The organism is uncultured Salinicola sp., assembly GCF_937921195.1.
Taxonomy (GTDB): domain Bacteria; phylum Pseudomonadota; class Gammaproteobacteria; order Pseudomonadales; family Halomonadaceae; genus Salinicola.
The window spans coordinates 1-43,323 of record NZ_CALFQK010000150.1; the positions used below are offsets into that span (position 1 = coordinate 1).

At 62.2% G+C, this 43,323-nt stretch carries 44 protein-coding genes and 1 tRNA gene; 14 read left to right on the forward strand and 31 right to left on the reverse strand.

What is annotated here, in order from left to right; translation table 11 throughout:
• The first annotated feature begins 144 nt into the window (after positions 1-144).
• A complete protein-coding gene (locus Q0602_RS16775; RefSeq protein ID WP_298845708.1) occupies positions 145-783 on the forward strand; it encodes a hypothetical protein in 639 nt (212 codons plus the stop codon).
• A gap of 516 nt (positions 784-1,299) precedes the next feature.
• Here the strand turns inward: Q0602_RS16775 and Q0602_RS16780 are convergent.
• The gene (locus Q0602_RS16780; protein ID WP_298845710.1) at positions 1,300-2,403 is read right to left on the reverse strand and encodes a nitronate monooxygenase family protein; all 1,104 of its coding nucleotides are present in this window, start codon (positions 2,401-2,403) and stop codon (positions 1,300-1,302) included.
• A gap of 88 nt (positions 2,404-2,491) precedes the next feature.
• The gene (gene hmpA / locus Q0602_RS16785) at positions 2,492-3,712 is read right to left on the reverse strand and encodes an NO-inducible flavohemoprotein (RefSeq protein WP_298845712.1); all 1,221 of its coding nucleotides are present in this window, start codon (positions 3,710-3,712) and stop codon (positions 2,492-2,494) included.
• A gap of 89 nt (positions 3,713-3,801) precedes the next feature.
• Between hmpA and Q0602_RS16790 the strand changes: the two genes are divergently transcribed.
• Positions 3,802-4,236 (forward strand): Rrf2 family transcriptional regulator, encoded by a 435-nt coding sequence (locus Q0602_RS16790; RefSeq protein ID WP_295039719.1) that lies wholly within the window; start codon positions 3,802-3,804, stop codon positions 4,234-4,236.
• A 34-nt stretch (positions 4,237-4,270) separates the two neighbouring features.
• Here the strand turns inward: Q0602_RS16790 and Q0602_RS16795 are convergent, their stop codons facing one another.
• From Q0602_RS16795 to Q0602_RS16805, 3 genes are read right to left on the reverse strand one after another with little or no spacing between them, the layout of a single operon-like run.
• Positions 4,271-5,257, reverse strand: a complete 987-nt coding sequence (locus Q0602_RS16795; RefSeq protein ID WP_298845715.1) for an MDR family oxidoreductase — start codon at positions 5,255-5,257, stop codon at positions 4,271-4,273.
• Between the two features lie 57 nt (positions 5,258-5,314).
• Positions 5,315-6,451, reverse strand: coding sequence for an MFS transporter (locus Q0602_RS16800; protein WP_298845717.1), 1,137 nt, complete (start codon positions 6,449-6,451; stop codon positions 5,315-5,317).
• A complete protein-coding gene (locus Q0602_RS16805; RefSeq protein ID WP_295036713.1) occupies positions 6,444-7,196 on the reverse strand; it encodes a DeoR/GlpR family DNA-binding transcription regulator in 753 nt (250 codons plus the stop codon). Before Q0602_RS16805 ends, Q0602_RS16800 begins: the two co-directional genes overlap by 8 nt.
• A 181-nt stretch (positions 7,197-7,377) precedes the next feature.
• On the opposite strand from Q0602_RS16805, the gene Q0602_RS16810 reads away from it, so the two are divergent.
• The 3 genes from Q0602_RS16810 to Q0602_RS16820 all read left to right on the forward strand — a co-directional run bounded on the left by Q0602_RS16810 (position 7,378) and on the right by Q0602_RS16820 (position 9,195).
• A complete protein-coding gene (locus Q0602_RS16810) occupies positions 7,378-7,530 on the forward strand; it encodes a metallothionein (RefSeq protein ID WP_149437705.1) in 153 nt (50 codons plus the stop codon).
• Positions 7,531-7,928: 398 nt separating this feature from the next.
• Positions 7,929-8,669, forward strand: a complete 741-nt coding sequence (locus Q0602_RS16815; protein WP_298845720.1) for a Crp/Fnr family transcriptional regulator — start codon at positions 7,929-7,931, stop codon at positions 8,667-8,669.
• Between the two features lie 124 nt (positions 8,670-8,793).
• Positions 8,794-9,195, forward strand: a complete 402-nt coding sequence (locus tag Q0602_RS16820) for a lysozyme inhibitor LprI family protein (protein WP_298845722.1) — start codon at positions 8,794-8,796, stop codon at positions 9,193-9,195.
• Positions 9,196-9,341: 146 nt separating this feature from the next.
• On the opposite strand, the gene Q0602_RS16825 is transcribed toward Q0602_RS16820, so the two are convergent.
• Entirely contained in the window at positions 9,342-9,767 is a 426-nt protein-coding gene (locus tag Q0602_RS16825; protein WP_298845724.1) for a hypothetical protein, read from the reverse strand.
• Positions 9,768-9,861: 94 nt separating this feature from the next.
• Here Q0602_RS16825 and Q0602_RS16830 point away from each other — a divergent pair, with 94 nt between their 5' ends.
• The 3 genes from Q0602_RS16830 to Q0602_RS25375 all read left to right on the forward strand — a co-directional run bounded on the left by Q0602_RS16830 (position 9,862) and on the right by Q0602_RS25375 (position 12,631).
• Positions 9,862-10,830: a LysR family transcriptional regulator gene (locus Q0602_RS16830; protein ID WP_298845726.1), complete on the forward strand. Its 969-nt coding sequence runs from the start codon at positions 9,862-9,864 to the stop codon at positions 10,828-10,830.
• A 158-nt stretch (positions 10,831-10,988) separates the two neighbouring features.
• Positions 10,989-11,879 carry a class A beta-lactamase gene (gene bla / locus Q0602_RS16835; RefSeq protein ID WP_298845728.1) on the forward strand — a complete coding sequence of 297 codons (891 nt, stop codon included), beginning with the start codon at positions 10,989-10,991 and terminating at the stop codon, positions 11,877-11,879.
• A 494-nt stretch (positions 11,880-12,373) separates the two neighbouring features.
• Positions 12,374-12,631 (forward strand): GNAT family N-acetyltransferase, encoded by a 258-nt coding sequence (locus Q0602_RS25375; RefSeq protein ID WP_367276985.1) that lies wholly within the window; start codon positions 12,374-12,376, stop codon positions 12,629-12,631.
• Between the two features lie 124 nt (positions 12,632-12,755).
• On the opposite strand, the gene Q0602_RS16840 is transcribed toward Q0602_RS25375, so the two are convergent.
• From Q0602_RS16840 to Q0602_RS16885, 10 genes are all read right to left on the reverse strand, one after another.
• On the reverse strand, positions 12,756-13,247 hold the full coding sequence (locus tag Q0602_RS16840) for a hypothetical protein (protein ID WP_298845731.1): 492 nt from the start codon (positions 13,245-13,247) through the stop codon (positions 12,756-12,758).
• 184 nt (positions 13,248-13,431) lie between these two features.
• Positions 13,432-14,169 (reverse strand): hypothetical protein, encoded by a 738-nt coding sequence (locus Q0602_RS16845; protein ID WP_298845733.1) that lies wholly within the window; start codon positions 14,167-14,169, stop codon positions 13,432-13,434.
• Positions 14,170-16,347: 2,178 nt separating this feature from the next.
• A complete protein-coding gene (locus Q0602_RS16850) occupies positions 16,348-17,259 on the reverse strand; it encodes a hypothetical protein (protein ID WP_298845735.1) in 912 nt (303 codons plus the stop codon).
• A 58-nt stretch (positions 17,260-17,317) separates the two neighbouring features.
• The gene (locus tag Q0602_RS16855; RefSeq protein WP_298845737.1) at positions 17,318-19,096 is read right to left on the reverse strand and encodes a DUF927 domain-containing protein; all 1,779 of its coding nucleotides are present in this window, start codon (positions 19,094-19,096) and stop codon (positions 17,318-17,320) included.
• Positions 19,089-20,141 (reverse strand): toprim domain-containing protein, encoded by a 1,053-nt coding sequence (locus tag Q0602_RS16860; RefSeq protein ID WP_298845739.1) that lies wholly within the window; start codon positions 20,139-20,141, stop codon positions 19,089-19,091. The genes Q0602_RS16855 and Q0602_RS16860 overlap by 8 nt, the downstream gene beginning before the upstream one ends.
• Positions 20,134-20,460: a hypothetical protein gene (locus tag Q0602_RS16865; RefSeq protein WP_298845741.1), complete on the reverse strand. Its 327-nt coding sequence runs from the start codon at positions 20,458-20,460 to the stop codon at positions 20,134-20,136. The genes Q0602_RS16860 and Q0602_RS16865 overlap by 8 nt, the downstream gene beginning before the upstream one ends.
• A complete protein-coding gene (locus Q0602_RS16870; RefSeq protein ID WP_298845744.1) occupies positions 20,453-20,692 on the reverse strand; it encodes a hypothetical protein in 240 nt (79 codons plus the stop codon). The genes Q0602_RS16865 and Q0602_RS16870 overlap by 8 nt, the downstream gene beginning before the upstream one ends.
• Before the next feature lie 523 nt (positions 20,693-21,215).
• Positions 21,216-21,479, reverse strand: coding sequence for a hypothetical protein (locus tag Q0602_RS16875; protein ID WP_298845746.1), 264 nt, complete (start codon positions 21,477-21,479; stop codon positions 21,216-21,218).
• Positions 21,476-21,775: an AlpA family transcriptional regulator gene (locus Q0602_RS16880; RefSeq protein WP_298845748.1), complete on the reverse strand. Its 300-nt coding sequence runs from the start codon at positions 21,773-21,775 to the stop codon at positions 21,476-21,478. The genes Q0602_RS16875 and Q0602_RS16880 overlap by 4 nt, the downstream gene beginning before the upstream one ends.
• A gap of 434 nt (positions 21,776-22,209) precedes the next feature.
• Positions 22,210-22,476 carry a hypothetical protein gene (locus Q0602_RS16885; protein WP_298845750.1) on the reverse strand — a complete coding sequence of 89 codons (267 nt, stop codon included), beginning with the start codon at positions 22,474-22,476 and terminating at the stop codon, positions 22,210-22,212.
• Between Q0602_RS16885 and Q0602_RS16890 the strand changes: the two genes are divergently transcribed.
• Both Q0602_RS16890 and Q0602_RS16895 read left to right on the forward strand, forming a co-directional pair.
• On the forward strand, positions 22,475-23,383 hold the full coding sequence (locus tag Q0602_RS16890; RefSeq protein WP_298845752.1) for a LysR family transcriptional regulator: 909 nt from the start codon (positions 22,475-22,477) through the stop codon (positions 23,381-23,383). The genes Q0602_RS16885 and Q0602_RS16890 overlap by 2 nt on opposite strands.
• 115 nt (positions 23,384-23,498) lie before the next feature.
• Positions 23,499-24,251: an SDR family NAD(P)-dependent oxidoreductase gene (locus Q0602_RS16895; RefSeq protein ID WP_298845754.1), complete on the forward strand. Its 753-nt coding sequence runs from the start codon at positions 23,499-23,501 to the stop codon at positions 24,249-24,251.
• Positions 24,252-24,370: 119 nt separating this feature from the next.
• Here Q0602_RS16895 and Q0602_RS16900 read toward each other — a convergent pair whose 3' ends face one another.
• Positions 24,371-25,564 carry an integrase arm-type DNA-binding domain-containing protein gene (locus Q0602_RS16900; protein ID WP_298845756.1) on the reverse strand — a complete coding sequence of 398 codons (1,194 nt, stop codon included), beginning with the start codon at positions 25,562-25,564 and terminating at the stop codon, positions 24,371-24,373.
• A gap of 165 nt (positions 25,565-25,729) precedes the next feature.
• Positions 25,730-25,806 (reverse strand) — tRNA-Arg (locus Q0602_RS16905).
• 170 nt (positions 25,807-25,976) lie between these two features.
• On the opposite strand from Q0602_RS16905, the gene Q0602_RS16910 reads away from it, so the two are divergent.
• Together Q0602_RS16910 and Q0602_RS16915 are read left to right on the forward strand one after the other, a co-directional pair.
• Complete coding sequence (locus Q0602_RS16910) at positions 25,977-26,807, forward strand: methyltransferase domain-containing protein (RefSeq protein WP_298845758.1); 831 nt, start codon at positions 25,977-25,979, stop codon at positions 26,805-26,807.
• A complete protein-coding gene (locus tag Q0602_RS16915; protein WP_298845759.1) occupies positions 26,807-27,811 on the forward strand; it encodes a methyltransferase in 1,005 nt (334 codons plus the stop codon). Before Q0602_RS16910 ends, Q0602_RS16915 begins: the two co-directional genes overlap by 1 nt.
• On the opposite strand, the gene Q0602_RS16920 is transcribed toward Q0602_RS16915, so the two are convergent.
• The 5 genes from Q0602_RS16920 to Q0602_RS16940 form a co-directional block, all read right to left on the reverse strand.
• The gene (locus Q0602_RS16920; RefSeq protein WP_298845761.1) at positions 27,795-29,066 is read right to left on the reverse strand and encodes an EAL and HDOD domain-containing protein; all 1,272 of its coding nucleotides are present in this window, start codon (positions 29,064-29,066) and stop codon (positions 27,795-27,797) included. The two genes, Q0602_RS16915 and Q0602_RS16920, sit on opposite strands and share 17 nt — an antisense overlap.
• Before the next feature lie 95 nt (positions 29,067-29,161).
• Positions 29,162-29,704, reverse strand: coding sequence for a transcription elongation factor GreB (gene greB / locus Q0602_RS16925; RefSeq protein WP_295036735.1), 543 nt, complete (start codon positions 29,702-29,704; stop codon positions 29,162-29,164).
• Positions 29,705-29,858: 154 nt separating this feature from the next.
• The gene (locus Q0602_RS16930) at positions 29,859-30,278 is read right to left on the reverse strand and encodes a hypothetical protein (RefSeq protein WP_298845764.1); all 420 of its coding nucleotides are present in this window, start codon (positions 30,276-30,278) and stop codon (positions 29,859-29,861) included.
• A gap of 395 nt (positions 30,279-30,673) precedes the next feature.
• Positions 30,674-31,534: a Crp/Fnr family transcriptional regulator gene (locus tag Q0602_RS16935; protein ID WP_298845766.1), complete on the reverse strand. Its 861-nt coding sequence runs from the start codon at positions 31,532-31,534 to the stop codon at positions 30,674-30,676.
• Positions 31,535-31,697: 163 nt separating this feature from the next.
• A complete protein-coding gene (locus tag Q0602_RS16940; protein WP_298845768.1) occupies positions 31,698-31,853 on the reverse strand; it encodes a KGG domain-containing protein in 156 nt (51 codons plus the stop codon).
• 726 nt (positions 31,854-32,579) lie between these two features.
• Here Q0602_RS16940 and Q0602_RS16945 point away from each other — a divergent pair.
• Positions 32,580-33,302, forward strand: coding sequence for a Crp/Fnr family transcriptional regulator (locus tag Q0602_RS16945; RefSeq protein ID WP_298845770.1), 723 nt, complete (start codon positions 32,580-32,582; stop codon positions 33,300-33,302).
• A 103-nt stretch (positions 33,303-33,405) separates the two neighbouring features.
• Here the strand turns inward: Q0602_RS16945 and Q0602_RS16950 are convergent, their stop codons facing one another.
• The 5 genes from Q0602_RS16950 to Q0602_RS16970 form a co-directional block, all read right to left on the reverse strand.
• The gene (locus Q0602_RS16950) at positions 33,406-34,065 is read right to left on the reverse strand and encodes a glycosyltransferase (RefSeq protein WP_298845772.1); all 660 of its coding nucleotides are present in this window, start codon (positions 34,063-34,065) and stop codon (positions 33,406-33,408) included.
• A 46-nt stretch (positions 34,066-34,111) separates the two neighbouring features.
• Entirely contained in the window at positions 34,112-34,717 is a 606-nt protein-coding gene (locus Q0602_RS16955) for an SAM-dependent methyltransferase (RefSeq protein ID WP_298845774.1), read from the reverse strand.
• Positions 34,714-35,505, reverse strand: a complete 792-nt coding sequence (locus Q0602_RS16960; protein WP_298845776.1) for a PIG-L deacetylase family protein — start codon at positions 35,503-35,505, stop codon at positions 34,714-34,716. Before Q0602_RS16960 ends, Q0602_RS16955 begins: the two co-directional genes overlap by 4 nt.
• On the reverse strand, positions 35,502-36,626 hold the full coding sequence (locus Q0602_RS16965) for an acyl-CoA dehydrogenase family protein (protein WP_298845778.1): 1,125 nt from the start codon (positions 36,624-36,626) through the stop codon (positions 35,502-35,504). The genes Q0602_RS16960 and Q0602_RS16965 overlap by 4 nt, the downstream gene beginning before the upstream one ends.
• A 157-nt stretch (positions 36,627-36,783) precedes the next feature.
• Positions 36,784-37,608 carry a manganese catalase family protein gene (locus Q0602_RS16970; protein WP_298845780.1) on the reverse strand — a complete coding sequence of 275 codons (825 nt, stop codon included), beginning with the start codon at positions 37,606-37,608 and terminating at the stop codon, positions 36,784-36,786.
• A gap of 292 nt (positions 37,609-37,900) precedes the next feature.
• Between Q0602_RS16970 and Q0602_RS16975 the strand changes: the two genes are divergently transcribed.
• Complete coding sequence (locus Q0602_RS16975) at positions 37,901-38,602, forward strand: hypothetical protein (RefSeq protein WP_298845782.1); 702 nt, start codon at positions 37,901-37,903, stop codon at positions 38,600-38,602.
• Positions 38,603-38,716: 114 nt separating this feature from the next.
• Here Q0602_RS16975 and Q0602_RS16980 read toward each other — a convergent pair whose 3' ends face one another.
• The 3 genes from Q0602_RS16980 to Q0602_RS16990 form a co-directional block, all read right to left on the reverse strand.
• Entirely contained in the window at positions 38,717-39,904 is a 1,188-nt protein-coding gene (locus Q0602_RS16980) for an HlyD family type I secretion periplasmic adaptor subunit (protein WP_298845784.1), read from the reverse strand.
• Entirely contained in the window at positions 39,905-42,064 is a 2,160-nt protein-coding gene (locus Q0602_RS16985; protein ID WP_298845786.1) for a type I secretion system permease/ATPase, read from the reverse strand. It abuts the gene before it with no gap.
• On the reverse strand, positions 42,061-43,323 hold a 1,263-nt coding region (locus tag Q0602_RS16990), incomplete at its 5' end, for a TolC family protein (RefSeq protein WP_298845788.1). The genes Q0602_RS16990 and Q0602_RS16985, both read right to left, overlap by 4 nt.

A 43,323-nucleotide genomic window follows, 5' to 3' on the forward strand; every position in this document is an offset into this window, starting at 1 on the left:
GCGTTGCCGGGATCATTGCGAACGTCGGTGCCATGGTCCAACGTGATAGCTGCGGGTTGCTCCCTGACGGCAATTCGTTGATACCTGGCCGTGTCACGCGTGGCGAACGGCGATGCCTTGGGGGAAGAGGTTGCGAGCACCGATATGATGGATTGGATTTCCCAGAACAGCCCGGCCATCACGGCCTTGACCAGCGTGTGTACGCTCTTCGTCTGGCTGTTCTACGCGCAACTGCTTTACCTGAATTTCAGACGCCAACGTCAACCCAAGATCATCATCAATCGTGGCTTCGGCCGCACGCTGCAGGCCCGCTGCGTCATCAGCAACATGAGCCCCGAGCCGATCTTCATCGAACACATCGTCGCGATACTCCACACCGACCAGGGGACGCTCTCCAAGGATATGATCGACTTCGAGGCGTCGCCGGACGAGCGAGACGAGGCCAGTCGCTTGATCGAGACCACTCGGCAGGGGCCGATGCTCTCCGGCAGCTACAATCATATCGGCACTTTCCAAGACATCATCGGCCGTATTCTTCGTTTTCACGGACTCCCCTCCGACGACTTTCAGTCGGTCGATGGGCGCACGCTCCAGTCGATAGAGCTGCGGGTCATCGCCGTCTACGGCAGTGAGGACTCGCCCGTGGGGGCCGCCAGAACCTTCGAGCTGACCATGGGTGAATCGGGCGAGGCGCTCGTGCCGACGCGTCTCGTGACTCGCCGATACGCTTCGCGTCCGAGGCGTCATCGGGTGCGTCAATGGATCCGCGACCTGGACGAATAGCGCTCTCTCGCCTCGAGACGCCTGCGTTCTTTTCCCGCGGGCTGGGGCAGGCGATCCCTGTCGAGCGCATGATTACCGGGCCAGGTGTCGGGGGCGGTCAGCGCCGAGCGCGCTGGCCGGTGGAGATTCACGTTGGCGTAATCGGGCTTTCTGCACCACATTGAGCATTGCATCAGGGATGGTGCGGGGTCCACATACCCAAACATGCCGCCAGGGACGCTAGGCAAGGAAGCCTCGGGAGGCTTGGTGTGGATGCGGCCGGCTGGCGACAGCCGGATCCCCGTGCATCGAATTTATTTTGCGTTAGATGATCTGTATCAACTTATTTCGCGAATAACGGGTCTACCGTGGGGCGGTACCAGGGAGGTACCGAATCAACGGAAGGAAGCCGCAGGAAGCGGTTCTCACAGGGACGCACGGCAGGATGCCGTGGAGCTGATTGGCAAGGAACAGCAGCGTATCTGAGGCCTGTCACGACAGGGTCTCTTATCCGCTGTGCTGATTGCCTGAACTGGATTACCCACCGGTCTTGCCTGCCTTCCCCCCGAACCGATGACCGCCGGCCGAAGCCGCCGCTCGTCGCTCTTCTTCCTGCTTTAGAATCAGTTCTCCCGCCGGGAGGCTGTCGCCCCGCGCTTTGCCGATACCGGCCCATTGCGCCCCGAAGCCCGTTTCGCCCCTTTCCTTGGCCGCGGCATTCAGTGCCTTGCCGAGATCGTAGGTATTTGGATAGGCCGGGATCTCATCGCGGTCGGCATCTTCGGCCCAAGCGGTAAACCGATTGACCAGGCAGCGCGCAGGTCGACCGGAAACCGCACGCGTCATCACGGTGCCCTCGCCGGACACCAGGCGAGCCCGATAGGCTTCGTCGGCCGCGCTCTCCGGGCAACGGATGAAAGCCGTTCCCAATTGCGCGGCTGCCGCCCCCCAGTCCAGGGCGTGCTGGATATCGGCACCATCCATCAGGCCGCCCGCCGCGATGATCGGCAGAGATATCTCCTGGACGAGCTGGCGGGTCAGTGCTTGTGTCGATTGTCCTTCGTCAGTGGCATCGGGGTCGAACACGCCGCGATGGCCTCCCGCGCCCCACCCCTGGGCGACGATCGCATCGAGCCCGCACTCCGCGATCTGCCGGGCCTCGGCAAGGCAGGTTGCGGTCGCCATCAACCGGCATCCCGCCTGGCGCAGCGCCTCGATCTGCTCGGGCCGGGGAAGGCCGAAATGGAAGCTGACGACGGCAGGGCGGGTCTCGAGCAGGACTTCGAGCATGGCGTCGCTGGCCGGGAAGGACGAATAGATCTCCCTCAACTGCGCCGGTGGGGTCGCGCCGAACGACTCGAACAGCGGGCGGGCGCGCTCGATCCAGCGGCGTTCGCGGTCGTTGTCACGCAGCGCCGGCGCGTGACAGAAGACGTTGACGTTGAACGGCCGAGTCGTCAGGGCGCGGGTTTCCCGAATGGCCTTGCCTGCGCCCTCCGGCGTCGACGCGCCAACCCCCAGGGCGCCAAGCCCGCCGGCGTTGGAGACCGCGGCCGCCATGGCCGGTGTCGCGACGCCCGCCATGGGCGCCTGGAAGATCGGCGCTTTCAACCCAAGGTCGTTGATGAATTCGCAAGTCATGTCGCTATCTCCCCAGTCATGGCGTTGTTTCCCCGGTCATGGCGCTATTCAAGTGGTGTTGCGGCCCGGGCGTTCCATCGTCATCCGGTTAGGCCGCCAGCGGCTGTGCTGGGCCGAAACATTCGTAGCGGCGATCGCCGGCCGCCACGCCACGGGTTTCCAGCATCCGATCGACCCGGCTCATCATCGGTAGCGGCCCGCAGAAATAGTAGGTCGCTCCCCACCCGCCAATCCAGCGTTCGAGGTCTGCCGGTTCCAGCTCGCCGCGCTTGATCCCGGAGTCGCCGGCGCCGTCCGCTTCGCCTGGCTCGCTCAAGCACACGTGCAGGCTGAAGTTCGGATGACGGCTGGCCAGCGTCTCCAGTTCGCGGGTGAACGGTCGCAGCCCGCCGTGGCGTACGGCCTGGATGAAGATAACCGGCTGCGACGGGGAGGCGTGCAGTGCCGCGTGGGCCATGGAGACCAGCGGTGTGGCACCGATGCCGCCGGCGATGAAGACCAGCGGCTTGTCCGCCGATTCCGGCAGCTCGAGCGTGAACGCACCGCACGGCGGTGAGAGCTCGATCCGGTCGCCCTGGGCCAGGTCGTCGTGAATGCGGTTCGAGACATCGCCCCCGGGAGCCTCGCCATCCCCGACCTCACGTTTGACGCTGATTCGATAAGCCGCGGCGCCCGGCGCGTTGGAGAGACTGTAGTTGCGCATGGCGGTGTGGCCATCGGCATCCTGCACGCGAATCGAGACATACTGCCCTGGCAGGTGCGCGGGCGGCTCGCTGCCGTCCGCCGGCACCAAATAGAGGGAGACGATGTTGTCGCTCTCGCGCTCGCGCCGCACGATCGTGAACGGCTTGAATCCCGCCCAACCCTGATGTTCGCGCTGTTCGGCGTAGATCGTCCGTTCGCGCTCGATGAACACCCTGGCCAGTTCGCCGTAGGCCGCAGCCCAGGCATCGAGCACCTCGTCGGTGGCGGCGTCGCCCAGCACTTCCCGGATCGACGCCAGCAAGTGCTCGCCGACGATCGGATAGTGTTCCGGCTGGATCGTCAACGAGGCGTGCTTCTGGGCGATCACCTCGATGGCATCGGCGAGCGCCGCCGGATCGTCGATATGCTGGGCGTAGGCGAGAATGGCGCCGGCCAGGGCCCGCTGTTGACCGCCAGAGCGCTGATGCGCGGGATTGAAGTAGTGCCGGACCTCGGGGTGGTGCTCGAACAGGCGGGCGTAGAAGTGGCGGGTCAGTGTCTCGCCATGCTGTCTCAGCACCGGGATGGTGCTCTTGACGATATCGATCTGGGCGGTGGTTGGCATCTCGACTCCTCTGGCAGGATTTTAATCGGTATTTTAAATGCCTATTTAAATGGGAGTATCATTTACCAAATTATGGCTGTCAAGCGCTGATGAAACTGACGACGCACACCGATTACGCCCTGAGACTGCTGATCTACCTGGCGGTGAGGGACGACCAGATGCCGGCCACGGTACAGGCCGCTGCGACACACTACGGCATCTCCACGCATCATCTGGCCAAGGTCGCCCAGACACTGGTGCAACTGGGGTACGTGGCCAGCCTGCGCGGGCGGGGCGGCGGCCTGCGGCTTCAGCGGCCGGCCGAGGAGATCGGCATCGGCGCGCTGGTGAGGCAAACCGAAAACCTGGAGCTGCTGGAGTGTTTCGGGCCGGAATCGACCTGTCCGATCGAACCGGGCTGCCGCCTGAAGGGCGTGCTAGCCAAGGCCCAGCAGGCCTTTCTCGCCGTGCTCGACGGCTATGTGCTGGCCGACCTGGTCGAGAATCGCCAGGCGCTGCGCGTGCTGCTGGGCCATCCGGCCTGAATGGCTCGCCCCCGGGCAGGGCGAGCCGGATCGTTCATCGATTGACATCCACGACGAGGCGACCGCGGACGCTGCCGGCCAGGAGCCCGCTCGCCGCATCGATGGCCTGCGACAGGCCGATATCGGTCGTCGTCCGCTCCAGCCTCTCGAGGTCGAGTTCCGCGGCCAGGCGGGACCAGGCCTCCGTCCTTTCCGCATGGGGCCTGAACACGCTGTTGATGCCGAGCAGCGACACGCCTCTCAGGATGAACGGCGCGACGGTGGCCGGGAAATCCATCCCCTGGGCCAGCCCGCAGGCCGCCACCAGCCCATCGGACTGGGTCTGCGCGCAGGCGTTGGCGAGGGTGTGGCTGCCGACCGAGTCGATGACCGCCGCCCAGCGCGTCTCGTCCAACGGGCGCCCCGGTTTCGACAGCGGCTCCCGTGGCAGGATCTCCGAGGCGCCGAGAGACTCCAGGTGTTGCCGTTCTTCCGGGCGCCCGGTCGAGGCGACGACACGATAGCCCCGGCTTGCCAGCAGCATGATGGCGACACTGCCGACGCCGCCGTTGGCACCGGTGACGAGAACGTCGCCGCGGCCCGGCTCGAGCCCGTGTCGCTCCAGCGCCATCAGGCTCAGCATCGCCGTGTAGCCCGCCGTGCCGATCGCCATGGTTTGCCGTAGGTCGAGGCCGCGGGGAAGGGCGGTCAACCATTCCGAGCGCACCCGGGCCATCTGCGCCAGCCCGCCCCAGTGCGATTCGCCGATTCCCCAGCCGTTGATCAGCACCCGGTCGCCCGGTTGCCAGGCCGGGTCATCGCTCTGCTCCACCGTGCCGGCCAGGTCGATGCCGGGCACCATCGGGAACCGGCGGATCACCGGCCCCTTGCCGGTGATCGCCAGGGCGTCCTTGTAGTTGAGCGTGCTCCACGCCACGCGGACGACAACGTCACCCGGCGGAAGGGCATCGGGCGCCAGCCGAGACAGCGTCGCCTCGGATGACCGGTCTTCGTGCTGGCTGACCACAATGGCATTGAACATGGCTGTCTCCTCGGCCGGGAACGGGTGTCGTGGAATCGCGAGCGGCGAGCGGCCGGATCACCGCCGCTCTAGCGCTGGCGCGCAGATGACGATGAAGCACGCCAGGATGCCCAACAGGCAGAAAGCATAGTGCAGGGTGATGAAGTGGGCGGTAAAGCCGATCGCCGGTGGGCCCACCAGCATCGCGCCGTAGCCCAGTGTCGAGACGCTGGCGATCGCCACGCCTGGCGACGTCTCCGGATCGTTGGCGGCGCGAGTGATCGCCAGCGGCATGATCAGGGCGTAGCCCACGCCGAGCAGCACGAAGCCCGCCAGGGCGGTGTAGAGATTGGCAAACAGCACCGCCAGCAGCACGCCGGCCAATGCCGAGGATCCGGCAAAGCGCGCTGCTTTCCTCGGGCCGAAGGCCGATATCAGGCGATCCCCCATGAGCCGCATGATCACCATGGCCACCGAGAACACGGTGTAGCCGAGCGCCGCCTGCGCTTCGCTGGCCGACGTCACCGCCACCAGGAAGAGCGCGCTCCAGTCCGCCATGGCGCCTTCGCCGATCGAGGCGCACATGGCAATGATGCCCACCCATAGCAGGCCGCCCCTGGGCAGCGGGAACAGGCTGCCGCCGGAGGCGCGGGGGCGGGTTTCGGACTGCCAGCGAATGTGGGCAACCCAGCTCGTGATGGCGTAGAGCGACAAGGCGAAGACGGTGAAGTGCACCGCCAGCCCCAGTTCCAGCTTGACCGCCAGGTAGCCGGCGGCGGCACCGAGGCCGGCACCCAGGCTCCACATCGCATGCAGCGACGACATCACTCGCCTGCCGATGTATCGCTCCGCCTCGCCGGCCCAACTGTTCATGGCCACGTCCATGGCGCCGTGGGCGCCGCCGAACAGGAACAGCGCGGGCGCCAGCAGCCACAGTCCGGGGGCCAGCGCGATCAGGATCAGCGCCAGGGTGTAGAAGATCGCGATGGCGAGCGTCGTGCGTGCCGCGCCGAAGGCGTCCGAAGCGCGGCCGGCGAGCGGAAAGGAGACGATGGCGCCCAGCGCGAGCAGCAGTAGCAGCAGCCCCAACTGGCCGCCGTCGATCCCGTTTTGCTGAACGACGGTGGGGATTCGCGACGCCCAGGCGCCGAACAGCCCGCCATTGAGGATGAAAGCGGCGGCAACGGCGAGCCAGATCCGGCGTGCACTAGGCATGAATGATCTCCATCCCATCCTGATTGAAATCCGCGACGGCGGTGGTGTCGGCGTCGGTGATGAGGCAGTCCAGGTGCTCCGGTGCAACGGCGCGGTAGCGCGCGCGGCGACCGATTTTCTCGCGCGAGGCCAGGGCGATCGTTCTGGCCGCCACCCGTGTCATCGCAAGCTTGAGCTGCGACTCGTGCAGGTCATCGGCACTGAGGCCGAATGCCGGGTCGATCCCGCAGACGCCGAGCACGGCGATGTCGACATGGATATCCGTCGTGGCCAGCAGCGCGGCATCGCCGACATTGATGCCGCCGCTGGGGCTCAATTTCCCGCCCAGCATGAACACCTCGACGCCGTTCTTCTGGCAGGCCACGGCAATCCATGGCGAGGGGGTCATGACCAGCAGGCCGGGCTGCGGCTGCAGCCGCTCGGCCATCGCCAGCAGGGTGGTGCCGCCATCCAGCAGCAGCGTCGACGCGCCCTCGATTTCGCGTAGCGCGCGGGAGACGATTGCGGCCACCGCAGGGTTCTGGCTCGAGGTTCGATACTGCATCGGCGGTGACGGAGGCGCAGCGGAGACCGCGCCGCCGCGCACCCGTTGCACCTCGCCCCGTTGCTCCAGGGCGATGATGTCGCGGCGGATCGTATCCAGCGACACCTCGAACTCCACGGCAAGCTCCTGCGCGATCAGTTCATCGCCGTTCGCGAGCCGTGCCAGGAGTTTCTGCTGCCGGGTCTGGGGTACATTGAGCATATCGCCTTTCCTGCAAGATTTTGCGACAATGTGCATGAAGCTGCATTTTTGTGCAATCATGCGTGGCCGCCGACGTCGAACGGTCACTATGGACTCAGTGGGTGTAAGGCTTGCCGGTTGTGATGACATAACAGTGGCAGTGGGGACTAGATTTAGACGTGATCAACAGAGGAGATCACTGATGTCCCAACAGACCTGTGCATGCCCGAAGTGCGATTGCAAAGTCACCGACCGGTCGGTCGAGGCAGACGGCAAGTTGTATTGCTGCGAGGCCTGCGCCAATGGCCACGCCGATGGAAGCAAGGACTGCGGCCACGACTGCCAGTGCGGCTGACCCCTAGGCCCCGGCGGCATGGTGCCGCCGAGGCCGTCTTCATCGGCTGAAGCGCGGTAAGCCTGCTGACCTGTTTCTGCATCTGCCCATCGATGGCATCCCCTCCCAACCCCTCCAACTCATCGAGTCTCCGCTTCCACGCCGCGAGCCATCTTCGCGGATCTGAGGGACGATGATCCGTGCCGGTCGCGTGCCTGGTAATCCGCTGGCGGGCGAGCGAATCCGTGACGCGGCCATGGTGCGCCGTAGCGGCGTGATTCGGCACTGTCGGAGTGATTCGGTGCTATCGAAGTGATTCAGTACCATCGAAGTGATTCAGTACCAACGACGGCGGAATGGGTCAGGATCGACTAGGCTCGAGTTGATTATCTTGACCCAGTCAAACCGGTGGCTTGCTTATGACCCGCTCAATTTCGCCGAACGATTTGATGATCCGAAGGCTGCAAAGTATTCATCCATTGTCGAACGAAGAGGTTCGAGCGCTTGGAGAGTTACCCCTGGAGGTAGCGTCGCTGGAATCGGGTCACGATATCGTGCGCATGGGGGACCGGCCCAAGCAGTGCTGCGTGGTGATCGAGGGCTTTACCTGCATCTACAAACTGACGTCCGAAGGCGGGCGTCAGATCATGGCCATCCATGTCCCGGGGGACATCCCTGACATCCAGAGCCTGCACCTGGGATTGATGGATTTTGGCCTCGCAGCGATCAGTGCCTGCACCGTGGGCTATATCCCCCACGAGAAGATACAGCAGATGTGCGAAGCCCATCCCCGGCTGGGGGTGGCCCTGTGGCGCGAGACCCTGATAGACGCGGCGATATATAGAGACTGGATGCTCAATATTGGCCAGCGTGAAGCTTTTGGAAGGGTGGCGCATCTGGTCTGTGAGCTGATGGTGCGCCTCAAGGCGGTGGGCCTCACTGAGGGGGATTCCTTCAAGTTCCCCGTTACTCAAGCCAATCTGGCCGATGCCTTCGGTATCAGCTCGGTTCATATGAGCCGTGTCTACGGGGCTCTCGCCGCGAGCGGACTCCTCAAGGTCACCCGGACTCGGATCCAGGTGCTCGACTGGGACGAGCTGCTGGAGGCCGGGGACTTCGACCCGACTTATCTCCATCTCGAAAAGAGCACTCCAGCCTAGAGGATGACGTTTTGGGGTCGGCAGCGGAGCGCTGCTGGCCCTTCTCTTTCTGAGCCGATTTTTAACGCCGTATTGCCGAGTGCAGGCAGTTTTCGTACAGAACCTGGAAGCGAGGTGACAGAGGATGCGTGGTTTTCTACTGATTTCAGGCTTGTTCCTGGCTGGCCTGAGCGGACTGGTACAGGCTGACGACGCCTGCGACGACGCCACCACCCAGCAGGAGATGAACGCGTGTGCAGGCGAGGGCTATCAAGCCGCGGACAAGGCGCTGAATACCACCTATGACGAGATCATGGGCCGGCTCGATGGTGATTCCAGGGAGCGCCTGAAGACAGCCCAGAGGGCCTGGATCGAGTTTCGCGACGCCGAATGTGATTTCGTGAGTGGGCCCACTTCGGGCGGTAGCGCCAACTCGATGGTGAAGGCCGGCTGCCTGGAAGACCTGACACGGCAGCGCACCGAAACGTTGAAGCGCTACTCGCAGTGCGAGGAGGGCGATATGAGCTGCCCGGTTCCCCGGCAATGAGGGCTCACGCTGCGCCGTGACGGTGGTTGCGGAGGTCGGGTGTCGTCCAGGCGAAGCCCGATTTATCCAAGGTGGATAGCGTATCGTTGGGCTGCCGGATGAGAAGCCCTAACCACGCATTGCGGTGGCCTGCCGAGGCCGGAAGTTTACGGTTTTCCAGAAGCCATCAGCGGTCTGAAACGGTCACGCTGGGCCCAGAGGGTCATCCCGCCGGTTGCCACCAAGATGGCAGCGAGTGGCAGTCCGTCCGGGTTCAACACCACATGGAACGCCACGATCACCGCCATGACAGGCGCAAGCAATGCCAAGCCGAGTGCAGGCGCCCGATTGCTCAGCAGTAACGAAGCGCCGATCAGTTCGATGATTTTCATCAAGGGCCAGATAAACCCGGCCTCCTTGAGAGCGGTTTCAAAAGCCAAGCCCGCTACAGACGTTGGCGGATGGATAAGGTGCGATCCGGTGAATAGATACCAGAAGCCATCCATCGCGCCGATCAGGAAGATGCTTCCAAGCACCAGTCTCGGGCCGGTATCGACCAATAAAACCTTTGCCTGCGGTAGCGAGAGCTCCATCTGAATCCCTTTCAGCTATAAGTTGAATGTTGACCGATGGAAGATCATTATGCGGTGAATTTCAGCGCAGAGAAGCGAATAGTCTTCATTTGGCATGAATGAAATTCAGATCAGAAATCTGGACCTGAACCTGCTCCTGGTTTTCCGTGTGTTGATGGACGAGGGCAGTGTCAATCGGGCCGCAGAACAGCTCGGCCGTACCCCTTCGGCGGTCAGCCATGCCTTGGGTCGGCTGCGCGACCAGCTTGGTGATCCGCTTCTGGTCCGTGCGGGGGGAACCATGCAGCCCAGTCCACGGGCTCTCGCCCTCTATCAGGAGATACAGCCGATCCTCGCCCGGATCGAACGCGCCGTACAGCCGCCCGCGGCATTCAATCCCGCGACAAGCACACGAACTTTCAAGATATCCGGCCCCGGCCTGGACATCGTGGCCACGGAAATCGTCAGAAGGATGCACGGAGACGCGCCAGAGTCCGGCCTTGCGTGGCAGCCCCTGTCGAAGGAGACCATGGGGCAGATCGTGAGTGGCGAAATAGACATTGCATTCGGGAACGCCAACTTCCCTCTGCCGGTAGGATTGAAGGCCAAGGCTCTCCCCCCATTGAAACGCTATGTCTTCGCTCGTCGTGGACACCCAGCTACAAAACGCTGGACGACGGAGAGTTGGATGCGTTGGCCCCATGTCGTTGTGCGCGCGCCAGGTGCCACCCATGGCACCGTCGAAGAGCGGTTCGAAAGCTTGGGCCTGAAACGCCGGGTTGGGTTGCACGCTGCCAGTTGGTCAGGCATTGGTGCGGTCCTGAACAATACCGACATGCTGGGTAACTTTGTCGCGCTGTGTCTATTGGGAGGAGCGCAGGATGAAGACATCCAGGTATTTGAGCCTCCTGAACCCCTGCCCGACGTCTCTTTTCGGGTGATGTGGAAATCAGAACTCGACGGCGATCCCGCCACCCGGTGGCTACGCAATATTGTTCTGGCGACGTTCGATTCGCTTATCGATGAGGCTGACCGACGCCTCGCCGCATCCGACATCATCAAGCCGTGCCAAAGCGGCTGTTAGGGTTCTGTCTCGTTTCTCTTCGCTATCCCATGTCCCCCTGCCTTTTGTCGGTGAGGCCGCAAAAGGCAGTCGATGGCGCTCGCCCCGCGCCGCTTTGCATGTTGGCGTCATCTGAGGCTAAGTTGCTCGTCCCACCATCTGGAGACGGGGATATTCATATGCCATTGATCGATCGACGGAAGCTGCTTACCGCGACGGCGCTGCTGCCGCTGGCACTCACTTCGCTACCAACGCTGGGGAAAACGGCGAGCGCCTCGAACGGCGACGTCCAGCGCAAGCTGGAAGCGCTGGAGCAGCGTCACGGTGGCCGTTTGGGCGTGGCGCTCATGAACGTCGCCACCGGTGCGGTGGCCAGCCATCGAGGCGACGAGCGCTTTCTGTTCAACAGCACGGGCAAGGGCTTCATTGCCGCTGCGGTACTGGCACGCGTGGAGCGTGGCGAGGAATCAATGGACCGTCGTATCGAGGTAAGCCAGGCCGATCTGGGCGGCTGGACACCCATCACGGAAAAGCGAATCGGCAGCCCGGGGATGACGATTGCCGAACTCGGTCAGGCGGCCGTGGCCTGGAGCGACAATGCGGCGGCAAATCTGCTGATCGAGAGCGTGGGCGGTCCCGAGAGCGTTACCGCCTTCTTGCGCGGCATCGGTGACGACACGACGCGCCTGGATCGCATGGAGCCGGCGCTCAACGAGCATGACCACGAAGGTGACGAGCGCGATACCACGACGCCCCTGGCAATGATGCAGACGCTGCGTACGCTGCTGTTGGGAGAGGCGCTGTCTCCCTCGATGCGCCACCAGCTTGCGTCATGGATGATCGAAGGCAAGACCGGCGACGCCCGCCTGCGAGCGGGGATGCCGGCAGGATGGCTGATCGGCGAGAAGACCGGCACCAACTCCGTCGGCAACGCCAACGATATCGGCATTGCCTGGCCAGCGGACAGAGGCGCAGTGATCGCCGTGGCCTATACCTGGATGCCGGAAGCGAGCAAGGCCCAGCGAGATCAAGTCATCGCCGAGATCGGACGTCTGGCCGCGTCTGTCTGAGCGCCACTGCCATGGCTCGCATCCCGTGAAGTCCAAACCCGGTCGCTCGCCAAGGGGGAAGTGGTCGATCACAGGAGCAGGCAAGTGCATCGATTTTTGGCGCCCATCAGGATTCTATAATGAAAGTTAACTATCTGTTTTATAAAAACATTCCCTAGGTTCGATAATTTGGATATACCATACGATATGCCTCCCAGCTTCAAAAGCTAGCCGTATGGTTGCGCATCGCAAGAGCAAGTAGCTACGGCTCCACGCCGCCAAGCAAGCTCGCCTGAGGTCACTGTGTGCCCCAAAATGCTCGCACATAGGCTGTTCAATCAGTGCCAAGGGTATCGATCCATGTCAATTCAAGTGAGAGAAGCGAGAGAGACAGACATCGGGGAGATCTTTGCCATCCGCACCAGCGTGGCAGAGAACCATCTCCGCTCGAGCAGCTCGCCGAGATGGGCTTCACACCGAAGGCCATTGCCGCCATGCTCGACTAGGGCCCTTGTCTGTGGGTTGCGGAGATTGATGGCGTCCCCGTGGGTTTTTCAATGGTTCGCAATGAGACCGGGTGCGTATTTGGACTGTTCGTTCGCAACGACCATGAAGGGCGAGGTGTGGGCCGCCTACTCCTCGAAAGAGCCGAGCGCCATCTATTCGCCAAATTCGATGGGATTTGGCTGGAAACTGAGATCGGCAGTCGAGTCTATACATTCTACGAGCGTGCCGGCTGGTTTCCCGTTGAGAAACGGGACTGCGGCTTTTAATGAAGTTCGTCAACGCCCGAGCCGTGGCGAGTAACCTTTGAGTAGCAGCATTCGGCCAGGAGCTGACATTCAGCGAAATTTGATATAATACTGCAATCACACGCATGTCGCTTGAATTGCTTGGTTATGCACTCATCTCTTCGAATACTTCGTCCTGAATCCTTCTGAGGTCAGCCGCTTTTGAGAATAGGAAGTCGTCGTATTTGTCTCCGGTGATGGCGCCAAGCCCGCCCAGGATATAATCAACAACACGGGGGATACTATCCCCTTGGCCGTCCGCTGAAATCCGCCATTCTTCTACCTTCGCTCCTATACCGGGGTTCAGTGATTTTATAACCGTCTCGGTATAGCGAAGACTTTCTGAGAGCGTGCGAATCTTTTGTGTTCTCTCTTTCGACCAGTCTTGTTTTGCCGTCGCATGGATATCCGCAAAATTGGCAATCAATGACTGGATGTTTTTTAGCAAATTCTCTCCCTTAAAAAATTGCTGCCTGCTTTCAGCCAGAGCTCGCTGCAATCTATATGCGAGAATGGCGGTAAAGGCAGCCGCAATTGTGGCCATTCCAGCAAATACTGTAGCCGTTGCTGAAACCCAGTCTGGATGAACCTCTGGCATCATCTACTCCGAATATCTACATTAGCACATTAAAAATATAAATATGCCTGCTACCTTTTACGGCATATCGGCTTTGGTGTGAACAACCGAACGCAGTTTATCAGCATGGACTAACATTCCATATTCGGCCAGAAGGGGACGATCAGCCAGAAAAAAACATAACGCCTCAAGCACCGGCACGGTTTTACTGCGTCCGAGTGCCTTGACTGGTTATGTGCATTTTCAGCAATCCGTCGTATACAAATGAAAGACTATCAATTAGTTCTTCTACTAGACCATCCATAATCGGAATCACAGCATCGAACTGATCAACAGATTCCTCAATGACCACATCTTTAATTTTCTCGTAAGACATTATCTCTGTGATCTGTCTTACCGATATAGAATCCGACTCTGAATTTTCTATCGTCTGTAATACGCTTAAATTCTTACTCGAGAAACCGGCTTGATGCGCAACCTTATTTCGCGGGGTTCGCAAGTGATCTATTGCGCCCTCCATCCTTTTTAGAATTTCAACTGAGCATGGAGAAAAACTCTGCAGCTCTTTATTGACAGTGCGCTTCCCTCCTAATTTTTCGATCTTACTATTCTCCATCAACATCGTTGATCCAGCTAGTAAATATGATCGATCTACCACGCCAGTTAACCTAAGTAGAAAGTTCTCTATATGAAAGGCGTGGTGCTCAGAGAAGCTGTAGCCTGAGCCAGGATGATCTGTTTTCTTTAAATACTCGATAGCAATCGACATATTTTTGAAGGCATTATCAATCTCAGAAACCCTAGAAAAAACTTCTTGTGCATACACTTCAATAGCAGGCGATTCATAGCTATAGTCTTCATTTGACAATGCTGTCAATCCTTTGGCCAGGGATTCAGTGACCAACGGAAAGAACTGCCTTATTTTCGGATGCTCTGAGTGCACTGCGCTACTCCATTTGCACATAACGCTCTGGCTTTGCGGCGCACCGGAGCGCCAGCGTAGGTGCGTCCGACAACAGCCATTTGTTAAACGTGGTTCGATTCCCGTACTAGGTGGCGAACTTGGATTGGTGCATTTTCTTCCATCGGAGCGATCACGTGAATGAGCTCTCGTGATTCAGCAAGCTCCACCAAATGCTCTGAAAGTAAGGTCTCAATTCTGTCCAAGTATTCGGGCACTTTCTTATGGAATGCCAATGAACTCTTCCCTTTAGAGAACGGATTCTGCGAGTGAAGCATAGCTCCGCATTTATCGTATAGCCGTTCAAACTGTTTTCTCGTCAGGTACCCACCTTGAACTCTATGCCAGTCTTTCCTATCGAAGCCGTCTATCGGGACTGGATAGAACTCAGGGTTGATGCTCTCGATCTTGCGCAAGATCCTAGCGGCATGCCAATCCTTCGCAATATCGTTTCTCACAGAACGGTAAGCCTCTTGGTATGACACCAGCGAGGAGAACGCAATTAACTCAAGCAATTTCCGCAACTGAAGGGCTTCCGCCTCGATCGTAGTCTGGAGATAAGTGCAGTGAGTTTTCCCGGATGTGAAATCTCGCAGTGTTTCTACCCGATAGCGACACTCCCACATCATCGAAGCGTATTTTCTGCGAGTTCTGCTTTCCATGCTTTACCTTTTAACAGGTATTAGATAGCGCGATCGTTTTATTTACCTGAACGCGCACGCACGTTCAACAATGTTATCTAGCACACCATTCGCACCCCAACCTATTGAAACTCCTAAGCATTAAATATAATTCGGCAACATAACACCAATAACCGTGCCTACTGCATAACACCCCTGAACGTACATGCGGGCTTTCTCGGATCATCCGCTTTGGGTCGGGACCTGTCAGCCGTCTCAAGCCATGTTAGGATTACCTTTGGTATCAATCTGCCACATTCCGCTTCACTTCTCTATCCAGCGCTCCCCGCCTTTCGTCGAGTGCGCAGTAAAATGCATCATTTCGCATCGTTTTTCAGGTCTCGAAATTGCCCCACCCCCCAGTGCTGGCGCGGCTTTGCGTCCTTTGCAACGCTGCATCAAAACCGAACCATTTAGCGCGCAGGCGGGGCGGGGAGTCGACAGCGTGCCGGCGGTGCCGACGCAAATCCCAGCGATCCGAGTCCCGCAAACGCTGCGGCCACTCCATAATTACCATTTAGTAACACATTGGCTTACTCTGGCTCTCTCAGGAATGCGCCTTTTGTCTATCGGATGTTGCATGGACGGACTTGAGTGTTTTCCACTCCCTCCTAACCGCTCGCAGTGGGTAAAACTGCATAAATCCGCATAATTTTCCCGCGCCCTCTCCCCCTCATCCGCGCCAGCAGTGGCGCGGCTCGAGGCCGTTTCGGCAGGTGCCCAAATTCCGACCCATTTAGCGCGCGGGCGGGGCGGGGTGCTGATCGCGCGGCGCGGGGGCGCACTGCCGAGGCGGGGTCATAGCGCCGCTGTAGGCAACGCACCGGGCAATCTTGGTCCACTACGTCGGGTCGATGCACCACGACGCTCTCGCAGTCTCTGGTGCCCCCTTGAGCGGTATCTCTTGTCCTGGATCGGGTGACAGACCCAATCCCATCGCTCGCCAGGGGGTGAAGGGGTCAGTGCGTCGCCGTGGGTGTCGTGTGTCTCAGATCCCCCAATATTCCCCTGACTGTTTTCAAAAATCGTGGCAACGCGGCAACAGTGGTAACAGCCTTTATTTTCAATGAGTTATAAGCGGCAACGCGTTGCCACCACTTTTCAAAATGGCAACAGGGTCAGACGGGGTCTACTGATACAAGGAGATGTGTTGCCATTGTTGCCATTCCCTTATTCCTATAGGCAACGCTACAGCCCCCGTCATTGCTGGGCGTTGCCTTGTTGCCACTGTTGCCACAAAAACTAGGTTCCTGTGAAAAACTCCTTTCTCGGTGGCCGGGCCGGTCGCCATGGTGTCGACGGGCCGCCGTCCAGTTGCAGTGACTCCCTCTCTGGCGAGCGATGGGGTTGAGTGGGTTACGGTCTCGGCTGACCGACGGTCGTGTCGCTCTCGGCGCGGGCCGCCAAACACGCACAAAAAAGGCCTCCGCATGGGAGGCCTTCCAGATGTCGCCGCTGGCTCGGCGGCAGGGTCAGCGTATCAGCGTTGAACTCGGCCAGTGCGCTGTTCTTCCAATATGCGACGACGACGCCTCATTTCGAGTTGCAGCGCATTAGTCGGACCTTTGTACTCCCGTTCGCAGTCGAGCTGGGGAATCGTCTTCAAGGTTTCGAGGGGATCGTCTTCGGCCACTACTGGGCGCATCGCTTCATCTTGACCTTTTCGTAGACGCGAGGACAGCAACACAGGCAGGCGGTTCTTGGCTTCGGCCTGGATCGCGGCATGGTAGGAGTCGCTGACGACACCGGCTTGGTACAGCCCCTGGTAGCTGTCACGGGTATCCCGCTCGAGCATCTCCTGCATGGGGTGCATGACATCGATCAGTGCCTGTCCTTCCGGTGTCGCGATAACCGCCGCCAGGGCGTTGTCGAATTTCTTACGCAGTTCGATCCGTTTGGCCTTGTATGCGGCCGAACCGTAGGCGGTGCGCGCCTCGATCACATCGATGTTGCGGGTTTCGTACTCCTTCTCGAGCTCGGCCGCCATTGCCTCCAATTCCTCGGCGGTCTCCCGGTTATCGGTGACGGCGCGCTTGAGCTGCCTCACTTCGCGGGTCACCTCCCCGTCGTTCTCGCGCAGCAGCTCGCGCCAGCGGGTATCGCTGGTCTCCGCCTCTTCGCGGGCCGCTGCCGCGCCCTTTTGATTGCGGCGCAGTCGGTCGACGTAAGTCTGTAGATCCTTGCGCTTCGCGAGGTAGACATCGCGCAGCTGGGCTTGGGTGGCCATGTGCTCGGGGACTGTGTCGGATTCCTGGGCGTTGCTGGTGTCGTTGGCGTCGATATTCACGTTTTCGGTTCCTTGCGTCGTTGCGTTGGCATTGGCGTCGGTCATGGTCTCGGTCTCTCCGGTCGGTCGCGTGTGGCTGTTGGCGTTGTGGGTCGTGTCGGTCATGCGGGTGTCGCTCCTGGTCTGGGTGGCTGGCTGGGTGGATTGGCCGGGCGCGGGTCGGTCATGCCGCGCCCCGGTCGCTGTCGAGCTTGTCGGGATCGATGACGAAGAACCGGGCCGACCCGCCCCCTGGCAGGCGGTAGTTCTTCTGGTGGCGGTTGCCGTCGGTCTTGGCCAGCACGCCGCTGGTCTCGAGCGTGCGGATGATGCGGGCGCGTCCGTAGCCGTCGGCGGCCTCGGCCAGCGAGGCGCGGTTGAACAGATAGAGCCGCTTGCCGTTGTCGATCTCGAAGTACCCGGCGCGGTGGCGCACGTTGGGATTGGGCAGCGTGGCGGCGATGTCGGAGAACCGGCTATCCCCGTGCAGGGCGATAAAGTCGGAGAGGGCGGCCAGGATCTGGCGATCCTCGGCATTGCCGTCGCCAACGCTGGCCAGCCATTCGAGGAACAGTTGGCGGCAGGCCCGGGCGGCACTGGTGGGCGGCCACGGCAGTAGCCCGTATTCGATGGCCAGTTCGCCGGCCAGACCGATGACGGCGAAGCGGTCGGCGACCCGGCCCGCCTGGGGGCTCGACGTCTCGAAACGCTGGCGCACTTCCCTGAAGCGGCGGTGAAAGTGATCGGGATCGCTCTCCGTCACCAGCCGTTCGACGAACGCCGGCCCGATCTGGCCGAAGTGCTGCGACGCCGCCGTGGTCAGTCGGCGGTGAAACGAGGCGCCATCGCTGCCGTGCACGTCATCGAAGGCGCGATAGGTGCGAGTGCCGGCGTTGACGTCGACCATGCGCAGCTCCGCGCCGGCGTGGGCGCTATTGCCCGAGATGGCGGCATGCTCGGAGAGCGAGCGCTCGCCGCTGGAGAGGGCCAGCACGCGCCAGTAGAGCTTGGGGCGTCCCTCGCGTTCGCGGGTCATGGTGCCCTTGCCGGTCCCGTTGGCGATGGCGTAGGCCATCTCCTGGACGCGCTTGGGATCGGCGCGCTTGATCTCGTCGAGAATCAGCACCGTGTCGTTGCGGGATGAGGCCTCGATCTCGATGCCGCCCTTGGACATGTCCCAGGACGCGGCGAAGATGCCGGGATTGCCCCACACCGACGCGGCCAGCGACTGCGCCAGCGATTTACCGCTCGAGGAGTCGCCGACCAGATGGACGCCGCCGCCGTTGACGCCGACGCGGGAGAGCAGCGGCCCGGCCAGCGCGCAGCCCACGGCCAGAACCAGCACCGGGTTGCCCTGGCAGTAGTGGGCCACCTCGGCCTGCCACGCCTCGAGCGTGCCCCGCTCGGTGAAGAGATGGGCGGCCTTGCCGCTATCCTGAAAGCGCACGTCGGCATCGCCGATGATCCGGTTGGGCAGCACGAACGCGCCGCTGGTGTCGTGCCAGCCCGGTCGGGTGGTGGTGGCCAGGATGCGGTCGAGGCCGTGGTGGCTGGCGATATAGGCCGGCACGTGGCGGCGCTGGTTGTACTCGATCTCGAGCCCCTGACGCATGAGTGCCTTCAAGACTTCCTCGCCTTTCCCGGCCAGCGCTTCCATCGGCATGACGTGTTCCACCGAGCGGCCCCGGTGGCGAAAGCGCAGCAGACGCCCCACGCTACCGTCGTCGCTGTTGACGGTCTCGGCGTCGACATGGAGCGGGGCACAGATCCAGACGTCGTAAGGCTGGCCGGCCTCGTCGCCGTTAGAGTGCTTGATGCCGTGGAACCACGTCCCGGCGCGGAACGTCTTGCCGTCGGCGCTGATCGGTCCCTCGTAGACCGCGAAGGCGGGCCGCTCGAGACGGTCTAGGTTGGGGGCGGTGGGCTCGCCGACCAGCGAGAGGGTGGGTTGCGATTCACTCATGGTCACCTCCCGTCATGTCAGTGCTGCCAGCCTGTCCCTGGTCGTCTCGGGACGCGTCATCGAGTCGGGCACGATGCCAGCGATACAGGTCATTGAAGTCGGTCAGATCGTCGGGGCAGCCTTCCGGCCACTTGGGATAGAGCACCATCGCGCCGACGGCGAGCGCGGCGTCGTTGGCCGCCTGTCGTCCGGGATTGCCCGCCGTCTGACGGTCGTCGTCGCCGGCGATAACGAGATCCAGCGAACCGTTCAGCGCCTGGCGCAGCTTTTCGGCGACGGCGCGCAGATTGCCGGCGTGCATGGCGCACACGGCGGCGTCGCCGGTGAGGCGATGCAGCGTCGCCCCGGTGGCCCAGCCCTCGCAGACGTACACGCGGCCACCCGGTACGATCTCGCCGATCACGGCGTAAGCGCCCTGGACCTGTCCGCCCTTGAGAAAGCGTTTCCGACCGTTGGGGGTGATCCATTGCAGATTGACCAGCTCGCCACCCGCGTGGAGCGGCACCAGCAGCCAGCCCCGACGACACTGGCGCAGGTGGTAGGCCGGGATGCCCTTGTTCATCAGGTAGGGATGCGTCGAGGGGGCGGGCCGTGCGGCGCGCCATGCCGACCGCGCCCGGTCCGCCGCTTCCTGGCGAGCGTGTTCCCGCTCGGCGGCGTCGTCCTCGAGGCGTTGGCGATAGGCCACCATCGCGGCGGCCTCGGCGGCGTCGTTCACCGGTGGCGTGATGCCCCGGCGAAACACGCCCAGCCCCAGCCGGCGGTCGATCGCCATGGCGGCGTCGACCTGCCGGCAGGCGTTCAGGTAGCTGTAGAGCGAGACCAGATCGCCGCCGTGGGCGCTGTTGTCGGCAAAGTCGTTCCACTTGCCGCTGGCCAGCGACACGCCGAACGAGCCGCTGGCGCGGTCGCCGCGGGCGACGTTGCGGGCGACCCACTCGCTGCCCTGGCGGCTGCCCTGGGGCAGCCATTCGCGGGTGAGGGTTTCGGCGTGGGCCAGCGAGGCGCGGGACACGCGCTGGATCTTGGCGATGACCTCAGACATGGCCACCTCCCGCCCCGTGCGCCCGATGAACGGCCTGCCGCTGGGCGACGCGCTGTTCGGCGTCGAGACGCCGGGCGGCCACCAGCAGGTCGCTGGCGTCGCCGGTCAGATAGCGCGACACCGTGGCCAGATTCGACAGATCCACCGAGGTGAGGTCGCGATCCTGACCGTTCATGGTCGAGAGCGTGAACATCAGATCCTTGACCGCATCGAGGCGCATCTCGGCGTGATCGAGCAGCGTTTCGCGGTCGGCGCGCGGATCGATCAGCAGGCACTCGGATTCGGTCAGGCAGTTGGCATCCTCGAGGCGCTTACCCATGGGTCACCCCCTCGGCCACCAGGGTGTCGAGGTCGGCCAGGAACTGTTGGCGCTCTTCCTGGGTAATCGCGCCCAGCTCGGCGGCCATGCGGGTCATGCCCAGCAGATGGGCGAGCTGTTCGGGGCGACGGTTGACGCGAAAGGCGATCAACTTCGCGCCGATGACGGCGGTGGCGATTTGATGCGGGGGAATAACGGATCGTGCGGACGCACGGGGGGCGTGATCTGCCATGGGTGAGGCTCCTTGAGTAATCTCGGAACCGCCCCGGCTGTCGCCAAACAGCTTGGGGGCGGACTGCGCGGGGTTGGCGAACCGGCACTCAAGGAAACCGGCAGACCCGAAGGTCTCCCCACGCAGCCCGCCATAACGACGCATTGCGGGCACAAAAAAAGCGCCTGCAATGGTGTGGGCGCTACTGCGCCTTGAGTGGTTCGGGTCGCCAAACCCGGTCACGGATTTTGCCGCGACGCGAGCATCGTAGCCGGACCCGTTGGGAAGGCGCAAGTCCTCCCCGGCCAAAGGATGACGAATGGCCAGCGTCAGCCCCCGGACCATCGGCGTGTGCCGACGCGTGACACCGCGCCGGAATTTGCTAGGATCGTCGTTGCAAAGAGTGTCTTCGAGAGCCCCGGCAGCCCCACGCTGACCGGGGTTTTCGCGTTTATTAGGCACAAAGCCTCCCTATTCCCCTCGGCGTAAACGCCGAGCGGCTGGATGATTCGCTGTCGTTGAGTGGTGCGAGCGTGTGGCGGGTCTAGCAGTCCGTCTGCTCGTAATCGAGGCCGCAATTGAGGTCGCGCATCAACACCGTGTTGGGATCGCGGGGGAGCGTGGAGTGCTTGCCGACGCCGCCATTGCGGTGCATCAGAACGGTAATACGCTCGCCACTGGCGCTGTGGCGTATCACTTCCCGCCCGGCGCTATTGATCGCAACGTTCAGGGCTTCATCCAGCGCCGGCACGTCCTGATCGGTGAAATCGAGCGTCTGTCCGCCGACCGTCAGCGTGAAGCGTTTCATGCGCGAGCCTCCTCAACCTGGGTGCCGAAGTGTTGGATCTGGCGACCGGCCAGCGTGCGGTTACGCTCGGCGAGTCGATTGGCGATCCAGCTATCCACCTCCTCCTCGAGCCAGGCGACGCTCTTGTCGCCGATGGGCAGCGGGGCCGGAAAGGTGCCGTTGCTGACGCCGGCATAGATCGCGGATCGGCTCTTGCCGGTCTTAAGCTCCACGTCGCGGCGGCGAAGGAGACGGTTGCCGAGCTGCAGGCGCTCGACTGTCTGGTATGGGGTGGCTGTCGATGTGACGTTGGTCATGGGAATCCTCGTTGGCTGTCTTGGCTTGCCCGGACCGATTCGGCGGCGGGACATGCTTAGCTTGCCCAAGCATCAAACGACCAGCGAGGAACGCTAACTGTAAGTCGATGGCTTACAGATCGCGGACCGCCAAAAACCTACGCTGGCCGCTTGACCCAGGCAGCGCCGGGGCGTTGCGCTTGGGACATGCTCAGCTTGCCTAGGTAAAAAGTGACCTGCGAGGAACGCCCGTTGTAGATTCGCGATCTACAACGAGAGTGGCGAAAATTCGTGATCGACGCGTGTTGACGAACGAAAAAGCCGCAGCCCTCGAGGAAGGCTACGGCTGTCATGATGGCCAGTGGTTGCGATGTTCTCGTTCCTGTGCGAGTCAGGAAAGTCTGCCAAAACCAGGAGCCAGGTATGCTTGAATCCAATGGGATACGGTAGCGTACCTATCGCTCGACGATTTGTGGCTTTGTCTCACCCTGGATGAGCAGCGCGGCACCGAACCACACCCCGAATACACTCACTACGCCTTCACGGTTACGGGTGATGACTTCGCTCCCCCTGTAGAGCACCTTCAAGCCCATGGCGTCGAAGAATGGCGGCAGATCCGAAGCGAGAGGGGCTCGTTCTATTTTCGGGTATGCGGAAAGAATGGTTGATGCGGTCCTTTCCAAAGTCCTTGATTGTTGAAATGTCTGAGAGATAAACAACATGCGTGGATCCGAGTTTGCAGAGCTGCAAGGCTTCATGGCGATAGTGGAGCATGGCAGCTTCGTCAGGGCCGCAGAGTCTCTACAGGTGACGGCTTCAGCCCTGAGCCAGAGCATGAAGAGTTTGGAACACCGCATGCATGTCCAACTGCTGCATCGGACGACTCGACGTGTCCATTTGACGGAAGCTGGGGAGCACTTAGCTGCTCGCTTGCAACCAGCACTGCAGGAAGTCTCGGCCGCAGTGGCTGATACATCACAGTTCGCTACTCGGCCCCATGGGCGAATTCACGTGCACGCTATGCGGCTTGGCTCACGGCTCTATCTTGAGCCGTATTTGCCTGCCTTTCTTAAGGCCTTCCCCGACATTCGCGTGGACGTCACACTCGATGATGCTTCTCTGGATATCGTCCAGAATGGTTACGACTTCTCTATTCGTCTTGGGGAAATGCTCGATCAGGACTTCATTGGCCTGCCATTGGGCCCTCGTATTCGACAGGTCGCTGCGGCTTCGCCTTCCTATCTTGAAGAGTTCGGTTCTCCGAAAACTCCTGCCGACCTCCGGCGACATCGGTGCATAACGTGGCGGTGGCCAGGCCAGCTAGGCAGTTATCAGTGGGAGTTCTTCAAGGACGACCATTGGCTGAAGGTCTCGCTGAATGGCGTCCTATCGTTCAATGATCAGCATGCCGCACTAAACGCCGCTGCAAGGGGCGCGGGCATCGCTTTCTGGGCGGAGGACCAGATTCAGCCTTATGTGGAGCGTAACGAACTAGTGCCGCTGCTGACTGACTGGAGCGCGCCATTCGAAGGGTTCTATCTCTGCTTTCCTAAACAGCACCAGCATTCGGCTGTGATGCGAGCATTTATCGATTTTCTGAAGGAAACAGTTTCAGCTGCCTCTCATTAATTAATCTTGCTAAATAAACCTTTAAGAAAAGTGCCGATTATTTAGCTTTGGATAGCTCCTAATATTCCCTCTGCCGTCACAGACGACGGCTAATGACCATTGTCTGGAGGGAAAAATGACTGACTTGAATCTCGAATTTCAGGGCCGTGTAGCGATTGTGACAGGGGCTGCGGGCGGTGTCGGCAGTGCCTTGGTCAAATTACTCGTGGATCGCGGCGCCAGTGTGGTGGCCGAAGACGTAAAGGCCGAGGTTGAGGATCTAGAGCAATATTCTGAGCGTATCGTGGCGCTCATCGGTGATCTTTCAGAAGAGCAGACTGCGACTCGAGCGGTTGAACTGGCCCTGGAACGCTTCGGTAGGCTGGACATCCTCGTCAATAACGCTGGGCGCATCATCAATAAGCCTGTGGCAGAGATGACGCTCGAAGATTGGGATTCCGTGCTCGACGTCAATTTGAGGGGGACCTTTCTACATTCACGCGAGGCGATGAAGGTCATGATCGATGCCAAACGTGGCAGCATTGTGAATGTGGGTTCCTACGCCTGTCACGTCGCGTTCCCCACGATAGGTGCCTATGCCGCGTCAAAAGGGGCTATCGCTCAATTCACACGCGTCCTTGCGTTAGAGGGGGCCGAACATGGTATTCGGGCCAATGTGGTAGCGCCCGGCGATGTGGTCACCGGCATTTTGGACGATATCATGCCGAATGGCCGTGATTTCCTCGCCGAGCATGGTGCGAGTTCACCGGCTGGGCGAGCCGCCCAGCCTGAAGAAATCGCCGAGGTGATCGCGTTTGCTGCATGCGATCGGGCGAGTTACATGACGGGCTCCGTTGTAATGGCGGATGGTGGTTATACCTCCGTCTAATTTGTGACTATCAAGCAAGCTTGAGCGCCGCCAGGAACAATGGCGGCGCTCCTTATCGATGTAACGCAGCAGGCTCGAAGCATGCAGGCAAAAGACTTTTCCGTAATGCAGATCCTGGCCTAGCCGGATGGCGGTGTTGGATAGAGCTTGTTGGCCCAAAACTGCATCATCGCCGGCCGCTGTTCCGGTGCCATGTGCTCGGCATGGGTATAGATCCCCTCGACACCTGGCAGCTTGTGCGAGAGCTGCATCTCGATCCACTCGCGGGGGTAGCCGTACTCCTTGAGCCCGGTGGCGACCATGTGGCGCAAGCCATGCGGCACCAAGCGGCCCTCGTACCCCATGCGCTTGAACGCCATGTTGAACGTTGCGTTCGAGAGCGGTTGGCGAGGGTTGTTCCTGCCCGGAAAAAGCCACCCGAAAGGGTGGGTCATCCTATGGAGTTCGCGAAGCTCGAGAATGGCCTGAGAGGGCAGTGGGACCTTGTGCTCGCGGCCCATTTTCATTCGCTCGGCGGGAATCACCCAAACGCCAGCCTGAAGATCAAACTCATCCCATCTGGACAGACGAAGCTCACCGGGACGAACGGCGGTCAAGGTGAGCAATTTCAGGCCGATGCGAACGATGGGGCTGTTGGTGTACCCCTCGATAGCCTCGGCGAGAGCCGGGAATTCGTCTTGAGGAAGGAATGGGTAATGCTTTTTCTTCTGAGGCAGAAGCGCTGCGCCAAGATCCGTCAACGGATTGTAGGTGGCGCGCCCGGTAATGATGGCAAAACGGTAGATGTCCCGGCAGAAGGCATGAACGCGCCGGCGTTGCTCCCCCTTGCCCGCTGACTCGAGCCGACGCAGCAGCTCTAGCCATTCGAGCGGCTTGATTCCCTCCAGGGGGCGGGAACCCACATAGGGGAAAACGTGACGCTCCAGTGCTCCCCAGCTTTGCTTGTCTCTGCCTGAGCCGGCTTTCCAGCGATGGCTCATGGTGTCGTGCCACTCCTTGGCCATGGCTCGAACGGTGTGAGTATTAGCCAGCTCCTTCTCCAGCTTTTCCTCCTTGCGCTGTTCGACCGGATCGATGCCTTTAGCGATGAGGCGTCGCGCGTCCGTTCGCCTTTCTCTGGCTTCGGCGAGCGTGATCTCGGGGTATGGGCCAAGGCTCATCATGTTGCGCTTTCCGTTGGGTCGGGTGTAACGCAAACGCCAGCCCCGGTGGCCATTGGGCGAAATCCTGAGTTCCAATCCCAAGCCGTCTGATAGGGCGATGGTTTTGGGGCCTGGTTTGGTTGTTTCGATCTTGCGGGAGGTTAGCGGCATAGTGGCATACGAGTGACAATCGAACAGAGGGTTACTCCGATGAGTATGCCATCTGTATACCGGATTTGGGAGGAAGAACTGGGAACGCTGAGGACTGAATTGTAGTGTAACGCTATGAATTTTCTTTGTTTTTTGGAACTTCTTGGAACGTTAAGGAATGTAATTTGGTGCCCCCATCAGGATTCGAACCTGAGACCTTCCCCTTAGGAGGGGGACGCTCTATCCAGCTGAGCTATGGGGGCGGAGGGCGTGACAGCGCAACCGCTGTGTGTCGAGCGACGCATGCGTCTCGAGCGGCGCATAGTATAAGCGCCGGATTCGCCAAGATAAACCCGCGGTAGCCATTGCGCCGGGACGCTCCGCGTTGGCATTGGTACAATGCCGCCTTCCCGATTCGAGCCATCGCTATCTCATGCCCTGTTCTGATGACTCCGCCTCGCCCTCGCGGCACGGCAACGACATCCCCGTGGGTCAGGACCGGATCTTCGACGGTCTGGCCGACAAGTTCGCCAATAGCCTCTACGCCACGGCGCGCGGCCAGATCCGTCTGGCGGTGCTCGACGAGGTGCTGTCCCACTCGCTGCCGTTGGATGGGGCGCCCGCGCTGGATGTGGGCGGCGGTCTCGGCCAGATGAGCGTATGGCTGGCCGAGCGGGGGCATCGGGTCACCCTGGCGGAACCGTCGGCGGACATGCTGGCGCGGGCCGGCTTCGGCGAGCTGCCCGTCCAGACATTGCAGGCACCGATCCAGGCATTGCCCGAACTGGCGCCGGGGCCGTGGCCATTGATCGTCTGTCATGCCGTGCTGGAGTGGCTGGCGCAGCCACGCGAGGCGTTCTCCCTCCTGAACGCGTTGCTGGCGCCGGGCGGCCGGCTCTCCTTGATGGTGTTCAATCGCGATGCGCTGCGTTTCTCCAACGTGGTCAAGGGCAATCTCGATAAAGCGCTGGAGGATCGGCTGTCGGGCACCGGCCGGCGCCAACGCCTGACGCCGATCTCCCCGTTGACGCATGCCGATATCGAGCGCTGGTGTGGTGAAGAGGGGCTGGTTATCGAGAGCGTCGCCGGCATCCGGATCTTCCACGACTACCTGCGGGAACGCTCGCCGAGCGAGGCGCAGCTCGCGACGATCATCGAACTCGAGAAGCGCTACTGCCGGGTCGAGCCGCATTGGCGGCTGGGTCGCTACCTTCACTACCTGATTCGACGTGCCGACGGCACGCCCCTCGAGGAGACGTCCTGATGACGACGCAGTCCCCCGCGTGCCAGTTGCTGGCTCGCCAGGATGCCGATTATCGCGGCTGGCTGTGGGTCGCGCCGCCACGCGACGGCTGGCTGGAGTCGGGCGAAGGGCTGGTCTGGAGCGCGGACCTGGATGTGTGCACGGCGTGGCAGCGGGCGGGTCGCCCGGCCTATGACGCGCTGACGCCGCCACCCTCCGAGGTGCCGGGGGCGGTACTGTTCTGGCCCAAGAGCCATGCGCTGGGCGCGTGGTGGGTGACGGCGTTGAATGCGGCGTTGCCAGCCGGTACGCCGCTGCAGATCGTGGGGGAGAACCAGGGCGGCATCAAGCGTGTCCCCAAGGTGCTGGCAAGCCTGGACCAAGCGTGCCGCAAGCTGGATACGGCGCGTCGCTGCACGCTGTTCGCGAGCCGAACGGTGGGATCCGCCCGCGACTCGGACGCGGTCTGGCAGACGTTTACCGCCGAAGGGCTGACGCTGGAGAGCCATCCTGGCGTCTTCGGCCATGGCAAGCTCGACGACGGCACGCGGCTATTGCTGAAAGCATTGGCGCAGTCGCCGTTGCCGGCGCGCGGTAAACCGCTGCGGGCGCTGGATGTCGGCTGTGGGGATGGCGTTCTGTCGGCGTGGCTGGCGAAGCAGGGCTACCAGGTCACGGCGGTCGATCTCAACGCCTTCGCGGTCGAGGCCACGCGGCGCACGTTAGCCGCCAATCAGCTGACCGGCACGGTCATCCAGAGCGATGTCTATCGCCAGCTGGAGGGGACCTTCGAGGCCATCGTCAGCAACCCGCCGTTCCATCAGGAGCGCGCCATCGATTACGGGCCCGCCGAGAGATTGATCCGGGAGGCGCCGGCGCATCTCGTCGGCGGTGGCAGCCTGACACTGGTCGCCAACGCGTTTCTTCCGTACCCCGAGTGGTTGCGGGCCGCCTTTGGCGATTTCGAGGTGCTGGCCGACGATCGGCGCTTCCGGGTCTATCGGGCGATCAAAGCCTGGCGTTAGTCTGCAGCTCCCTCATGGATTGCAGGGCGCGCTGATTCGCCTCGCCAACGTCCGAGGCCTTGATGCCCAGCGATGTCAGGCGTGTCCAGGGAATCTCGTTCCACTCGCCGCTCTCCAGCCGGATGGCGGTCTCCAGCAGCGTGCCGACCGGCCCATCGTGATGCAGCAGGGCAGCCGAGATCGAAGCGTGCAGGGGGAGCGATTCGACGAGCTCCTCCAGAGGGCGATTGAAAAAGGCTTCCAGATAGGAGAACAGCCCCGAGATGAAGGCCTTTTCGGCCAGGTCCGGGTCTCCGACGGCCAGTTCGCGGCACAGGCAGGCGCGTGAAAGCGCCAGCTGCTGCAGCGATTCCGGCTTGTCCTCAACCTCCGACAGCGCCAGCAACGTCGCCAGGCTGCGGATACGGTGGGTGCCGATCAGGGCCACGGCCTGACGCAGCGAGGTGATGTTGATCTGACGCTGGTACTGCACGGTATTCACCAGCCGCAGCAGTCGTACGCCCAGCGTCGGGTCGCGTCCGATGGCCGACGAGATCTCGCCCACGCTGACCTTGGGTTTGTTGAGCGTCGCGATGAGCTTGAGGATGGCGAGGCGATCGGTCGTGACCGCGGCCCCATGAACGAGCTGGGGGCGAGCGAGGAAGTAACCCTGGAACAGATCGCAACCGGCATGCTGGCAGCGCTCGAGGTCCTCCTCCGTCTCCAGCTTTTCCGCCAGGATCCTGATCTTCGGATAGTGTCGTCGCAACTGGCGGACGATGTGATCGAACCCTTCTTCGCTGTAGTGCGGGTACTCGAGCTTGACGATATCCACGAGCGGCAGGCAGGGATGGGTGGCATCGGCTTCGGCATAGTCGTCCAGCGCCAGCGTGAATCCCCGCTGCCGCAGCAGTTCCAAGCGGTCGCGGATGGCGTCGTCGAACGGCATGTCCTCGAGGAGCTCGACGACCAGCCGGGAAGCGTCGAACGGCAGGTCGTCGCTCAGCGTCTCGGCCGTGAAATTCACGAACAGCGGCTTTCCCTGGCTGACCGTGTTCAGATCGCCCTGGGTAAAGGCATTCAGCAAGACCGTGCTGGTCGCCCGGTTGCCATCGAATGGCGTCGGCATGGGGCCGCCATCGGTGGGGCGGAACAGAAGCTCGAATGCGACGATGTCCAGGGAGGCGTCGAAAATCGGCTGTCGGGCGAACAGGACCGCCGGTGCTGGGTGTTCGGAAGCCTCCTGCATGGGCTGTCCTCGGTGGGTCTGATTCATGTCGATTCGTTGACGCCATGGCGGTCGAGTTTGTCTATCGACCGTTACGCCGCTTTCTGAATCTCCGCTGATTCATTCGAAGGTCTGGCCGCTCTTCACTGGAGATCGCGATCCGTATAGCGAATATCGGTCACGATATAGTGTGTCTCGCCGCCGGGGGCCGCGACCACGACGTCGTCGTCCAGCGCTTTTCCCAGTAGCGCCCGGGCCAAGGGCGCATCGACGCTGATCCAGTGCTTGGCGGTGTCGGTCTCGTCATGGCCGACCAGGCGCACGCAAAGCTCCTCTCCGTTGTCGTCCTCCAGCGTGACATAGGCGCCGAAATAGACCTTCCCCGTATCCGCCGGCAGGCGGTCGACGACCTGCAGCTCATCCAGGCGCTTGCGCAGATAGCGGATTCGCGCGATGACCCGGTTGAGCTCCTTCTTGTTATAGGTGTAGTCCGCATTTTCGCTGCGGTCACCCAGGGCCGCGGCTTCACCGACCTTGGTCGATAATTGGGGTCGCTTGACGCGGGAGAGATGGTCGTGAATCCCCTGGAGCCGATCGAATCCCTGTGGCGTGATCAGGTTGCTCTTCTTTTCCTGACGCGGATCCTTCTTGGGATCGCGCCAGCGGGTCATGTTTCGTCCTTGCATCGAGGTGGCATCTCCAACGGCCTGAGGATGGCGGTAGCCTAACGCGAATGCCGGCATCATCGCCACGATGCCGGCACTCTGCCATTGGCCTCGAGACCTCGCTCTCAGCCTGGTCGTGATCGTTTAGCGGAAAAGAGTCAAGAAAGAGGGCGATTTAATCTGAATCAATTTTCGCCGGAGGGAAGTTGTTCATAGATTTTTCCCGATGTCTCAAATGCAGGTCACCGGGCGACTCGATGATCTGAAGATCCGGGAATAAACCCAGGACATGGAAAGCCTTGTCGAACGTGGTCAGTCGTGTGCTGATCTCGATATCGAAGAAATTCCTCGCGCTGGAGGGTGTCAAGTCCATGACCCGGAAGAACTCATCGCGCGACCACCCCTTGTCGATCAAGGCGTTCGATATCTCCACCTTGAGTCGTGTGCCGAGCGGTGGGTGCCAGAGATTGTCCTCATCTTCCGCGCTGGATGTCTGAGGAATGAATTCAGCCGAGGATAGATGGCTCCCGATGATCAGACTCAAATTCTTGACGCTCAAGCGAGACAGGTCGTCCAGTTCCTTCGACGTGGCCACGAATCTTGGCAACTCCCGACACGTCGCGATATATCCGGCTCTATCCCTGGAGACTTGGATCTTGTATCGCATCTTTTTCCTGCTCAAGCCGTTTTTTTGCGGGTTATTATTTTTTCTAATCTAGGCGCTGCTTTTCACCAACGCCATAATATGGGTTAGTTTTTCCCTGGGAATTGAGAAATTTGGTTCTTTTACAGGAGCGGCCTGCCACTCGAAAAGGGGAGGGCCGACCCCGGTGGCATTTCGCCGGCGCGGGGCCATACGGAGTGGATCTGGTTCAGGACCGGCCCGCTTTGGGGCTTGGCAGGCGTGCGGGTTGAATCCACCGATAGATCCTGGCTCGGGATTCGGTAGTCGAGGGGGTGAACGCATTGCTTCATCGTCAGGTGATCTTGCTATCGTCTACCAGGTTGCCCCCCAGGGGATAGCGCATCCCGAGCGTGCGCGGACCGCCCCCGCCGGCTGCCATGGCAATGGTGGAGGTAGGCGGTGCCAAACCCCGATAGGGCCAACAGCCCAGCGTAATCGGTGATCTGGATGTCGCGCGAGTCTCTGTCCCGGGTCAAAAGCCCCTTCGCCTCGAGCTGGCTCAGGCATCGGCACACATGGACATTGGTCATGCCCAGCAAGTCGCCGATGACCTGCTGGGACAGGGGAAGCGACAGGTCCTTCAGTTCAGCGCGCGAGAAGTTGAGGCGTGCGTGAAGCTCCAGAATGAAATAAGCGAGCCGACTCGTGGCATCGCGACTGATCAGGTTGTTCAACCGATCCGCCATGATGTTGCACTGATGTATCGTCGTAGCGAGCACGGCATTCACCAGGCTATGGTCCTTCTGCATCACATGATCGAGCTGCGACTTGTGCAAGGGAATGACCAAGCCTTCCGTCAGCATGATGACTTCATCGAAGCTTCCACCGGCGTGATGATCGCGCAGGCCGACGATCTCGCCGGGCAGGTAGAGATCGATGATCTGGCGATTGCCGTCCTCGCTGACGCGGCAGGAGCACGCCCAGCCATCCTGAATCGCCAGTAGATGACGATTGTTCAGCTCACGGTTCTTGATCACGCTACCTTTCTTGAACCGACGAGGCGCCTGCTGCAGTTCAGCCAAGGTTTCGCGGTGGTCGATCGATAACGGCGTATGGTGAGAGAAAATCTCGAAATATAGCGAGTAGTCGTACCACGCTTGAGCGTTTGCAGAGACGCGCCGACAGGGATCGTGCGATCTGCTGGTGACTTCGGCTAACGAAGACATAGTAATCTACCTCGGTCGAGGCCCTGCCAAGAGACCTGGCAGGGTTGGTTTCAAAGCTTGTCTTTGAGAACCGGTTTCGCCTGATCGGCCATTGGCTGGTAATGGCCAGCATGTCGTTGAACAGCGCCTTGGCGCTGCCTCGGTATGCCGGAAAGAAGCGCAGTCAGTTGCCCTGGATCTCGCCGCCTTTATGACCCGCTTCGGAAACCCTCTTCGGATCGTTATTGAGGCTGCCGGAACTCTCCTGGCCGCCATCGTGGGCGGCTTCGGCGGCCTTCTGACGACCGTCGTGGAAATCACCTGGATTATGATTAGCCATTGCAGAATCTCCTTTGAGGCTGTCGTCTGATAAATCCTTTATCAGATATCGGGCTTGAGCCGTCACTGGCAATGTAGTGAGCCTGAGTGGGCTTTGTCAGGCCCATCATGTTTTTAGATGTTATTAAATGAATTTCGGAAACGCTGTTCTATTATCGTGTTCGACAGGAGCCGCTTTTTTGTTCCGTATGTGCATGATTTGCGCCGGGTTATTTTCATGCATCCGCTATTTATCATGGGTTATATATAAGAGGGGATTTCTCATGGTGTTCATGGGTAATGCTGTGTTTCGCTGTTTTAGAAGGATTTTTCGGAACTGAAGTTAATCCGTGTCCGGTAAAGTCAGTTACAAATTTCCTGGGTGATGCTTTTATTGAGGGCTCCGCTCGAGCCCGTCTTTGCCCAGTGCGGGAACAAGGGGAGGCGGATACCGGTGCCGAGCGTTCCGCGCCGTGGCGGCCCATCTGATGGTCCGGCTGGCGGGATACCTGCTACCCTGGCAGCTGTCACCGATGCCGAAGCGCCCCTGGACCGCTCGATACCGCGTTGCTGGTGGCGATGCGGCCCGGCCGTAATGATCATGGTCTTGGGCTAAGGGGTTCGGTTGTCGTCGTGTCCAACCCCGCGTAGCGTCCGACAGGTGCGTGCCATCAGGAGAGGCACACCCCTTCGGGTCGACGGCCCGGTTCATCCAACCATGTGGAGGGATACCCTATGTGTTACTCCAATGCTTGATTACTGTTTCAATCGCCTTGCCAAATTCACGACGCTATCCGCTGAAGAGAAGAGCGCTTTTCGGGACGCCATCGATAACGAAGTCAGCTATACCCGAGGGGAGCATATCCTTTCCGCGGGCAAGGAACCCACGACGATTCATGTCATCTATCATGGCTGGGTCAGTCGATATAAATTACTCGATAACGGTCGTGAACATATCATGGCCTATCTCATCCCCGGAGACATGTGTGATATCCATGTCACGCTGCTCAAGAAAATGGATCACTCCATTCGGGCGGAGACGTCGACGACCGTTGGCACCATCAGCGAAAAAAGCATCAACCATCTATTGGGACATTATCCCAACCTGGCCAGGGCACTGTTCTGGTCGATGATGGTGGACGAGTCCATTACACGGGAGTGGGTGATCAATCTGGGCGGGCGTTCGGGCGAGGTCAGGATCGCTCATTTTTTCTGTGAGCTATTTCTTCGCAGCCAGGCGGCGGGGCTCACGAAGGAGAGTAGCTTTCACTTGCCTATCAACCAGATAAAATTGAGCGAGACCATGGGATTGACACCGGTGCATACCAACCGCGTGTTGCAGAGCCTGCGCCGGCAAGGCCTCATCGTCACGCGGAACAGCACGGTCGAAATACCCGATTGGGAACGTCTCAAGGCATTCGCGGACTTTTCAGACGACTATCTTCACATGAATTTGCTGAGCAAGAGCTGAGAGAGCTGTAGCAGGGATTGGTTGACTCATTCCCAGTGGTCAACTTTTCGATGCCCCGGCTCGTGATTCGCGCAGCGCGACACGTGGTCCTTCCTTTTCCGTTTCAGGATATTCCCTGCTCCAGCGAATTCAGTAACGCTCCCATGCCTTCAGGCGCCCTGGCTTTGCGTCGCGAACTGGTCTTGACGCGCATTCCGTGTAGCCAGTCGATGGTAAAACCATGCTGCTTCAGCGTGCCAATGAAGCGGACGTCTTCATGGGCGACCAACGGAGCGAAGCCCCCCACCGCGAGATAGGCAGCGACACTGACGCCGAGATTGGCGCCATGGATATGCCTCCCGGCCGTCACGGACCGACGATGAGAGAGATATCGCCGGCGGAGTTCCGTCGAGAGCGTCGCCCAATCGAGCAGATGGACGCCGCCGCACACCGCGTCGGCACGACTGGCAAGCTGTCGTACCAGCCAGTCCGGCTCGACGATCGTATCGGCGTCGGTAAACGCCAACCAGCGCGCGCCCTGGGCTATCAGCCAGCCTGCGCCGTTATGGCGGGCAAGCCCCACATTGGTGTAGTCGACCTCGATGGTGTGGACGCCGGCCTGGCGGGCGATCGCCGCGGAGCCGTCACGACAGGCATCCAGCACGATCGCGATTCGAACGGGCTCGGATTGCAAGGCCGGATGAGCGGCGGCGACCTGTAGCGAGGCGATACAGGCGCCGAGCATCTCTTCCTCGTTGTGCGCGGGTACCACGATACCGATCAAGGCGCGGGACTCTGCAGGGCTGGGTATTGCCGGGATGTCGCCAGCGTCATCTCGACTCTCCCGCCGGCACGCTTCCTGATGCCTCCCCGGACCACAGCTCGATGCGAAAGTCCGGCTCGACCAGGCTCGACTTGGCGGTCAGCCCCAGGTGCTCGTGCAGACGCTGGTGCACGGCATCGCCGGACCGGTAGCCGTCGGCGAGGGGGTGACGCCAGTGGCAGGCGATGAAATCGCCGGTGGGCCGAAGCGCGCATCGTAGCGCTCGCACCGTGGTCGCCAGCGCCGCCTCGTCCAGGTAGTAACCTATCTCGCTGAAGACGATCAGGTCGAAGGCGGCCACGGGCAGGGTGGTGGGAAGCTCGCGTCGTTCGAACCGCACGTGATCGAGATGTCCGAGCCGCTTTCTGGCGCTGGCCACGGCACTGGCGCTGGCATCCCAGCCGGTGAAGATGTCGCAGCGCTGGGCCAGCTCCGCGCTCAGGGCGCCGACCGAACAGCCGGGCTCGAAACCGTGGTGGTAACGTTCCCGGGGCAGCAGGGCGAGGGTCAAGGCGCGCTTGCGGGCCTCGTACCAGCGGGTGTCGCATCCCCATGGGTCGGCCGAGTCGACATGGAGCCGTTCGAAATGGGCCATCAGCCGGACGTCGCTCATGCTAGCACCACCTCGTGGTCCTGCATGAGACGGGAGAGCGTGGACGACGACAGGACGGCGGGCCGGCCAGTCGACGGGTCGGGTTCGCACTGGCTGGCGTGCTCGGTCATCGCCGCTCGCTTGCGCGCAAGTTGATCGTCATCGACGGTAACGCGCCGGGCCCGGTGCCAGGGGACACGGCTGTCGCCAGGCTCGGCCCAGTGCCACATCCAGACCGGCAGTTCGACCAGCGCCAGGCGGCGGTCGTCGGCGAGCCGGGCGCAGACGCGCCCCGTGGCCTCATGGTCCGGGTGACCGTCACCTCGCCAGGTGGTGACGAGGACGTCGTCGGGCCGCAGGAGTCGATGCAGGCGATAGGCCAATTCATGGCTCTCCTCGCCGACCCGGGTGTCGGTGAGGTGCAGCCGGATGACGTCCACCTCCTCGAGACCGAGCCGCGACAACGCCCGCCGGCTCTCCTCGGGGCGTATCCGTCCCAGCCGCTCCGGCGGCCAGGAGGAAGAGCCGGGGTGACTGCCGGTCCCCTCCGTGACCGCCACGATCAACAGCTCGCGACCCAGTGCCGACCACTGCTGCAGCAGCGCGCCGCAGCCGAGAATCTCGTCGTCGGGATGAGGGGCGACCACCACGGCGCGGAAGCCGACGGGTACCAGCGTCCCGGCATCGACCGCGGGAAGCGCCGAGAGCCCTTGCCATTGCCGCCACTCGGCGAGCGGCGTGCCGTTGCCGACGATTCGGCGGTCATCGGCGGCCGAGGCTGTTTCGGATCCCACTGCGTCGTCATTCATGACATCAATCTCCATCCATGGTGAGAGGGGACGTCACCGGGGGCCGTCGCCTTGTTCTCCTGGCGCCGCTGCAGCAGGTCGCGGCCTATCGACTCGAGATCCCGCTCCGCATGGGTCTGGCGGACGAAGACCGGCAGGTCCGCCATCATCCGGGCGAAGGCCGCGTCGCGGCAGTAGGGCGCGGCGCCCAGCGCCCGCCCGGCGTGCTCGATGATCGTGGCGACCATGTCGTCGATCGCGGCCCTGACCGAGAGAGCGAGAAGACGGGCGTTCTCTTGCGGATGAGCATCGACCCAGGCGGCAGCCTCGCGCAGCCTCGAAGCGCCGTTGTGCAGCGCCACCTCCACCATGCCGAGATGGGCCAGGCGATGGGGATCTTCCGGGTTGGCTCCCGCCAGCAGGGTCTCAGCGATGCGCCGCGCACCGCCCCACCAGCATGCCGCAACGCCGATACCGCCCTGCCAGAAGCCGGGGCGCCGAAGGTAGGCTCCGGGATCGCCGACCAGGGTGGCCTCGACGTTCTCGAACTCGATCTCGACGCTGGCAGTGGCGGCCATGCCCACGGCCGACCAGCCTCGCTGGGTCACCTGAACGCCGGGCCGGGAGAGTTCCACGGCGGCGAGGCAGGGTGTCTCCTCGAGCCAGCCGGTGACCAGGGCGTGAGTGACAGCGTGCGCCCCGGAACACCACGCCTTGGTGCCGTCGAGAACGACGTCGTTGCCATCGACCAGCGCTCCCGACCGTTCGGATGCCCGCCTCAGCGTCAGGCGGGCGAAAGGCGGCTCCGCCGCCCAGACGCCCCAGCGTGCCGTGGCGGGATAGCGGCTGGGCTGGGATATCTCGGCGAGAATCGCCAGTGCATCGGTATGGCCCTCGAACAGCTTGGCCAGACCGAGATCGAGCGCGGCGATATCCGACAGATGTTGCCATCGGGCCAGCGTTTTTCCCTGTGCGGGAAGATCGAGCCGGTCGAGTCGCGATGCCACGAGATGCCGAAGACGTCGCGCCAGCGACTCGGGATCCGCGGCGGGACAGGGCCAGTCGACGGTCAATCGTGGCAGCCAGTTGGCGGAATCGCTATCGGGAGGGGGGAGTGTCTTTGCCACCGTCGTCTGGGACACGGCTACCTACCTCGTCAGGCGGCTGGAGCCGCCACTCATCCATGAGAATAGTCGCTACCGGCATTTTCACCCGGCGTGGAGAACCGCAATGCGCCGGGTCGAGCGCCCACCCTCGGGAGTGGGCGCGTCACGGGAAGCGCTGCCGGGCGATCTTCGACTACATCTGCTCTTTCTGAGCGCCGGAGTGCTTCCTGGCCTTGCCCAGCGAGGGAACCTGTCCCTCCGGTTCCGGCTTGTCTCGTGTCGAGTACTCCCCTCGGCCATCCAGTGAAGGTCCCCGGTTCCAACGCCCCTCGGGCGCCTGCTTGTCGGTCAAGGTATTGAGATAGTAGTAGGAGTGCTCGGTGGCCTCGTGAGCTTCCGGAGTCGAGTTGGGGATCGGCAGGTTTTTCTCGAAACCGCCCAGCTCCTCGATGACCGCGAGCCACTGCTGCTGGTGATAGGTGTCGCGAGCGATGAGAAACGACAGGAAGTCCCGCATTCCCTTGTCGTCCGTCCAGTTGTACAGGCGGGTCGCCAACACGCGACCTCCCGACTCGGCCGCGACATTGGCCATCATGTCCGCGGCGACGTTGCCGGTCGCGTAGACATGGCTCATATCGAACGGAACGCCGTTGGCGTTGACCGGCATGGCGGAAAGCCCGGACGACAGCAGATGGCGGGGATTGGCGCCGCCGAGGATGGCGTTGATGATCGGATCCTTGGCGGACTCTTCCTGATAGGAGACCGGCGCTCCCTCCAGGTTGAGCGCCACGGCATGACCCAGCATTTCGATGTGGGAGAGTTCCTCGGTCGCGGTGGACATCAGCAGATCGCGGATACGATCGTCTCCCCGGGCCCCCATGGCCTGGAAGAAATACTGCATGGCGACGCGAATCTCGCCCTCGATACCGCCGATGGCCTGCTGCAGCAGCATGGCGAATTGCGGGTCGGGCTTGTCTACCTTGACGGGATATTGAAGTTTCGATGAGTGCTGAAACATGGGTCGTCTCCAGGAGAGAAGGTGGTCGGTTCCTTGACGCCTCCTGAAGCTAGTCGAATCGGAAAACGGTGGTGGTAACACAGATTAAGAAGGGCGCGGAATCGGCCGGACTTTTCATGTGGGTTAATCCACGAGGCAGAAAGAGGCGGAAAAACGTCATCCCGCCGCCCGTCCTCGCGCCGTGGACGGGAACGGGAGGTCGCTATCGGGCCAGCCATGCGACTAAAACCCTATAGTGGTGAATTCAAACGCTCGTTAGATTGCAACGATGGCCCGTTCAGGAGTGGCACCGATGGCTCTTTCAGGTATTGCGGCAATGGAACGACAGTCGTGGCAGCGCTTTTGCTGTCACCGCCCCTGGCGCCGGCCGGTGCTGCAGGTCGGCTTGGTGCTGGCTCTCCTGTTCGCGGCGACCGCCGCCGTGGCGCAAACGCCGGACCCGACCCTGTTCTCCCTCATGCAGCGGTGGGGCAACGTCGAATACCAGATGCAGGGCGATGCCCGCATGAAGGCGTTCGAGGACCTGGCCAACGAGGCCGATGCACTGGCCAGGAACCAACCGGACAACGCCCAGGTGCTGACGGCCCAGGGGGTCGTGCTGGCGTCCTACGCCAAGGCGAAGGGCGGCCTGGGAGCGCTGGACCTGGCCAAGCGGGCGCGCACGGCGCTGGAGAAGGCGATCGCCATCGACCCTCAGGGCGAGAACGGCTCGGCCTACGTGACGTTGGGCGCACTCTACCAGCACGCGCCGGGCTGGCCGATTGCGTTCGGCGATTCGGACAAGGCGCGGGAGCTGCTGCAGAAGGCGGTGGGTATCCGGCCCGACGGCATCGATACCAACTTCTACTATGCCCAGTATCTGGAGGACGAAGGCGAGCATGCCGAAGCGCTGGAGTACGCACGGCGGGCCGTGGCCGGGCAGGCGCGAGCTGATCGCAGCTCGGACGAGGCGCTGCGCCGGCAGGCCGAGCGCTGGCTCGCCGAACATCGGTAAGCCGGTGCCGCGGGCGTCGTCGCACGGCGCTCGCAAGCTCCAATCTCGCCAACTTCAATCTCGCCAACTTCAATCTCGCAAGCGTCCGTCTCGAGACCGTCAATCACGAAACGTTCAATAGAGTTTCGCTTTCAGCAGCGGCTTGAGCAGGTAGTCCAGCACGCTGCGCTCGCCGGTCTGGATATCGACCTGGGCGATCATGCCGGGAATGATCGGCAGGTCCTTGCCATTGTGCGTCAACGAGCCGCTTTCGGTGCGGATGTAGACCTTGTAGTAGGACTCCGTGCCCCGGGGTGTCTCCTCTTCTATGGTATCGGCGCTGATCTGCTCGACCGTCCCTTCGAGATCGCCGTAGATCGTGTAATCGTAGGCGGTGATCTTGACGCTGGCCGGCATCCCGGGCGCCAGGAAGGCGACGTCCTGCGGCTTGATCTTGGCTTCGAGCAGCAGCTGGTCCTCCAGCGGGATCACTTCCATGATGGTCTCGCCCGGGGGCACCACGCCACCCCGGGTGGTGTAGTTGATCGCGTTGACCCGGCCATGCACCGGCGAGTGCAGTTCGGTGCGCTGGTACTGGTCCTGGCGCTGCACCAGAACCTGCTCCAGCGACGACAGCTCCCCCTTCTTGTCCGTCAGTTCGGTGTAGGCATCCTGCACGTAGCTGTTCTGGATCTCGGCGCGCTTGCCACGCAGCGAGGCGATGTCCTGCTGTAGCTGCAGCGACTCCATCTGGCTGACTGCCTTGCGCTCGACCAGCGGCTGGATCAGGTTCAGCCGCCGGCTGGCCATCTGGATCTCGTGATCCAGGGAGCCGGTGGCCTCGCGCAGCTTCTCCCTGCGGGCGTGGAACAGTTCGCGCTCGGACCGGGCCAGCGAGCTCTGGGCATCGACATCCGCCGGGAAGTCGATGCTATCCGCCTCGAGCACTTCGGCCTGCAGCCTGGCAATGGCGGCTTTCAGCGCCTGGACCTGATTTTCCGTCTCCTGGTAAGCGCTGCGGAAGCGGGTGCCGCTGAGCTTGACCAGCAGCTGGCCCTTGTCGACGATGTCGCCTTCGCGCACCTCGAGCTCATCGATGATGCCGCCTTCCAGACTCTGGATCGACTGGATGCGACTGACCGGGATCACGCGGCCCTCGCCGTGGGTCACCACGGCGATGTGCGCCCAGGCGGACCAGCCGATGAAACTGAGCAGGCAGACCAGGACGGCCCATACCACGGGGCGGGCGAGCGGATGACGCAGGTTGGCCCGTGGGTCGCCAAGCTGCCGCTGCAACTGCTGGTCGCTGAGTGTCGTGGCCATCTAGCGTCCCTCCCGCGGGGTCGGGCTGCCGGAGGCGACCCGATTGCCCTGCACGACCTGATCGAGGTTGCCCTGCATCGCCAGCTTGCCGTCGCGCAGCACGATGGCGCGATCGGTCAGCTCCAGCAGCGGCTTCTTGTGGGTCGACACGATCAGCGTGCGGCCCTCCATCCACCGTTTGAGGAATGCCACGGCGCGCTTCTCGTTGTTCTGGTCGAAGGCGGCCGTGGGCTCGTCCAGCAGCACGATGCGGGGGTCCTGCAGCACCAGCCGGGCGAGGCCGATGGCCTGACGCTGCCCGCCGGAGACGCTGCCGCTGGAGGCGATCGGCAGCTCCAGCCCCTGGGGGTGACTGCGCACGAAGCGGCCCAGGCCGACGCCGTCCAGCGCCTGGAAGATCTCCTCGTCCTCGTAGGCCGCGCCATCCAGGGTCAGGTTGTCCCGCAGGGTGCCGTAGAACAGCGCGATGTCCTGGGGGAGATAGCCGATCGCCCGACGCCGGTCGGCGGATTCGATCTGGGTGATATTGATGTCGTCTAGCATCACCCGGCCTGCGGTCGGCTCGACGAAGCCCGAAAGCAGCCGCAGCAGCGTCGATTTCCCGGCGCCATTGCCGCCCAGCAGCGCGATCCGCGAGCCCGCCTCGATCGTCAGTTCTTCGATCTTCAGCGCGGCCGGCCCCTCTTCGTGATGGCGGACCACGACCTCTTCCAGGCGATAGTCGCCGTGGAGCCGGGGCTTGCGGACTTTCTGGCCAGCCCCGCTTTCGTTGGGAGCCTGCATCAGTTCGTCCAACCCTTCGACCGCCGCCTTGACGTGCTGCCAACGGGCGAGCAGGGCGCTGGTCTGGCCCATCGGAGCGATGGCCCGCGAGCCGAGGATGGAGCAGGCGATCAGCGCACCGATGGTCATGTCGCCGGCACTGATGCGATAGACGCCGACGATGACGATGCCGACATACCCCAGCTGCTGCAGCAACGAGGCCGAATGGGTCAGCATGCTGGTGACCGCCCTCAGCCGGATCGAGGCGTTGGAGAGCTGCGCCGACAGCGACTCCCACAGCGCCAGGTTTCTGCCCTCGGCCCGCGTCGCCTTGACGGTCTCGAGCTGATCCAGCGACTCTAGCAGCACGCCGTTCTTGACCGCACCCTCGCGCAGGTTCTCGCGCGCCAGTCTGGCCAGATGGCGCTGCAGCAGCAGCCCGGGGAGGATCATGCCGGCGATGGCGGCCACCGGCACCCACGCCACCGGGCCGCCGATCCAGGCGATGATCAACACGAACAGCGCCACGAAGGGGAGGTCGCTGATGGCGCCAGCGGTGGCGGAGGTGAAGAATTCGCGGACCGATTCGAACTCGCGCACCTGGCTGGTGAAGGCGCCGGTGGAGGCTGGCTTGGCGTTGAGACGCAGGCGGACCGCCTGTTCGAAGAGTTTCGACGAGAGTTCGAGATCCAGACGCTTGCCGATCACCTCGAGCAGATGCGCCCTGAGCCCCTTGAGCAGGAACTCCAGCAGCACGGCCAGCGCCACGCCGCTGGCCAGCACCCACAGCGTATCGAAGGCGGCGTTGGGAACGACCCGGTCGTAGACCTGCATCGCGAACAGCGCGGTGGAGATCGCCAGGACGTTGGCGGCCAGGGCGGCGACGCCGACTTCGGCGTAGGCGGGCCAGCAGGCTCTAAGCGGCTCCTTCAGCCAGTGCTTGGGGGCCGCCTGGGCGAAGTTGCCGGCGCGGTCGTCGCTGCGGGCGGCCGGCCGGGCGAAGATCGCCGTGCCGCTGTAGAGGGCGTCCAGCGCTTCCGGCGTCAGCATCTCCTCGCCGCCGTCGGCTTCGGGGAGGGCGATGCGGGCTTCCCCGGCATCCAGCGACTCCAGCAGCGCCGTATCGCCGTTGTCGAGAATCAGCAGCGCCGGCAGCAATCGCGGCGAGATATCCTTCAGCGAACGTCGGCTCACGCGGGCGCTGACCCCGGCCCGGCGCAGGGCGCGGGAGACTTCTCTCAGCGGTAGCCGTCCTTGCTCCAAAGGCAGCCCGTCGCCGAGCTCCGACAGGGAGGTGGGGCGGTCGAGGCGACGACATAACAGCACCATCCCTTCCCGCAGCGGGTCGTTGCTCTCGTCGACCGGGTCCGTGAAACGTTCGGAGGCGGAAAGGCTCATGGGGCGTCACCTCCCAGGCGGCCTGTAATCAACGGGTTGATCAGCCCCAGCTGCGAGGCGGCGCGATACTGGATGCGCTTCTGCTGGCTCTCCAGGTCGATCAACTGGCGGCGGGCCGAGAACGCTTCCTGCCGGATCGTCAACAGGTCGTTGACGTCGCGCAGCCCCACGGAGAACTGGTCGTCGTAGAGATCGCCCACGGACTGGGCCTCCTCGACCTGGTCGGACAGCGCCTGCTGGCGCTGGCGGTAGACCTCGGCGTTCTCGATCAGGGTCAGCACGCTGCGGCGGATTTCGCGGCGCTGGTCGTCGACGCGATAGCGGGCCGCCTCGAGCCTTTGCCGGGCGGCGTCCGGTCGCTGGAAGTTGGCCAGCCCCTGCAGCGTATCCATGCGCAGGCGGAACCCGATCACCGAGTCGTTCTGCAGCTCGCCGCCGATCTGGCGTCGCTCCAGCGAGCCTTCGAGGTTGAGCTGCGGCTTCAACGACGCCTGGGTCTCGTCCAGGTCGGCCTGGGCCTGTTCGGCGGTTGCCACGGCCTGCCGGTAGGCCGGCGCCGCCACGATCCACTGTTCCAGTCTTGCGTCATCCAGGCGATCGGTGAGGGTCGTCGGATCGGGCGCATCCAGCGCATCCGGCGAGACGCCGACCAGCACCCGGAACTGCTGGCGGGCGTCGTTCAGCGAACCGCGTTCCGTCGCTAGTTCGTCGCGGGCCTGGGCCAGGTCCAGTGCCACGCGCCCCTGTTCGCTGCTGTCGGTATAACCGTTGCTGCCTCGGTCCCGGGTCAGGCTGCGCAGCGCCTCGAGCTCGTCGACATAACGCTGGGTCACTTCCAGTCGATTTCTGGCGGCCAGGATGTCCAGGTAGGCCTCGGCGATATCGAGCGCGGCCTCCTCTTCGGCCACGCCGAGCGCCCGCCGAGCCTCGCGCTCTGCAGCGCTGGCGCTGGCAACCTGGCTGTCGATGCGGCCCCAGTCGTAGAGCATCTGGCGGGCCGAGGCGTCGTAGCCGAACTCGCTGAAAGGAAACTCTTCCGGGCCCGCCGAGAGATCGACGGTGGGGAAGTAGCCCCATTCGGCGATATCCACCTCGGTACCGGCGGCGTCGGCATCGGCGATCGCCGCGCGGACCGCCGGGTTGATGGCCAGTCCCCGACGCACGGCCTCTTCCAGCGACAGCGGCCCGGAGAGCGGGGCGGATCGAGGCCGACTCTCGCTGCCGGCGGGCCTGTTCGTCGCTGTCGTCGAGGGCGACCA

Bases quoted from the DNA above. Each gene is read 5' to 3' on its own strand.
- Q0602_RS16775 (WP_298845708.1), top strand. From the start codon at position 145: ATGATGGATTGGATTTCCCAGAACAGCCCGGCCATCACGGCCTTGACC.
- Q0602_RS16780 (WP_298845710.1), bottom strand. From the start codon at position 2,403: ATGACTTGCGAATTCATCAACGACCTTGGGTTGAAAGCGCCGATCTTC.
- hmpA (WP_298845712.1), bottom strand. From the start codon at position 3,712: ATGCCAACCACCGCCCAGATCGATATCGTCAAGAGCACCATCCCGGTG.
- Q0602_RS16790 (WP_295039719.1), top strand. From the start codon at position 3,802: ATGAAACTGACGACGCACACCGATTACGCCCTGAGACTGCTGATCTAC.
- Q0602_RS16795 (WP_298845715.1), bottom strand. From the start codon at position 5,257: ATGTTCAATGCCATTGTGGTCAGCCAGCACGAAGACCGGTCATCCGAG.
- Q0602_RS16800 (WP_298845717.1), bottom strand. From the start codon at position 6,451: ATGCCTAGTGCACGCCGGATCTGGCTCGCCGTTGCCGCCGCTTTCATC.
- Q0602_RS16805 (WP_295036713.1), bottom strand. From the start codon at position 7,196: ATGCTCAATGTACCCCAGACCCGGCAGCAGAAACTCCTGGCACGGCTC.
- Q0602_RS16810 (WP_149437705.1), top strand. From the start codon at position 7,378: ATGTCCCAACAGACCTGTGCATGCCCGAAGTGCGATTGCAAAGTCACC.
- Q0602_RS16815 (WP_298845720.1), top strand. From the start codon at position 7,929: ATGACCCGCTCAATTTCGCCGAACGATTTGATGATCCGAAGGCTGCAA.
- Q0602_RS16820 (WP_298845722.1), top strand. From the start codon at position 8,794: ATGCGTGGTTTTCTACTGATTTCAGGCTTGTTCCTGGCTGGCCTGAGC.
- Q0602_RS16825 (WP_298845724.1), bottom strand. From the start codon at position 9,767: ATGGAGCTCTCGCTACCGCAGGCAAAGGTTTTATTGGTCGATACCGGC.
- Q0602_RS16830 (WP_298845726.1), top strand. From the start codon at position 9,862: ATGAATGAAATTCAGATCAGAAATCTGGACCTGAACCTGCTCCTGGTT.
- bla (WP_298845728.1), top strand. From the start codon at position 10,989: ATGCCATTGATCGATCGACGGAAGCTGCTTACCGCGACGGCGCTGCTG.
- Q0602_RS16840 (WP_298845731.1), bottom strand. From the start codon at position 13,247: ATGCCAGAGGTTCATCCAGACTGGGTTTCAGCAACGGCTACAGTATTT.
- Q0602_RS16850 (WP_298845735.1), bottom strand. From the start codon at position 17,259: ATGACCGACACGACCCACAACGCCAACAGCCACACGCGACCGACCGGA.
- Q0602_RS16855 (WP_298845737.1), bottom strand. From the start codon at position 19,096: ATGAGTGAATCGCAACCCACCCTCTCGCTGGTCGGCGAGCCCACCGCC.
- Q0602_RS16860 (WP_298845739.1), bottom strand. From the start codon at position 20,141: ATGTCTGAGGTCATCGCCAAGATCCAGCGCGTGTCCCGCGCCTCGCTG.
- Q0602_RS16865 (WP_298845741.1), bottom strand. From the start codon at position 20,460: ATGGGTAAGCGCCTCGAGGATGCCAACTGCCTGACCGAATCCGAGTGC.
- Q0602_RS16870 (WP_298845744.1), bottom strand. From the start codon at position 20,692: ATGGCAGATCACGCCCCCCGTGCGTCCGCACGATCCGTTATTCCCCCG.
- Q0602_RS16875 (WP_298845746.1), bottom strand. From the start codon at position 21,479: ATGAAACGCTTCACGCTGACGGTCGGCGGACAGACGCTCGATTTCACC.
- Q0602_RS16880 (WP_298845748.1), bottom strand. From the start codon at position 21,775: ATGACCAACGTCACATCGACAGCCACCCCATACCAGACAGTCGAGCGC.
- Q0602_RS16890 (WP_298845752.1), top strand. From the start codon at position 22,475: ATGCGTGGATCCGAGTTTGCAGAGCTGCAAGGCTTCATGGCGATAGTG.
- Q0602_RS16885 (WP_298845750.1), bottom strand. From the start codon at position 22,476: ATGTTGTTTATCTCTCAGACATTTCAACAATCAAGGACTTTGGAAAGG.
- Q0602_RS16895 (WP_298845754.1), top strand. From the start codon at position 23,499: ATGACTGACTTGAATCTCGAATTTCAGGGCCGTGTAGCGATTGTGACA.
- Q0602_RS16900 (WP_298845756.1), bottom strand. From the start codon at position 25,564: ATGCCGCTAACCTCCCGCAAGATCGAAACAACCAAACCAGGCCCCAAA.
- Q0602_RS16910 (WP_298845758.1), top strand. From the start codon at position 25,977: ATGCCCTGTTCTGATGACTCCGCCTCGCCCTCGCGGCACGGCAACGAC.
- Q0602_RS16915 (WP_298845759.1), top strand. From the start codon at position 26,807: ATGACGACGCAGTCCCCCGCGTGCCAGTTGCTGGCTCGCCAGGATGCC.
- Q0602_RS16920 (WP_298845761.1), bottom strand. From the start codon at position 29,066: ATGAATCAGACCCACCGAGGACAGCCCATGCAGGAGGCTTCCGAACAC.
- greB (WP_295036735.1), bottom strand. From the start codon at position 29,704: ATGCAAGGACGAAACATGACCCGCTGGCGCGATCCCAAGAAGGATCCG.
- Q0602_RS16935 (WP_298845766.1), bottom strand. From the start codon at position 31,534: ATGTCTTCGTTAGCCGAAGTCACCAGCAGATCGCACGATCCCTGTCGG.
- Q0602_RS16940 (WP_298845768.1), bottom strand. From the start codon at position 31,853: ATGGCTAATCATAATCCAGGTGATTTCCACGACGGTCGTCAGAAGGCC.
- Q0602_RS16945 (WP_298845770.1), top strand. From the start codon at position 32,580: ATGCTTGATTACTGTTTCAATCGCCTTGCCAAATTCACGACGCTATCC.
- Q0602_RS16955 (WP_298845774.1), bottom strand. From the start codon at position 34,717: ATGAGCGACGTCCGGCTGATGGCCCATTTCGAACGGCTCCATGTCGAC.
- Q0602_RS16960 (WP_298845776.1), bottom strand. From the start codon at position 35,505: ATGAATGACGACGCAGTGGGATCCGAAACAGCCTCGGCCGCCGATGAC.
- Q0602_RS16970 (WP_298845780.1), bottom strand. From the start codon at position 37,608: ATGTTTCAGCACTCATCGAAACTTCAATATCCCGTCAAGGTAGACAAG.
- Q0602_RS16975 (WP_298845782.1), top strand. From the start codon at position 37,901: ATGGCTCTTTCAGGTATTGCGGCAATGGAACGACAGTCGTGGCAGCGC.
- Q0602_RS16980 (WP_298845784.1), bottom strand. From the start codon at position 39,904: ATGGCCACGACACTCAGCGACCAGCAGTTGCAGCGGCAGCTTGGCGAC.
- Q0602_RS16985 (WP_298845786.1), bottom strand. From the start codon at position 42,064: ATGAGCCTTTCCGCCTCCGAACGTTTCACGGACCCGGTCGACGAGAGC.